This window comes from Pseudomonas sp. NPDC096950 (assembly GCF_044762525.1).
Taxonomy (GTDB): Bacteria; Pseudomonadota; Gammaproteobacteria; order Pseudomonadales; family Pseudomonadaceae; genus Aquipseudomonas.
Map to the genome: position 1 here is coordinate 56,980 of NZ_JBIWEL010000013.1, position 56,928 is coordinate 113,907.

Consider the following 56,928-nt stretch of genomic DNA (forward strand, 5'->3'; position numbering starts at 1 on the left):
AGCACCACGATGCGATGGCCCGGCGAGGCAAAACCGGCGGTGCCCATGTGGATCGGATGCTCCAGGCCATGGTGGTTGCACAGCACCATGCCGAGTTCGGTCTGGCCGTAATGGTCGTGGATCACCACGCCAAGGTTGTCGGCGAACCAGCGAATCACTTCCGGGTTCAGCGGCTCACCGGCGCTGCTGACGATGCGCAGTTTGCCCTTGATCGACTTGGCGAATTCGTCGCCCCCGGCAATCAACAGACGGTAAGCCGTCGGCGAGCCGGTCAGGTTGGTGATGTTGTATTTGTTGATCACCCGGCACGTGCTTTCGAGGGTGAACGGGCCATCGTAGAACGTGATCGGATGCCCCATCGACATCGGCCCGGTGACGCCGAAATAGATGCCGTAGGCCCAACCCGGATCGGCGACGTTCCAGAACGCATCTTCCGGGCGCAAATCCACGGCGTCGCGGGTGTAGCTCTGGAAGGCGACAATGGCCTTGAGCGGCACCGACAGCGCTTTCGACGGGCCGGTGGTGCCCGAGGTGAACATCAACAGGAACGGGTCTTCACCGGTCAGCAACACCGGTTCGCACTCAGGGGAATAATTGGGCAGTTCGGCCCAGAAACTGTAGTCGCCCCGGACGATGCCCTGCCCTTTGGCGCCGCCGACGGTGACGATGGTCGGGCAATCGGCGACTTCCGCGAGTTTCGAGCGATTGACGGCATCGGTCACGACGACTTTGGCGCCGGAGCTGCTCAAGCGGTGTTCGATGGCTTTCGGGCCGAACGCGGTGAACAGCGGCTGATAGACCGCGCCGATGCGCCAAGTGGCGAACACGGTGATCAGCAATTCGATGTTACGCGGCAGCAGGCCGGCGACTTTGTCGCCCTTTTGCACGCCCTGGGCGAGGAGGAAATTGGCCAGACGCGCGGCTTTGTCCTGCAAATCCGTGAAGGTGTACGCCGCACTGGCGCCATCGCGCCCTTCCCAGAACAGCGCAATGCGACCCGGCAATGCATGACGGTCGCAACATTCGACGCAGGCGTTAAGCGCCGTCAAATCGCCGGCGAGCGCGGCATCCACGGTGTGCTGGTAATCGAACTGTGAAGTGGCAGACAAGTAATCGCGCATTGCCAGAATCCCTCTGTATTTTTATTAGGTTGGGGGAACCGTAATCAACACAGGAATACTCGCGCTGCGCGGGGTGTGGGGCAATGGTCAAAGCTATCAAGTTGTTTGACTGGTTTGGCCAAGATCCAGGAGATGTGTTGTTTGGCCTGGCCTCTTCGCGAGCAAGCCCGCTCCCACAGGGGATATTGGTGTGAGATAGATAGTGTTCACACTACAGAACCAATGTGGGAGCGGGCTTGCTCGCGAAGGCGTCAGGCGAATCAACGCAAAGTCCGGATTAACTCGCCTCGTTAAGAATCAAACTCCGATAATGCCCCGGATTCGTCCCCGACCACTTGCGAAACGCCTTATAGAACGAACTCGCATCGGCAAACCCCAACCGCGCCGCAATCTCGGCAAAGCTGATCGCCGGTTCTGCCAGCCAGACAATCGCCAGTTCCTTGCGCACGCTGTCTTTCAAACCCTGCCAGGTCTGCCCTTCTTCCGCCAAGCGTCGGCGCAGGGTCGAGGCGGACATGCACAGTTGCTGCGCCAGGGCCTCGGTTTCCGGCCATTGTTCGGCGGGCAGTTGCCGCAGATCGTGTTTGATCCGACTCGCAAGGCTTTCCGGGTCGCGGTATTTGACCAGGATGTTGGCCGGCGCATGGGCCAGGAAGCGCTTGAGTTCTTCCGGGCTGCGCTTGATCGGCAAGTCCAGGCAATCGGCAGCGAAAATCATCCGCGTGCGCGGTCGGTCGAAGCGCAGGTTCTCGGAAAACATCACCTGATAGTCATCGCAAAAGTCCGGCGCCGGACAGCGCAGTTCGATGGCCAGGATCGGAATCCGCCGCCCCGCCAGCCAGCAGGCGACACCGTGAACAATCATCCAGTAAGTGAAATAGGTGAAGGCCCGACGCGGTTCCTGATCGTCTTCGAGCAAAACGATTTCCGCCAGGCTTTGCTGGCGCACCAGTTGCGCGGGCAGGTGTTCGAGCATCAGCGACAGAAAGGCCAGGCCCGAGGTGAGACCCGCGGCGAGATTCGGCTGGACAATGGCGCAACGGCACAGAAACTCAAGGCTGCCGGACTTGAGCTGGCGCGGGTCCATGCCGAAAAACTCATCGTCTCCGCGCCGGGCCAGCAGACGCCACAACCGTGCGTAGGCGGTGGCCGGGACCCGGGCGTCGGCCGCGTTCAGCAACGCCGGATCGATACCGACCTTGTGCAACACCTCTTCGGTGGCCGCGCCAGGCGCACAGCTTTGCAACAGCGCTTCACGCACCAGTTGGATGGCGATGGTGTCTTTTTCCGACATTGCGCGGGGTGAGCCCTGTTCTTGTGCAAGTGGCGGGCATATTAGCCCAGCGCAGAGCCCCTGTGGGAGCGAGCCTGCTCGCGAAAGCGGTGGATCAGTCAGCGATGATGTTGAATGTTAAGACGCCTTCGCGAGCAGGCTCGCTCCCACAAGGGATTGGGGTGATCTTTTGGGTCGTTCAGCTCAAGTTCAGCTAAAGTCAACCGATGGCATGTGAGAATGAGTGTCATTATGTTACATATTAGCAACCTAACTAACTCGACACGGTGCTGAATGCTTGTTCCTTTTTTGATCATGCTGCGCGAAGGCATTGAAGCGGCGTTGATCGTCGGCATTATCGCCAGCTACCTCAAGCAAACCGGTCGCGGCCAGTGGATGCCCGCCGTGTGGATTGGCGTGTTTCTCGCCGCAGCGCTGGCCCTGTTGGTCGGCGGTGGCCTGGAGTTGATGAGCGCCGAGTTCCCGCAAAAGCAACAGGAACTGTTCGAAGGCATCGTCGGTCTGGTCGCCGTCGGTATCCTCAGTTCGATGGTGTTCTGGATGCGCAAAGTGGCGCGTTCGATCAAGCATTCCCTGCACGTTTCCCTCGATCACGCACTGGCCGGCTCCAAGCATCAGGTCACTGCGCTGATCGCCATGGTGTTTTTTGCCGTGGCCCGGGAAGGTCTGGAAACCGTGTTTTTCCTGCTGGCGGTGTTCCAGCAAAGCGAAGGCCCGGCGGCACCGATTGGCGCCCTGCTCGGCCTGATCCTGGCGATCATCGTCGGCTTCCTGATCTACACCGGCAGCATGCGCCTGAACCTCGGCGCGTTCTTCCGCTGGACCGGCCTGTTCATCCTCGTCGTCGCCGCCGGCATCCTCTCCAACTCGGTGCAGGCGCTGCATGAAGCGGGCGTCTGGAATCACCTGCAAACCGTGCTCTTCGACTTCAGCGCCACGCTACCGATGGATGGCCCATTGGGCTCGGTGCTGGCCGGCATGTTTGGTTACCAGGACGCACCGACCGTCAGCACCCTCGGCGCGTATCTGATTTATCTGGTGGTGGCGCTGGTGATGTTCTTCCTCCCGGCCGCCGCGCCCGTCAAGCAATCTTCTTCCGTTTCCAGCCAGTAAGGGCTTTCATGTCAACGCCTAATCCTCCCGTGGCTTCCCCTCCCCGCGCGTTGCGCTGGGCGGTGGCCGGTTCGGTGATCGTGATGATCGCGGCCGGTGGCCTGTTCTACTACGCGTCGAAAATGGCCGCCGAAAAGCGCCAGACCAACCATGACGAAGTGGTGGTGAACATCCACCCTAAAAGTTGCGAACCGAATGCGCTTACCGTCCCGGCCGGCCACGCGAGTTTTCGCATCGTCAACCGCTCCGACCGGGCGGTTGAATGGGAAATCCTCGACGGTGTGCTGGTGGTCGAAGAACGGGAAAATATCGCCCCAGGACTGAGCCAGGTGATCAACGCCAACCTCGCGCCCGGCGACTACGCGATCACTTGCGGCTTGCTGAGCAACCCGCGTGGCACCTTGCACGTGACCCCGACGGCTGCGTCTGACGCAGCAGCGAAGGCCCGGCCATCGATGGTGGCGTTCATTGGTCCGCTGTCGGAATTCCGCGTGTACCTGAGCAGCCAAAGCAGCGCGCTGATCAAAGCCGTGACGGCCCTGAAGCAGGCGATTGAAGCCGGCGACCTGGCCCAGGCCCAAGCGCTTTATGTGCCAGCCCGTGCGGCCTATCAACGGATCGCCCCGGCCGCGCAACGCCTGGCCGAGCTGGACAACGCCGTCAACGCCCGCGCCGATTACTTTGAAAAACGCGAACAGGATTCGGCCTTCAGCGGCTTCCATCGCCTCGAATATGCGCTGTTCCAGCAACGCAAACTCGACGCCCTGACGCCGGTGGCCATGCAGTTGATCATCGACATCACCACGCTCAAACAGCAATTGCTCGCTCAGTCCCTGCCGCCGGAGCAACTGGTGAGCATTGTGGTGCGCAACCTCAACAGCATCGCCGACGTGCGCGCCAGCAGCGGTGAAGAAGAACGCTACAGCCACACCGACCTGAATGGTTTTGCCTCCAACCTCGACGCGGCGCGCAAGGTTGTCGACCTGTTGCGGCCATTGCTGAGCAAGTCCGCCGTCGAGTTGCTGCCGAAAATCGACAGCGCCATCGCTGCTTTCGACGCTGAACTCAACGGCTTCAAGGTCAAGGACGGCTACGCCAGCTACGACACGGTCAGTGCCGAGCAACGCAAACAGATCGCCGACAAGGCCAAGGCCCTGGCCGCCGTACTCGACGAAATCGATCCAACCCTTGGCCTTTCCGGCCTGTAAGCAGAAGACGACATTTAGATGAAAGACTTAGAACAGTTTTCCGCCCAGCGTCGCCGTGTCTTGATGGGCATGGGCGCCGCCGGTGTCGCGTTGGCCGGCAGCGCTCTGAGCTGCCCGGCGATGGCCGCTTCCAGCCAGGTGACCGAAGCGCCGAGCAGCGAAAAAACCGAAGACCGCCACACCTTTTACGGCAAGCACCAGACCGGCATCGTCACCCCGCGCCCGGCGTCGGGGATGTTGGTGTCCTTTGATGTGCTGGCCAGCGACCGTGATGACTTGGAGCGCTTGTTCCGCACCCTCAACGAGCGCATTTCGTTCCTGATGAAGGGCGGCGCGGTGGCCCAGGTCGATCCGAAATTGCCGCCCGTGGATTCGGGGATTCTCGGCCCGGTGGTCACGCCGGATAACCTGACGATTACCGTGTCGGTGGGCGAGTCGCTGTTCGACGAACGCTTCGGACTGGCCAACGCCAAACCCAAGCGGCTGATCCGCATGGTCGGTTTCCCCAACGATGCCCTGGAAGCGGATTGCTGCCACGGCGACTTGAGCTTGCAGTTCTGTTCCAACACCACCGACACCAACATCCACGCCTTGCGCGACATCGTGAAAAACCTGCCGGACCTGCTGCTGGTGCGCTGGAAACAGGAAGGCAGCGTGCCGCCGCAAGCCCCGGCGAAACCGGGTGTGCCGGCGCAAAGTGCGCGCAACTTCCTGGGTTTTCGCGATGGCTCGGCCAACCCCGATTCCAACGACGCCAAGTCCATGGACAGCATTGTCTGGGTACAACCGGGCAGCGATGAGCCGGCGTGGGCGGCGAATGGCAGCTATCAAGCGGTGCGGATCATCCGCAATTTTGTTGAGCGCTGGGACCGCACGCCATTGCAGGAACAGGAAAGCATCCTCGGCCGGGTCAAGAGCACCGGCGCGCCGATGGGCGGCGAGCATGAATCCCAGGTCCCGGACTACGCCAAAGACCCGGAAGGCAAGCTGACCAAGCTCGACGCGCACATTCGCCTGGCCAACCCGCGCACCGCGCAAACCCAGGCCAACCTGATCCTGCGCCGTCCGTTCAACTATTCCAACGGCGTGAACAAGAACGGCCAGCTGGAAATGGGCCTGCTGTTCATCTGCTACCAAGCCGACCTGGAAAAAGGCTTCATCACCGTCCAGACCCGCCTCAACGGCGAGCCGCTGGAGGAATACCTCAAGCCGGTGGGCGGCGGTTACTTCTTCACCTTGCCGGGTGTGACGGGCGACAAGGATTTCATCGGTCGCTCGCTGCTCAACGCTACACAACCCACGACAAACACATAACAACCCCCAACACGGAACCGTCCCATGAAAAAGTCGCCACTCGCATTAATGCTGACCCTTGGCTTGCTCAATACCCCGTTTTCAGCTTTCGCGGCGACGGCGCCGCTGGATCTGGTGGGCCCGGTTTCGGACTACAAGATCTACGTCACCGAACAACTGGACCAACTGGGCGAGCACACCCAACAGTTCACCGACGCCGTGAAAAAAGGCGACCTGGCCACCGCGCAAAAACTCTACGCACCGACCCGCGTGTTCTATGAGTCGATCGAGCCGATTGCCGAGCTGTTCAGTGACCTGGACGCGTCCATCGACTCCCGTGTCGACGACCACGAAAAAGGCGTGAAAGCCGACGACTTCACCGGTTTCCACCGCATCGAGTACACGTTGTTCTCGGAAAAGAGCACCCAGGGCCTGGGCGAACTGGCGGACAAACTGAATGGCGACGTGAAGGACCTGCAAACCCGCGTGGCCGGCCTGACCTTCCCACCTGAAAAAGTGGTTGGCGGCGCCGCTGCCCTGCTCGAAGAAGTCGCGGCCACCAAGATCTCCGGTGAAGAAGACCGTTACAGCCACACCGACCTTTATGACTTCCAGGGCAACATCGACGGCGCGAAGAAAATCGTCGACCTGTTCCACCCGCAGATCGAGAAGCAGGACAAAGCCTTTATCGCCAAGGTCGACAAGAACTTTGCGACCGTGGACAAGATCCTGGCCAAGTACAAAACCAAGGATGGCGGTTTCGAAACTTACGACAAAGTGAAAGAAGCTGACCGTAAGGCGCTGGTTGGCCCGGTGAATACCTTGGCGGAAGATTTGTCGACGTTGCGTGGGAAGCTCGGTTTGAACTGAGCTTTGTAGCGTTTGGGCTGTCCCCTTCGCGAGCAAGCCCGCTCCCACACTGGATTTGTGATCTACACAAAACCTATGTGGGAGCGGGCTTGCTCGCGAAGGCATTCTTACAATCACCACAGCATCAAGGCTGTGTGTTAACCCTCACAACATCCGATAGAGCAACCGCTCAATCCGCACCCGACTCACCCGCTTGAGAAACTTGGCCACCGCCCCCGGGTATTCCGGCAGGGTTTCCAGGTCCAGGTAACGCGCGACGCGCTGGGTGTTCTCAAAAATCTCCGCCAGTTCCTTGCGCCGCGGCGCCTGCAACTCGTTTTTCGGGTCATCGATCAACAACGCGTTTTCCAGGTCGAGACGGAACGCCCGCGGGTTGAGGTTGTTGCCGGTCAGCAAGGTGTAGCGCTCGTCGACCCACATGCCCTTGAGGTGATAGGTGTTGTCACCGTCACGCCACAAGTGCAGGTTCAACTGGCCGCTGTCGATGTTCTGCTGATGACGCTTGGCGAAGCGGCGCAGGCTGATCTCGTAGAGATACGGCAGCGCGGCGATCACCTTGAACGGCTCGCTCGGCGGGATGTAGAAGTCGTTGGCGGTCTTGTCGCCAACGATGATGTCGATCTTCACCCCACGGGCCAGGGCCCGGTTGATTTCCCGGGTCACTTGCAGCGGCAGGTTGAAATACGGCGTGCAGATGGTCAACTGATGCTGGGCGCTGGCGATGAGTTCGCAGATCACCCGGCTCAGCGGGTTGTTCTTGCCCACACCGAGCAACGGACTGACCGACAGGCCACCCTTGGCGGCGGTGCCGGCCGTGGTGTCGTAGGTCGCGTGCTTGAGGCGGCTGCGCAGGTCGCCGATGTCGTTGCGCAGGCTGCGGGTGGTCGGCAGGTTCGGCAAGTCGAGGCGATGCACCGCTTTGGAGGCGATCAAGCCATGCTGGACCAGGTGCTGCATGGAATCGGCCAGCGCGCTGTTCTGCAGCAGGTGATAACGGTCGTAGCGGTACTTGTCGAATTTGTGCAGATAGACGTTGTTCAGGCTCGCGCCGCTGTAGATCACACAATCGTCGATCACAAAACCTTTCAGGTGCAGCACGCCGAACAACTCGCGGGTCTGCACCGGCACGCCGTACACCGGCACTTCGCTGGCATGGGTGCGGGTCATTTCCTGATACCAGGCCGAGTTGCCCGGCTGCTTGCCGGCACCGATCAAGCCGCGCTGTGCGCGCAACCAGTCGACGACCACCACCACGTCCAGTTCCGGACGCGCCAGTTTGGCGGCGTGCAAGGCATCGAGGATTTCCTGGCCGGCTTCGTCCTGTTGCAGGTACAGCGCGACGATATAAATGCGCTGGGTGGCCTGGGCGATTTTTTCCAGCAGGCAACGACGGTATTCGGCGGCGCCGGACAGAATGGTGACGGCATCGGCGGTCAGCGGAAAACTGCGCAGTTTGGGCAGCAGAGAGCGTTTGAAAAGCGACGGCATAAGGCTCGCAAAAAGGTCGAATCCGAAGAACCCGAGAGCTTACACCATGGATTGCCTTGGGTCTTGCTGGCGTCTTTGATGGCCCCTTCGCGAGCAAGCCCGCTCCCACATTTGAAATGCATTCCCCTGTGGGAGCGGGCTTGCTCGCGAAGACAATTTAACAGGCGCTACAAAAATCCTGTTGACCAAGGAGAACGATCGTTCTACTGTTTGCCACATGAACGAAATCACTAGCAACGACACACGCGACATCATTCTGGATGTCACCGAAAAGTTGATCTACAAAAGTGGCATCGCCGCCACGGGCATGGATCTTCTGGTGAAAACCGCCGGCGTCTCCAGAAAAAGTATCTACCGCTACTTCGCCAACAAGGAGGAGCTCGTCGTCGCGGCCCTGCAACGCCGGGACGTGCGCTGGATGAACTGGTACAGGACCGAAGTCGACAAGGCCGCGACCCCGGCCGACCGCTTGCTCAGCCTGTTTACCGTGCTCACGACCTGGTTCGGCTCCGAAGGCTTCCGCGGCTGCGCCTTCATTAACACCAGCGGCGAAACCGGCGACCCGCAAGACCCGGTTCGCCTGGTCGCCAAGGACCACAAACAGAAACTGCTCGACTACGTGTGCGAGCTTTGCACCGAACATGGCGCCACCGACCCGCAGGCACTGGCCAAACAGCTGCTGATCCTGATCGAGGGTGCCATTACCGTAGCGCTTGTGATGGGTGATCACAGTGCCGCCGATAATGCGCAATGCATGGCGCGAAAGTTATTGGACCTGTAACTGCTTAATCAAGCTCGACACTGTGTTTTAACTTTACTTTGATAAGGAGACATTCAAATGTCATCTAATGCCGAAGTTCGTCCGCCGTTGCCGCCGTTCACCCGTGAATCGGCGATTGAAAAAGTTCGCCTGGCCGAAGACGGCTGGAACTCCCGCGACCCGGAGCGCGTGTCGCTGGCTTATACCCTGGACACCAAGTGGCGTAACCGCGCCGAATTCGCCTACAACCGCGAAGAAGCCAAGGGTTTCCTGACCCGCAAATGGGCCAAGGAACTGGATTACCGGCTGATCAAGGAACTCTGGGCCTTCACCGGCAACCGCATCGCCGTGCGCTACGCCTATGAATGGCACGACGACTCGGGCAACTGGTTCCGCTCCTACGGCAATGAAAACTGGGAGTTTGACGAGAACGGCTTGATGGCCAATCGTTTTGCCTGCATCAACGATATGCCGATCAAGGAAAGCGAGCGCAAATTCCATTGGCCGCTGGGGCGTCGTCCGGATGATCATCCGGGGTTGTCGGACCTCGGCCTGTAAGTTCGCACAAACCTGATGTGGGAGCGGGCTTGCTCGCGAAGAGGCCGTGTCAGTCGACATCATCGTTGACTGACACACTGCTTTCGCGAGCAAGCCCGCTCCCACAAGGGTTTTGTGGTGACAAGGGGATTTGTGGTGTCTAGGCGACTGCGGCGGTCTGTTTGTTGAGCGCTTTCGCCTCCAGCTCCCGCACCAACGGCAACACGCGCTTGCCGAAATACTCCACCTCTTCCTGGAAGTGCAGGAACCCCGCCAGCACCAGATCCACCCCCACTGCTTTCAACGCCACAATCCGCTCGGCAATCTGCTGCGGCGTGCCGATCAGGTTGGTCTTGAAGCCGTCGTTGTACTGCACCAGATCCTCAAACGTCGACTTGGCCCAGTTGCCTTCCCCTTCTGGCGACGCCCTGCCCGCCTGCTTCGCCGCATCACCGAACGCATTCACCGCTTCCGGGTCGGCCTGGTCGATGATTTGCGCCAGGACCGCGCGGGCTTCTTCTTCGGTGTCGCGGGCAATGACGAACGCGTTCACCCCAACCTTCACTGAATGATTGTTCGCCGCAGCTTTGGTCCGAATGTCATCGACCTGGGCCTTGATGCCTTCCGGGGTGTTGCCGTTGGTGAAGTACCAATCCGAGACTCGCGCCGCCATGTCCCGGGCTGCACGGGAGCTGCCGCCCTGGAAGATTTCCGGCTGGCCCAGTGGCTTGGGCTTGAGGCTGTAATTGTCGAAGCGGTAGAAATCGCCCCGGAAAGTGAAATTGTCCTGGCTCCAGATGCCCTTGAGCGAACGAATGAATTCTTCGGAACGGCGATAGCGTTCGTCGTGCTCCAGCCAGTGTTCGCCAATGGCCTGGAATTCGCCTTTGAACCAGCCGCTGACGATGTTCACTGCTACCCGGCCATTGGTGAGTTGATCGATGGTCGCCAGTTGTTTGGCCGCCAGCGCCGGTTGCCACGGGCCGGGCAAAATCGCGGCGATGACTTTGAGTGTGGTGGTGGCCGCCAGCAGCGCGTGGCTGAAGGCCACGGATTCATGCTGGAACTCGGCACCGTAACCAGCGGTGAAACGAATCTGGGTCAGGGCGTATTCGAACCCTGCCTCTTCGGCCAGTTGCGCCAGTTTGCGGTTGTAATCGATGCCCCAGTGGGTGCGCTGCTCGATCTTGCTGACCACCAGCCCGCCGCTGACGTTCGGTACCCAGTAGGCAAATTTGACGGCTTGCTGACTCATTGGCTTGTCCTCAGGACTGTTGGGAAGTCTTTGGACAAGAGCAGCAACCGTGCCAGCGCCGAATTGCGCGGGTGATACGGCAGTCTCAAGCCTGGCGAGATCCTTGTGGGAGCGGGCTTGCTCGCGAATGCGGAGTGTCAGCCAGCGAAGATGTTGAATGTCATGCCGCCTTCGCGAGCAAGCCCACTCCCACAGGGATTTGGCGGTGTCAGGGGCAATTTGCTGCTGCGCTGTTGGTGCAGCAACAGTTCAAACCACACCTGAATCCACAAACCTCCCGTAAACCATGGCCCGCAAGCTTCGGCATGGACCGTGCAATCGCCCCAGTCTCTACTGCCGATCCCAGGAACTGTGCCATGACCGAACACCAGGTAATCAATCCTCTCTCCACCGGTACTGACTATGAAGCGTTGGCGGCGCGATTCCGGCCGATCTTCCAGCGCATCGCCGCCGGTGCCGTTGAACGCGAACAGTCCCGCAACCTGCCCTACGAACCGATCCAGTGGCTCAAGGAAGCGGGTTTCGGCGCCGTACGCGTGCCCGTGGAATATGGCGGAGGCGGCGCATCGGTGCCGCAGTTGTTCGAACTGCTGATCGAACTGGCCGAAGCCGATTCCAACGTGCCCCAGGCCTTGCGCGGGCATTTCGCTTTCGCTGAAGACCGCCTCAACGCCGCACCCGGTCCGGCGCGGGACGTCTGGTTCAAACGCTTTGTCGCCGGTGACATCGTCGGTTGCGCCTGGACTGAAATCGGCAGCGTCACCATTGGTGATGTGGTCACCAAAGTTTCGCCCCACGGCGATCAATGGCGGCTCAATGGAGAGAAGTTCTACAGCACCGGCAGCATTTTTTCCGACTGGATCGACGTCTACGCCCAGCGCAGTGACACCGGTGGCGACGTGATTGCCGCCGTGCGCACCCGCCAGCCCGGCATTGTGCAGAGCGATGACTGGGACGGGTTCGGCCAGCGCACTACTGGCAGCGGGACTTCGCGGTTTGTCGATGCCGAAGTGGACGCTGAAAACATCATCGACTTCGCCACCCGCTTCAAATACCAGACTGCGTTCTATCAACTGGTGCTGCTGGCGACCCTGGCCGGTATCGGCCGCGCGGCGTTGCGCGATGTGGCGCAGCAGGTGCGCGAACGCAAACGCATCTACAGCCATGGCAATGCGCCGCATGTGAGTCAGGATGCGCAGGTGCAGCAAGTGGTCGGTGAGATTGCGGCGTTGGTGTATGCGGCCGAGGCCAGCGCTTTGAAGGCGGCGCAACCGGCGCAACGGGCTTATGAAGCGCGGTTTTCGGGCGATGACGCTTTAGAACAAGCGGCCAATGTCGCGGCGGAAATCGAATCGGCCACGGCTCAGGTGGTGGTGACCGAGCTGATTCAGCGCGCCACCAGTGAATTGTTCAATGCGTTGGGGGCTTCGGATATTCGCCAGGGGAAATCCCTTGATCGGCATTGGCGTAACGCGCGGACGGTGTCGTCGCACAATCCGGTGATCTACAAATCGCGGATTATTGGGGATTGGGTGGTTAACGGGACAGAGCCACCGTTTGTTTGGCAGATCGGGAATGGACCTGAGCGTAAGTGATGTGTCGTCAGGGATGACGCCTTCGCGAGCAAGCCCGCTCCCACATTTTGAAATGCGTTCCCCTGTGGGAGCGGGCTTGCTCGCGAAAGCGCCAGACGGGTCGCCGCAGAAGTTGGATGTGGGTAAGATGTGAGCCCTTCCCGCAGCCCACCTTCGGCGCCCCGCCGAATAAGCCGATTCCATGCCTTTCGAACTCAGCGTTGACCTCACCACCCTGGCCATTCTGGCCGTTGTCGCTTTCATTGCCGGTTTCATCGACGCCATCGCCGGCGGTGGTGGCTTGCTCACCACCCCGGCGCTGCTGACCGCCGGCTTGCCGCCGCACCTGGTGCTCGGCACTAACAAGTTGAGTTCGACCTTCGGCTCGGCCACCGCCAGTTTCACGTTCTACCGCCGCAAGCTGTTCCATCCCAAGCAGTGGGTCCACGCCATCATCGGCACGTTGGTTGGCGCGCTGACCGGTGCGGTAGTCGCCCACTACCTGCCCGCCGAATGGCTGAACAAGATGCTGCCGGTGATCGTCTTCGCCTGCGGCGTGTACCTGTTGTTCGGTGGCACGCCGAAAGCGCCGCTGGACAGCAACGCACCGATCAAGAAAAAGTGGCAATCGACCCAAGGCTTCAGCCTCGGCTTCTACGACGGCGTGGCCGGTCCCGGCACGGGTGCGTTCTGGACCGTCAGCAGCATGCTCATGTACCCCATCGACCTGGTGAAGGCCAGCGGCGTGGCCCGCAGCATGAACTTCGTCAGCAACATTGCGGCGCTGTCGGTGTTCGTGTTTTCCGGGCAGGTGGACTGGATCATCGGCCTGAGCATGGGCCTGTCGGTGATGGTTGGCGCGTTCTTCGGCGCTCGCTCCGCCATCAGCGGCGGAGCGAAGTTCATTCGCCCGGTGTTCATCACCGTGGTGCTGGGTTTGACCGTTCGCCTAGCCTGGCAGCACTGGTTCAGCGTGGCCTAAGCGCCGCGCCAGGTAGACATCGATCAGGTAACGGGCAATCGAGCGCGATGCCGGCAACGGCGGCATCGCGTGGATGTTGAACCACTGGGCGTCTTCGATCTCGTCTTCCTGACAGACGATCTCGCCACCCGCATATTCCGCGTGGAAACCCAGCATCATCGAATGCGGGAACGGCCAGCACTGGCTGCCCATGTACTGGATGTTCTTGACCTCGATCTGCACCTCTTCGCGGACCTCGCGAATCAGGCAATCCTCGGCCGACTCGCCCGGCTCGGCAAACCCCGCCAAGGTGCTGTAGACACCGGTGACGAAACGCGGTGAACGCGCCAGCAGCACTTCATCGCCACGGGTCACCAGCACGATCATGCTCGGCGAAATCCGCGGGTAATAACGGATATCGCACGGCTCGCAGTACATCGCCCGCTCACGGGGAACCTGATGCGTCGCTTGCCCGCAGTTACCGCAAAAACGGTGCTCGCGGTACCAGGTGCCGATCTGCGCGGCGTAACCGAGCACCTTGTAGACGGTGTGATCGCCTTCCAGCATGAACGCTCGCAGGCCCTTCCAGTTGCAGCCCGGTACTTCGCCGGGGCTGCGCAATTCCAGCAGGTAGACCGGCTCGCCATCGAGGTGGCCGATGCCGTGTTCGGCAAGGATCGACAGGTCCTGGCGCTTGAGCCATTCCCGGGGGAACAGCGCGCCGTTGTCATCGAACAGAAAGCCTTCAGGGCTGCGTGCCACGGCCCAGCCGCCGGGTTGATCGGTGTCCAGTACTGCGGTGGTCCAGCGTGAAATCATGGTTAATCAGTCCAGAAATTCGGGTTTCTGTTTGCTCATATGGGCGGCCATGGCCACGCGCAAATCGGTGGATTGCAGCATGGCGGCGTTCCAGGTGGCGACGTATTCGAGGCCGTCGTCGATGCGATGGTCGCGCATGTAGCTGATCATCTCTTTGGTGCCGGTGATAGCGATCGGCGACTTGCCGGCGATCTCGCGGGCAATGCCCATCACGCCGTCGAGCAGGCTGTCACGGTCGCTGTAGACCCGATTGACCAGGCCCATGCCGCGCGCTTCCTCGGCCCCAAAGTTGCGACCAGTGTAAGCCAGTTCACGCAGCATGCCGTCACCGATGATCCGCGGCAAGCGTTGCAGTGTGCCGACGTCGGCCGCCATGCCGATGTCGATTTCCTTGATCGAGAATTGCGCGTCTTCAGCGGCGTAGCGCATGTCGCACGCGGCGATCAGGTCGATAGCGCCGCCCAGGCAGTAACCCTGGATCGCTGCAAGCACCGGTTTGCGGCAGTTGTCGACGGCATTGAACGAGGCTTGCAGGGCGAGGATCTTGCGCCGCAGCAGGCGCGCATTGCGCCCGACGTCCTTGCCCAGTTCATTGGCCACACCGGCGAGCATCATCAGGTCGATACCCGAGGAAAAGTGCTTGCCGGCACCGCTCAGGACCACCACCCGCACTTCGTCGGTGTCGTCGATCCATTGGAAAATCTCGATGATCTCGCTCCAGAACGCGGCGTTCATCGAGTTGATCTTTTCCGGGCGGTTGATCTGCACATGGGCGATTTTGTCGGCGAGTTCGACGGTGAACGCGGTGTACTGAGACATGGCAGTGATCCTTTACCGGGCAGAAAATGAGGCCCGAACTATAACAAGGCATCGCTGTGGGGAGTAAGGCAGTGGTTCGGCCAAATGCGGGACTCGCTTATGGTTTTGTGTTGTCTGGCCTGGCCCCTTCGCGAGCAGGCTCGCTCCCACATTTGGAATGCATTCCCCTGTGGGAGCGAGCCTGCTCGCGAATATCCGCAACACCGCACATCTAACCGCCCTTCACCGCCACAAACGCCGCCGTCACATAAGGCACAGTAATCACATCCTTACCCCGCAACTCCGGCTCACTTTCAATCAACGCTTTCATCTGCGCATCCACCGCATCCCGCTGCGCCTGGGGCAACGCCGCGATAAAACTGGTGGACCTCACCCGATTGAAAATCACATCCTCCGGCGACCCTGTATGCCCATGGCCGAAATGCTGAGCCTGCAACGGCCCGAATGCCTTGTGCGGAAACGCCAGGCGCCAGGCTCCGGTGTAGTAGCGCGGGGTATCGCCTTCCAGGGCGTTGACGATCGCGTCCAGCTTCGGTACCCAACTCACTCGGGTATCGCGCAGGTTCCACACCAGGCCCAACTTGCCGCCCGGTTTGAGCACCCGGGCGATTTCGCTGAGGGCTTCGGGGCTGGCGAACCAGTGAAAGGCCTGGGCGCAGATCACCACGTCCACCGAGGCATTCGGCAGCGGCAAATCGGTGGCGGTGCCGCCGACCGCCAAGACGTCGGGATAAGCGGCGGACAACTTGTCGAGCATCTCTGGCACCGGCTCGACGGCAATCACCTGCGCCCCGGTAGCCACCAGGCGTCCAGTGAACTTGCCGGTGCCGGCACCGAGGTCGATCACGGTTTTGTCGTCATTGAGCCCCAACGTGCCAGTCAGCCACTCGGCGACTTGCGGCGGATAATCCGGGCGGCCGCGCACGTAGGTGTCGGCCCCGGTTTTGTAGCCATCGGCGGCAGCATGGTGAATGTGTTCTCTCATGGCAGTTCTCCCGATCCACAGCGATGATTGCGAGCATAGCGTCTGGACCTGAACGGCCCCTGCAAAGATCTCAAGAAAGAAATGAATAATTGTTCACACAGCGGTGTTCACTTGCCACCGCCCATGAGGATTACCCATGAACCGCCTGAACGCCGATTCGCCGACCCGTTACGACCGCCTTACTATGAGCCTGCATTGGCTGACCGCCGCGCTGGTCATTTTCATGTTCGCCAGCGCGCAAATCTGGGAACAACTGGCCAAAGGCACGCCGCTGCGCAAGGGTTTGCAGTCGGTGCACATTTCCTGCGGGATTTTGCTGGCGGTGATTGTCATCGGTCGGCTGCTCTGGCGCCTGTCCAGCGGTCGTCGTTTGCCGCCGGCCAATCGAGGTGTGATGAACATTGCGGCGAAAACCGCGCATCTGGCGCTGTATCTGCTGCTGTTGAGCCAGATTGTGCTGGGTTTTCTGTTTCGCTGGGCCCAGGCCGAACCGTTCAACTTCTTCGGCCTGTTTGATGTCCCAACCTTGATGACCTTTGATAAAAGCATGAGGTCGGTATTCGGCGGCCTGCATGAAAACGTGGCTTGGGCCATTGTGATTCTGGCGGGGCTGCACGCGGTGATGGCACTGGTTCATCATTACGGCCTGCGGGACGGTACATTGCGCCGGATGCTGCCGGGGCGCGATACAAACTGAAGCGAATAAAACACCGGGGCCGGGTGTTCTATGGATATCTGCCCCCGAATGCTGTTTTCCCTGTAAATGGAGTTTCGCAAATGCAAATCCGTTTCGCGGTGTTCACCGCCCCGCTGCTGCTGGTCGCGGCGTTATCGAGTTCGATGGCGTTTGCCAATGGTGACGACGACGCGCCGGCCAAACCCAATTGCCCCAAAGGCCAGGTGTTCGACAGCAAGTCGAACAAGTGCGTGCTGCAAACCAGCAGCCTGGTGCCGGACGCCGATCGCACCGACTACGCCTATCGCCTGGCCAAGGACGGGCGTTACGAAGAAGCCCTCGCCCTGCTCGATACGCTGAAAAATCCAAACACCGCCAAAGCGCTCAACTATCGCGGCTACGCCACGCGTAAACTAGGCCGCACCGACGAAGGCATCGGCTATTACCTGCAATCGGTCAAACTCGACCCGCAGTATGCGCAAGTGCGCGAATACCTCGGCGAGGCGTATGTGATCAAAGGTCGGCTGGACCTGGCCCAGGAACAGTTGCAGCACATCAAATCGATCTGCGGCAGCACCTGCGAGGAATACCAGGACCTGGCCGAAGCCATCAACGACTCATCGAAAACCTGACACACCGAATGGATGGAGGTCGCTATCGCCAGCGATCAGGCAATACGAGCAGAGTTGGGCCAGCATCTGGCGCGGTTATGGCGCTACGGCTTGCTGCTGTCCCGACAACGGCATGTGGCTGAAGACTTGGTCCAGGCCACCTGCGTGCGTGCGTTGGAGCGGGCCGGGCAATACGAGCCCGGCACCCGCATGGACCGCTGGCTGCTGAGCATCTTGCACTCGATCTGGCTCAACGAAGTGCGGGCCCGGCGCGTGCGTCTGGGCCAGGGCCTGGTGAATGCCGACGAGGCGCTGTCGTTCGACGGCGAGCACGCGGCACAAACCCATGTGCTGGCCGCGCAGGTGATCCGGCGGGTCGATGCGCTGCCCGAAACCCAGCGTGAAACGGTGTACCTGGCCTATGTCGAAGGCTTGTCCTACCGCGAAGTGGCCGATGTGCTGCAGGTGCCCATCGGCACGGTCATGAGCCGACTGGCCACCGCGCGCCTGAAACTCGCGGAGTACCCGCCCCTGCATGCCGTACCGAACCCAACCACGGGAGAACGTCGATGAACGACCACTCACGACCGACAATACCGTCGGATGAACAGTTGGTGGCCTACCTCGACGACCAGCTCGACACCGAGCAGCGCACTGAAATCGACGCCGCCATCAACGAAGACCCGACACTCAGCCTGCGCCTGCAATGGCTGGCCCGCAGCAACCTGCCGTTCAAGGCCGCCTACGACGAACTGGGTCAGCAAGCGCCGCTGGATCGCCTGCAAGCGATGCTCGACACCTTGCCCAGCCCTGCCCGTCCGGCCCTGAACCGGCGCTGGTTCCTCGCGGCGGCTGCCGGTCTGGTGCTGAGCAGTGTGGTGGCGGACCGGTTGTTCCTCGGCTGGCAGTCGAGCCAGCAGAAAAGCAACTGGCGTGGGCTGGTGGCCGACTATATGTCGCTCTACGTGCCGCAAACCCTGGAGCATTTACCCAGCGACGAGTCGACCCAGCGCGCGCAATTGCGCACCATCGACAGCCGTTTGGGCCTGAACCTCGCGCCGGCAAAACTGGCCTTGCCGCGCCTGGAGCTAAAGCGTGCGCAAATCCTCGAATACGACGGCGTGCCCATCGCCCAGATTACCTACCTCGACCCGACCCACGGCCCGATGGCGCTGTGTGTCACCCGCTCCAACAAGGGCAGCCGGCCGTTTGCCCAGGAACGCCGACACAACATGAACGTCGTGTACTGGGCGGACATGGAGCACGCCTGGATGCTGATCGGGCACAGCTCCATGGCGGATCTTGAGGACATGGCCAAGGTTTTAAGAGGTCGGCTGAGCGCATAACCGGAATCCTCACTATGCTTGGCACCTGACTTCCAAGGAGGAACCCACCCATGCCACATCCCTCGCTCCACCCTTCCCGCACGGCCCTGCTGGTGATCGACGTGCAGAACGACTTCATCCCCGGCGGCCAACTGGCGGTGCCCGAAGGCGACGTGATCGTGCCCTTGATCAATCGCCTCGGCGGCCAGTTCAAACAGGTGGTCATTGCCCAGGACTGGCATCCGGCCGAGCATGCCTCGTTTGCCTCTAGCCACCCGCATCGCAAACCCTACGATGTGATTCAACTGCCCTACGGCAAGCAGACGCTGTGGCCAGAGCATTGCGTGCGCGGCACTCACGGCGCCGAGTTGCATGCGGAGCTGGATTTGCCCCATGCGCAACTGATCATCCGCAAGGGCTGCAATCCGGATATCGACAGTTATTCGGCGTTTCTGGAGGCCGATCGCACGACCACCACCGGATTGGCCGGGTACTTGAAGGAACGGGGAATCGACACGGTTTACCTGGTCGGACTGGCGCTGGATTTTTGCGTGATGTTTTCGGCGCTGGATGCGCGGGCGGCGGGGTTCAATGCGTTTGTGGTGCTGGATGCGTGCCGGGCGATTGATCTGGATGGCTCGCTGACGGCGGCGATTGAGCGGATGCAGGTGGCTGGTGTTGGATTGATTCAATCCCCGGCGATACTCGCCTGACACTGCACGATCTGTAGCAGCTGGCGGAGCCTGCGTTCGGCTGCGAAGCAGTCGTAAAATCATGCGGCGCGGTGCTTCAGGAAGACCGTATGCTCAGGTTTGGCGACTGCTGCGCAGCCGAACGCAGGCTTCGCCAGCTGCTACAGAAGCGATGAGCGCCCTGTGTCAGGCGGGTGTCGGCAACCACAACCTGAAACGCGCCCCACCCAACGGCGAAGCCTCAACCGTCAGCGTCCCGCCCTGGGCTTCGAGGGCGCGGCGGCTGATTGCCAATCCGAGGCCGAAACCACCCGTAGCCCGATCCCGACTCCGATCCAACCGATAAAACGGCTCAAATATCCGCTCCCGCTCGTCCTCCGGAATACCGATCCCGTCGTCATCCACCCAGATCTCGCAGCCCTTCGGGCACACCTGCACGCCAATCTGAATGCGTTTCTCGCAGTAGCGCATCGCATTGCGCAGCAGGTTTTGCAGGGCACGCGCGGTCAGGCGTGGATCAAGGGTGAAGCGCTCAAGCTGACCATGCAGCAGCACATCGATGACGATTTCCGGCGATTCCAGTTCTTCATCAACACTGCCGAGAATGCTGTCGATGAATTCATCCAGCGACACTTCAACCCGCTCCGGCAACCGTGCCGGGTTTTGCAGGCGGCTGTAGGACAGCAATTCCAGCACCAACTCATCCAGCTCACGAATGTGCGCAACCAGGCCTTGCAGGCGTTCGCGGCTCGGCGCCGGCATGTCGTCGGAGAGCGCCAGGGCCAGGCCGAAATCCAGGCGGGTCAGCGGCGTACGCAGTTCGTGGGACACCGCGTTGAGCAAGTCCCGTTGCTGGTTGAGGAGGTTTTCGATGTCACCGGCCATGGTGTCGAACACATTGGCCAAGCTGCCAATGTTTGAGCTTTGGGAGATCTGCGTGCGTTCACTCAAGTGACCTTTGCCGAAGCGTTCGGCGGTACCCTTGAGCCGTTCGAGGTCGCGCCAGTGCGGTCGCAACCACAGCAAGAGGCACGCGAGCATGGTCGCGCCGATCAGCACGTTGATGCTCCAGTACAACAGATTGACGTCCAGCGGGTCCGGCGGCACCACCATTTGCACCACCGTCCGCTCGTTCAACGGTGCCACCGCCAGGGTGCGCCAGCCCCAGTCGCCGATGCGCACGACGTTCTCGCCGCGCTGCAAGCGTTCACGCTCATCGAGGGTGAAATCGGCGTCATTGTTGCCGCTCAGCACGATGTGCAGCGGCTGGAATTCCTTGTCCATTTCCGCCGCCAGCGCCGGCCACTGCGCCTCTGGGATCCCGTGAAACTGTTTGACGATCAAGGTCTGCAAGCCACGGGAGTAATCGAGGTTGTAGGTGACAAAGCGTTCATGGAACAGCTTGATCACCACATCCGGCACCAGGTAGATCGCCGCGCTATAGGAAACGATCGTCACCAGGTACAGGCGAAAGAGGATTCTGAACATCGACTCAGCATTCCCACTCGGAGCGGCTGAACAAGTAGCCCTTGCCCCACACGGTCTTGATCTTGCGCGCCTCACCGGCGTGGTCGTCGAACTTACGGCGCAGCTTGGAAATCGCCACGTCCACCGAGCGATCGGTGCCGTTGAATTCGATGCCGCGCAGGCGTTGCAGGATCTGGTCGCGGCTCAGCACTTCGCCGGCATGTCGGGCCAGCACCACCAGCAGGTTGTATTCGCCGCTGGACAGTTCCACCAATTGCTCGCGCCAGGTCACGGTGCGCTCGGACAGGTCGATGCACAGGTTGCCCATCAGGATGCGGTCGTTGGCGGTCTGCGGTTCGCCGAGGCTGCTGCGGCGCAACAAGGTGCGGACCCGGGCCAGCAGGACGCGCGGCTCGCAGGGCTTGGTGACATAGTCGTCGGCGCCCATTTCCAGGCCCAGAACCTGGTCGTGGCTGTCGTCACGGGCGGTGAGCATCAGGATCGGCAGCGTGGCCGAGTCGGTCCTGAGCAAGCGGCAGACTTGCAGGCCGTCGAGCCCCGGCAGCATCAGGTCGAGGATCACCAGGTCCGGCGGATTGACCCGCGCGCGTTCGCGCACATGATCGCCGCGGCTGATCACGCTGACGGAATAGCCGTTGCGTTCCAGGTAGCTGGAAATCAGTTCGGAGAGCGCGGTGTCGTCTTCGACCAGGAGGATGTTGGGCATGGGGTGTTTCCAAAAAGTGCGGTGGCGTTTGGTAGACCGCTTTCGCGAGCATGCCCGCTCCCACAATGGATTGGCTGTGAACACAGGTTTTGTGAACAGCGCCGATCAACTGTGGGAGCGGGCTTGCTCGCGAAAGCGGCATAACAGTCGCAAAAGTAATCAAGCGCCAAAGGATATACGCCCTCGCTCGTCTAAGAGTAAAACCCTTACACAATTTCACACAGCGCCTACAAAGCTTCACCGCTACCCTCGTCGCCTCCCCGTAGGATGCTGGGGGTCATTATTGGGGTAACTACATGTCAAAGAATCTGCTTGCCACGCTCAGCCTGCTTGCACTGGCGTTGACACTGAGCGCTTGTGACAAGTCCTCGACCGCCGAAGAAGCGGCGCCGCTGGCCACCGTGCGGGTCGAAACCATCGAAGCGCGGCCTCTGTCGATCAGCAGCGAACTCAGCGGGCGCATCGCCGCGCCACGGATTGCCGAAGTCCGCGCCCGGGTGGCCGGTGTCGTGCTGCAGCGTACTTTCCGCGAAGGCAGCGACGTGAAACAGGGCGACGTACTGTTTCGCATCGACCCGGCGCCATTCAAGGCCGACCTGGACAGCGCCGAAGCGGCGTTGCGCAAGGCCGAAGCCAACGCGTTCCAGGCCAAGCTGCAAGAGCAGCGCTATTCGCAGTTGATCGAAGGCAATGCCATCAGCGGCCAGGACTACGACAACGCCCGGGCCAATGCCCGGCAAACCGCCGCTGAAGTGTCCGCCAACAAGGCCGCCGTGGCGCGGGCGAAGCTGAACCTGGGTTACGCCACCGTCACCGCGCCGATTTCCGGACGCGTCGGCCGTGCCCTGGTCACCGAAGGCGCGCTGGTCGGACAGAACGAAACCACGCCGCTGGCGTTGATCCAGCAACTGAACCCGATCCACGCTGACCTGACCCAGTCGACCCGTGAACTCAACGACCTGCGCCGGGCCTTCCGCTCCGGACAATTGCAGCAGGTAGGCCAGGATCAGGCCAAGGCCACGTTGATCCAGGATGACGGCAGCCTTTACCCGCTGCCGGGCAAGCTGCTGTTCGCAGAGATTTCCGTAGATCCCGGCACCGGGCAGATCATCCTGCGCAGCGAATTCCCCAACCCGGACCTCGACTTGTTGCCCGGCAGCTTCGTGCGGGTGCGCATCGAGCAAGCGGTCAACCAGCAAGGCATCAGCGTGCCGCAACGGGCGATCCAGCGTGACAGCGCCGGCGTTGCCCAAGTGCTGCTGCTCGACGCCGATCAGCGTGTAGGCCTGCAACCGGTGCAATTGGGCGCGGTGCAGAACGATCGCTGGATCGTCAGCGGCGGCCTCAAGCCCGGCGACCGTATCGTCACCGAAGGCCTGCAACACGCCAAGCCCGGCGAGAAAGTCCAGATCGACGACACCCCTCTTCCACTTGCCCAGGTTTCTGGTCAGTAAGCAGGACGCTTTTTTATGCCGCAGTTCTTTATCGACCGCCCGGTGTTTGCCTGGGTGGTCGCGTTGTTCATCCTGCTGGCCGGTGCCCTGGCCATTCCGCAGTTGCCGGTGGCGCAGTACCCCGATGTCGCGCCGCCGCAGATCGAAATCAACGCCACGTACCCTGGTGCCTCGGCGCAAACCATCGACGAAAGCGTGGTCAGCCTGATCGAGGAAGAGCTCAACGGCGCCGATCACCTGCTGTATTTCGAATCCCAAAGCAGCCTCGGTAGCGCCACCATCAAGGCCACGTTCCAACCGGGCACCAACCCGGAAATGGCCCAGGTGGACGTGCAAAACCGTCTTAAAGTTATCGAGTCGCGCCTGCCCCAATCTGTGAACCAACAGGGGTTGTCGGTGGAGAAAGTCTCCTCGGGTTTCCTGTTGCTGATCACCCTGACCTCCAACGACGGCAAGCTCGACGACGTGGCGCTCAGCGATTACCTGGCGCGCAACGTGATGAACGAGATCAAGCGCTTGGACGGCGTCGGCAAAGCGCAACTGTATGGCGCCGAACGGGCCATGCGGATCTGGATCGACCCGCGCAAGCTGATTGGCTTCAACCTCACACCTGCCGATGTGAACGCCGCCATCGTCGCGCAGAACGCCCAGGTGTCCGCCGGCAGCATCGGCGACTTGCCAACCCGCAGCACCCAGGAAATCACTGCGACCATCGTGGTGAAGGGCCAGTTGTCGACGCCGGAAGAATTCGCCGACATCGTGCTCAAGGCCAATGCCGACGGTTCCACGGTGCGCATCAAGGATGTGGCGCGGGTCGAGATCGGCAGCCAGGAATACCAGTTCGGCACCCGCCTGAACGGCAAGCCGTCCACCGCCGTCGGCGTGCAGTTGTCGCCGGGGGCCAATGCCCTGAGCACCGCCACCGCCGTGCGGGCGAAGATGGATGAACTGTCGCGCTACTTCCCGGCCAACGTCGAATACAAGATCCCGTACGACACGTCGCCGTTCGTGAAGGTTTCGATCACCAAAGTGGTCTACACCCTCGGCGAGGCGATGTTGCTGGTGTTTGCGGTGATGTTCCTGTTCCTGCAAAACATCCGCTATACGCTGATCCCGACCCTGGTGGTTCCGGTAGCGTTGATGGGCACCTTTGCGACCATGCTCGCGCTGGGTTTCTCGATCAACGTGCTGACCATGTTCGGCATGGTGCTGGCCATCGGCATTCTGGTGGACGACGCGATTGTGGTGGTGGAGAACGTCGAGCGGATCATGGTTTCCGAGGGGCTGTCGCCCAAGGAAGCCACGCGCAAGGCGATGAAACAGATCACCGGCGCGATCATCGGCATCACCCTGGTGCTGGTGGCGGTGTTTATTCCGATGGCGTTCATGCAGGGTTCGGTCGGGGTCATTTACCAGCAGTTCTCGCTGTCCATGGCCACCTCCATCCTGTTCTCGGCGTTCCTCGCCCTGACCTTGACGCCCGCGCTGTGCGCCACGCTGCTCAAGCCGATCGCCAAGGGCGAGCACCACGAAAAGGGTGGTTTCTTCGGCTGGTTCAACCGCCGCTTCGAACAACTGACCGTGCGTTATCAGGGCTGGGTCGCCTATGCGCTGAAACGCACCGGGCGTTACCTGTTGATCTACGGCGTGCTGCTGATCGGGCTGGGCCTGTGTTTCAGTCGCCTGCCCTCCTCGTTCCTGCCGGTGGAAGACCAGGGTTACACCATCACCGACATTCAACTGCCGCCGGGCGCGAGCAAGAACCGCACGGTGCAAGTGGTCGAGCAGATCGAAAAGCACAACGCCAAGGAGCCCGGCGTCGGTGACAGCACGGTGATTCTCGGTTTCAGCTTCTCCGGCAGCGGGCAGAACGCGGCACTGGCGTTTACCACGTTGAAGGATTGGTCCGAGCGCAGCAGCGATGACTCGGCCAGCTCGATCGCCGACCGCGCCAACATCGCCCTGAGCCAGATCAAGGACGCCATGGTGTTCGCCGTGTTGCCGCCTCCGGTGGATGGCCTCGGCACCTCCAGTGGTTTCGAGTTCCGTTTGCAGGATCGCGGCGGCCTCGGCCATGCCACACTGATGCAGGCGCGCACGCAGTTGCTGGCGGCGGCGGAGAAAAGTCCGATCCTGATGAACGTGCGCGAAAGCGCCCTGGCCGAAGCGCCGCAAGTGCAACTGGAAGTCGACCGTAAACAGGCCAACGCGCTGGGGGTTTCGTTTGCCGATGTTGGTAGCGTGTTGTCCACGGCGGTCGGCTCGGCCTACATCAATGACTTCCCCAATCAGGGGCGGATGCAACGCGTGGTGGTTCAGGCCGAAGGCGACCAGCGCAGTCAGGTCGAGGATCTGCTGAAGATCAACGTACGCAACAGCGCAGGGAAAATGGTGCCACTGTCGGCCTTCGTTCAGGCCAAGTGGACCCAGGGCCCGGCGCAGTTGACCCGCTACAACGGCTACCCGGCCATCAGCATTTCCGGCGAACCCAAACCGGGCCACAGCACCGGCGAAGCCATGGCGGAGATCGAGCGGCTGGTAGCGCAAGGCCCGGCGGGATTGGGTCAGGAATGGACGGGGTTGTCGCTGCAGGAGCGTTTGTCCGGCAGTCAGGCGCCGATTCTGCTCGGGTTGTCGCTGCTGATCGTGTTCCTGTGCCTGGCGGCGTTGTATGAGAGCTGGTCGATTCCGACTTCGGTGTTGCTGGTGGTGCCGCTCGGCGTGCTCGGCGCGGTGCTGGCGGTGACCTTGCGCGGGATGCCTAACGACGTGTTCTTCAAGGTCGGGCTGATCACCATCATCGGTCTGTCGGCGAAGAATGCGATCCTGATCATCGAATTCGCCAAGAGCCTGTACGACGAAGGCCACGACCTGATCGACGCCACGCTGCAAGCTGCGCGCCTGCGGTTGCGGCCGATTGTCATGACGTCGCTGGCGTTCATCCTCGGCGTGGTGCCCCTGGCGATTGCCACCGGGGCCAGCTCGGCGAGCCAGCAAGCCATTGGCACCGGGGTGATCGGCGGGATGATCACCGCGACATTGGCGGTGCTGTTTGTGCCGGTGTTTTTTGTGGTGGTGATGAAACTGGTGGGCAAGCGCCACAAAGACATCTAAGCCACACCACGGAACCCTGTGGGAGCGGACTTGCTCGCGAATGCGGTGTGTCAGGCAAATAAGTGCTGACTGACACGACCCCTTCGCGAGCAAGCCCGCTCCCACATTGGATCGCGTCGTTATCTCGTCTGTGGTCATAACCCGCCCCGCTGGGCTAAGGTGTTGCAAAGCCCTGACCCATCGAGCCTCCATGCCCCTCCTCGCCCGCACCCACCCTCGCCTGTCCGCCGCTGCCACGCTCGGCATCGCAGTGGGCATTCTGGCTCCGGCCGATTCGATCATCAGCAAAATCCTCATCGGCTGGAACGCCGGGGTCTGGACTTACCTGATCCTGATGTTCTGGCTCGCCGCCCGCGCCAAGGCCCCGGACGTCAAGCGTATCGCCGAGGTCGAAGACGAAAACGCCGGGCTGGTGTTGTTCGTGGTGTGCATCGCGGCGATTGCCAGTCTCGCGACCATCACCTTCGAACTGGCCGGCAGCAAAGACCTGGAAACCTCGCGCAAGCTGCTGCATTACGCCTTCACCGCCGCCACCGTGATTGGCTCATGGCTGCTGATCGGGGTGATTTTCTGCGTGCACTACGCCCGCCTGTTCTACACCTGGGACGGCAAGGAACCGGCATTGCGTTTCGCCGAAGGCCTGACCACCCCCAATTACTGGGACTTCCTGTACTTCTCGTTCACCATCGGCGTGGCCGTGCAGACGGCGGATGTCGGCGTGGCTACCCGGGGTATTCGCAAGATTGTGCTGGCGCAATCGTTGATCGGTTTTCTGTTCAACACGGCGATTCTCGGGTTTTCGATCAACATCGCCGCCGGACTTTTCAGCTGAACGCTGCACAAACGTTCTAGGCAACCATCGTAGAGCGGGCGTTAAATAAGTCGGCAATCCGTCTCACAGGTGCAGCATGAGCCCGCATAACTGGATCGACCTGGCCCAGGACGCCGACACCGGCATCGAGACCCTGCGCGCGCATTTCGAGGGCCACGCCTACGACCCGCATTGGCACGACAGTTACCTGGTGGGCGTCACCGAGCAAGGCGTGCAGCAATTCAACTGCCGCCGGGCCCGACACCAAAGCACGCCGGGCAAGGTGTTCCTGCTGGAACCCGGCGACATCCATGACGGCGAAGCGCCCAACGCGGACGGCTTCACCTACCGCATGCTCTACCTCGATCCGCATTGGCTGGAGCGGGAATTGGTCGAGTTGTTCGAAGACGCCCCACTCAACAGCCAATTGAGCTTCGCCAACACCCTGACCAGCGACCCGCAACTGGCCCAGGCCACCAGCCTGGCGTTCCAGACCTTGCACGGTGGCGAACTGAAGATCGTCCGTCAGACCGCCCTCGACGGCTTGCTTGAACACCTGACCCGCCATCTGCACTGGCGCACCCGCTACGGCGAAGACCCGCGCCTGCCACTGGTGGCGCAAAAGGCCCGGGAATACCTGCACGCCAACGCGCATCTCGACATTGGCCTCGATCAGCTGGCCGCCGCTACCGGCGTGGATCGCTTCCGCCTGACCCGTGCATTCAAGGCTGCCTACGGTCTGGCGCCCCACGCCTATCTGGTGCAACTGCGCCTCTCCAAGGCCCGGCGCATGCTCGCCAGCGGCTTTCAGCCGGCGGCGGTGGCGATGGAGTTGGGGTTTGCCGATCAGAGTCACTTGGGGCGCTGGTTTGTCCGGGCTTATGGGCTGACGCCAGCGATGTACCGCAAGCGCTGCTCAAATCTTCCAGACGCGTGACCCTCGGCTTGTGAAGATCGAAGCCATCGATCATTCAATGGAGCTCAAGGTCATGTTGTCCACCTTCCCCACCCTGTTACCGTTTTTGTTGTTTGCGTTTGTCGCGTCCATTACCCCGGGGCCGACCAATATTCTGGTGCTCAGCAATAGCGCTCGTTATGGATTCAGGGCTGCGTTGCCGATTGTTTTTGGTGCGTGCGCCGGTGCGGCGACCCTCGTTTTGCTGGTGGGATGTGGACTCGGAGAGACGTTCAATCGATTTCCCTTGCTGCGTAGTTTCCTGCAATGGGGAGGCGTGGTTTGGTTGAGCTACCTGGCTTGGCAAATCTATCAGGCACCTGCCAAGGCTTTTGAGCTCGACACCCAAGCCAGCAATGATCCGCGCTTGGGTTTATGGGGCGCGGCCTGCCTGCAATTGATCAATCCCAAAACATGGACGATGGCACTGGCGGTGGTGAGTGTGTTTGCCGTGAGAGGGGATCAACAGATGATTCATACGCTGTTCTTATCGATATTGTTTTTCTTGGTGTCCATTCCTTGCCTCGGACTATGGGCAGCGTTGGGCAGTGGTTCAGTTCGGCTTCTTGAGTCACCCAAAGCCGTTCGTCGCTTCAATCGCTGTCTAGCTTTACTGCTGCTGGGATCTGCCTGGCTCAGCGTGATCGTAGGATCTCGATAAAACGCTTATTTCATATAAATTATTGCTATTAAACAACGCTCTGAACACAAAGCAAGTTTCACAAATACGTAGGCCTGTAAACTGTAAACTATGACAGTTTACAGCCTCCTTGAATCGCGATTTGATGGCACTACCCATAGCTCGGAGAGAACTCTGGGGCCACCGTTCCTCTTGCGATATTAATTGTGGAGACTCTATTCATGAGCGCAGCACAGAAACTAGACTTTTCTCAAGCACGGAAATCCGTGCTCAATAACTCTTTCAGCGCATCGATCGACAGAAACATACCGATCCATTTTAATGCGACTTTCTCCCGGATCGATTACCCCCAGGAAGGTGAACCTCCGCGCTGGACCATTGAGGCGCGTTACCGAGACAGTCAGAGCAATCATATCAAGTCGATTCGAATCATCTTCTTCAAAGACCCTGTTGATGATGCGCCTCACAAAGTGACGGATGACTTCAAGATCATTTACGCCAACACGGAAGAAGACCCGCCATCAGAGTACTCGGCAACATTAGCGATGATTTCCATTTCATTCAACTCCGCCAACCAGACCATCAAAGGCGAAATCAGTGCAACGGTCACGGACGGACTGGTCGATCCGAGGTTTCATGACGTTAATGCTGAATTCGATCTTGTAGCGCAGTAGCAAACCAACCTTGATCAAGCTTCCATGGAGTAACGGCCCATAAAAAAGGAAGCGTAAGCTTCCTTTTTTATATTGCGGCGCGAGTCAATCAACTAGAAGTTAACACTGAAGCCAGCACTGACATTGTAGTCTTGATTAACTGTTTTACTTCGGCTCGACCCACCCTCAACGAACAGTTGAACTCCTCGCGGCAACGCCCAATTGACGCCTCCCGCCCATTCCACACTGGTCGTCGAGCTGTCGTTATTAAAATTGCTATCGTTGACGCTAACTTCGTTGTTTTTTATGAACTCATGGCCAACAGCGACGCGCAGGCGAGGTTGTAATTTCTGACCGTTACCCAGGTCGATCTCTCTGCCCGCATACAACCCACCCTTCGCTACCAGTGAACGAGTCAACTCACTGTCTACATCAAGACCATTGTCCAGCGTGTAGTGATCGCCCGACACAACGGCGGCGCTCACTTGGGCAAAAGGAGCCCAAAAGAATCCATTGCCAAACTCGCTTTGCTTACCGATTTCGAGTGACCCGCTCAGGCCATAGTTATCGTAGCCGCCTCGAGTACGAACGCCATCACTCATGCTGACTTTGAGATCATTGTCGAAGCGATTGATTTTGGTAACGGCATCCACGTAAAAACCGCTTTGAGCGTCAAATTTTGTAGCGTATGCGCCTACAGAATAACTATCGACCGTACCTGAACTGCCACGCTTCAAGTCCAGGCTGGTTTTGCTGTAGCCGACCATCCCGCCGACCAACCAGTCACTGTCTCCCAACGCTGTATCGGCCCCGATGACCAGCCCCTGCTGGGTCTGACTGTAACCATCGCCATATGCATTCTCGACGCTATATCGATTGCCGTAAGTTCGAGTCCACAACCCTGGTTTTGCGCCGGTCAGGCGACGGTCCCCCATACGTGTGTTGAGCAAGGTGTTTTCGGCGTAAATGATGGTTGGCGCGGTATTGGCGATGGCCAGAACCGATTGAGTACTGGTGCTGACCTGAGCATCTGGTCGCAGAAACCAACCATTATCGTCTTCGAACAGCTTGTAGGTGAATGCACCCGCATCAACGGCATTGCGTAACGAAAATCGAGCATCGCCGCTGGCAACTTTTACCACCTGGATCGGTTGATCGTCAGCCGGCTTGCTCCCGGTAGCGCTGACCAACAATTCATGGGTGCCGGTCGCTGTTCCCGTGACATTCAAGAAGTCGGTCTGACGGCTGCCAAAATCGGTAGCCATGGAAAAGGTACCATTGCCCGACAAGTTGACGACGTCAAGTTTGTAGAAAGTGGGACCAGGCGCAAGGTCTACCGTGCCTCCCGCCAGGGTAAGGTTGTTCACTGTGTTACTGCCAGTCATCACCCACGTCGAATGATTGATAGCAAAGTCAGTGACGTTTTCCACGCCTCCGGTGAACACCGATCCGTTGTCGAGTACCACGCGCGCGCTCCCTGCGGGGTCACCATTGAAGTTCCCGTTGAATGCACTTTGATTGTCGAGCCTCAGATCGGCGACGTTGAGCAAGTCACCTGTCAGGGATGCGTTATTGCGCAATAACACGTTTGTAGGACTGCCGGACTCGACATCCACGTTGCCCTGCAGCGAGCTGTTATCCACGGTGAAGTTCACCGCAGCCCCCCCGGCCACCTCCAGAATCGTACCGTTGCCGCCTTTGAGGGTCGAGCCGTTGCGCGCCTCGATAATCAGCGAGCCCAATGGATTGTTTTCCAGGTCGGCAATGATTGCCGATCCGGTTTTTCCTTCAACGCTTGAGTTGTCCAGAACCAGTTTGCTGACCTGTTCGTTGTCGCCATCGGGCTGGAACGTCACGCCGTTAAGGCCGCCGATGATTTTTGACCCTGCACTTGCATTCGCCTGGCCGCCCAACAAACCAAGTCCAAAACTTGAAGCACCTGTGCCTTCGATCGTCGTATTGCTTAAGTTCAGCGTGCTAAAGGCAGTCACCACAGCCCCCCCGGAGGTCCCTTGGACGGTACTGTCCAAGAGCGTTACCTGTGAGCCTGTTTCGGTCGAGGTGAAACGCACTGCCTGCAAGCCAAACTGGAGTCCTGAAACGGTGCTATTTGAAATATTCGCGTTGCTATTAGCCAGCGTCAACGTCGTGAACCCGTCCGTGCCGGTGACTGTCGCACCGTCAAGGTTAACTGTGCCACCGTTGGCCGCCTCAATTTGCCGGGTTTGGCCACCATTTACATTCAGCGTGCCACCCTCGATTGTGATGTCCAGGGTCTGCGCCCCATTGACCGTTAGCGTTGCGTCGGGAGAAATCTGCCAGCTTTCTACAGCCGGCGAAGGTGAAATGCTTTCAGTTTCACCTGGATTTAGAAATCGGGCTTGTGCTTGGGGCAACACCAAAAAAAGGACGGCAAATGACGGATACCGCCACTTGGTGTCCTTCGTTAATTGCAATAAGGGGAGCCTGTTTGTCCACATGTTAAATCACCGCAACTGTCTATTTTGAAATGGGCCGGCTTGACGAACTCCCTCGGAAAGGTCTCATCAGAGGGCGGCTAGCCTATCGATTGCAATGAGGACCGAATGTAGGAAAAATCTGCCACTTCGGTGGAATTTGGTGTTTTGATTAGTAGGAAAAATCGCCCGACACGTGCGTGAGTACGCCACGACAACGTCGTCAACTCGTTGCCGTGGCAAACACATCCCAATTAAACTATGCCTCTTCGCAATACTCACCGCGTGCATTGACTAGGTAGATGGAGCTGGTGAACTCCTCAGACGGATAAAGCGTGCCATTGATATTGACCTCATACCAAACCTTCCAGTACCCCAGGTATGTACCCGGAGGATCAGGAATTACAGCTGGAGGCGGCTCGGGAATATTCCTGATAAACGGATTATAAGGTTGAAGCACCATTTCAAAACCATCGGCAGGTTCAGTTCCGACAATGACATGCGGTGCCGATGACGTATATGCCGTACCGGGTGAAGGAACACTCATAGCCGCATCTCTATACCCTTGGGCGCGGAGTGTAACTTCGCGCCCCAGTAACAGGTGCGTGGTGTCACCTGGGATTGTGACTACTGCTCCAAAGTTTGGCGCTGTTAGATCACTGCACAGTATTACGTTATCGCCTGGGAATTCCCGCTCGATCGATGGCGGCTCGAGCTCAATGACTATTGCATTGTTTGTTACCGGTTGAATCGGTGAAGGGTTTTCGTTAACACCTCCAATGTCGGAAACAAAATACTGAAGTGCTATACCCGGTCCAAATCCACCATTATTAATCAACACCCAAGGCAGTGGGATATCTACCGTCGTTTGGCCATCAGTTAAAAATACAGGGCCGAATCGTTGACCTGCATACTCGGCAAATATCTGTTGCCCTGCTTTAACAGGCTTATCAACATCCGTCCAGAGAGCAATGGTTACCGTTGCGTCCTTGTTATAGTCTGCCGGTTCCAAGATGTCATCCACTGCGGTGCTGGTGATGTGCGGTGCATTCAGTTCGTTGTTGACGGGCGCCGGGTCTACCGGGTTCACCGGTCCTGGATAGTAAATATTTGAAAAAATATCTCTGCTTGAACGGCTAATTTCATCACTACCACGAAATAAAATGCATTCCACCTTCACAGGGACATCAGTTTCCGTATCGGAACCATCTTTATAGTAATCTGCAAAAATTTTATCAAAGGGCACCGGCGTGATCAGCGGGTCATGAGTAAGGAATGGAAATTCACCCAAATTTTCAGCATTCCACATAAATCTGACTTCATCGGTAGACAGAATTTCATCTACCCTTTTCAGTTCAATCGTAACGCCACCCGGTTCGCGGCAATCTTTGATATCGATTAATTGATCAGTCGCATCTCGTGCCAAAGGGATAATGGGAGGCTCGAGTACGGGAAGCGGCGCAAACCTGATGCCCAACCCCTGTGCGGCTGAGAGTGCGCTTACGTTACCGGGCTCATCATTAATTATGTAATAGGCATATACAGCATCCGGACTGATAGCTCTTACGTCTACAACTGGAACCGTAAAGGTCCCGGTACCAATAGGCCCTTCCCAAAGCGGACGCTCAGGGTTGGTGAGCGAGTAAGTCCTGCTGATATAGAACCTGAGATGATCGGCAGGTAACGGATTCTGGTAGGTCATTGGAACAGTCACCACCATGCCACCCGGGTTGCGGCCAATGAAAGCATCGTCAATAAGATTGCCAGCCGATAAGGTAGGCAACGTTGCCTGTGGCGGCCGTGCTTTTGGCCCTCCCGGAGCAGCCTGATACGGAGCTCTACGGTCGATAATGACGGTCGTTGTATCTGATCTCCAGAAGTTACCAACGGCCGGTCTAGCCCGATATTCAACATCCCAACTGGTTGGGGTCGCCGGCGGATTGTCTTCGACCAGTTCGTCGGCCGGGATATAGGAAGATGTATATTCGGGAGGCCGCGCGGCTATTGGACCGGCAAAGAAAAAGAAAACTTCCTTCCAGTTTGAAGCCGCGGTGCCAGTCCTTTTGATATGGATAGAGACCCGATCATTCTCGTCCTGGATTGGCCAGATAGGAAGAATAGCTTGTAAGCGAGCACCGGCCCCGAGTTTGCTGACATACACTCGTCTGTCGGTAGCGCTAATTATATCGGGGATTCGCGGCGGGGGACCGGCCGTAACGCCACTGGACTGACTCCGATGTAACTCTCTATCAATTTCTGCCACTTCTTGCTTTGCGTTCATTACAATTCTCCATCACCATTACATTAATAGAGTTTTAACATTGTTTACCTTGCAAACAAATACCATGCCGATAACTACGGCACATTTTCAGCTACAGCAGTTGCCAATATCAACTATCAGGAAGGTCCGCACGGCACTCCTGACTGCATACGATCAATCTTTACAATTTTTTGCGGGGCTTCACCAATAAATACTCCTCTTCTCCGGATTTTATAGGACACCCCCATGGAATCGTTATCGATCATTGGCCGTACATACGGAATGAAGGGGATAGGCGTTGGTTCGAATCCGTCCGCATTTCTTGCATCCGCATCAGTCAATGTATAGGTGAACTCGCCTTGAGTTCCTTCAATGAAATATTCTTCACCACCATTCAATGAGGTGTAGCCTCGGCTGAAGTAAACACACTCATCGCCAGCCTGCAAACTTTGAAAAGGGATATTTAGATAAACACCGAACCAGATTGGCCGCTTAGTTTCACAGTTCAAATACCCCCAAACTGTTGCATCGGGGAAACGCGCCTGTAATAGTCTGGGCAATGGAATAACACTGTGATCAATAGTCAGCTTTTTTTCTACCGATAAAAGCGGGTTTCCCGGTATAGCACGCACTCTATACCAAAGATATGCAACACCATCGTCCTGGAGCAAACTGACATCGATTGGAATCAGAAATTCAGTATCGGTAATCGGCCCACTTTTCCGCTCTTGGAAGATCGTGGTTGTTATGCCATTCCGCCGCCAGTAGACGGTTAACTCATCTGTTTCGCCAGGTTCATCGGCATATATAGGCCACCTTTTGATTCTTGCCTGCCCGCCATTCAAAAGCACTTCCGCTGGAAGTTTTCCGTCGGGATCGCTCTCAGGCACACCATCTACTGTAGGGGGGTCGGCAAGCAAAATACCTTCAGAGTCTTCGTTACTGCCCGATAACGACATATCTGCCTCCCCTTGAATATATTGAGTACAGTTTTAGGTTTCTGTTGAAGTAAATTAAAAGCCGAAAAAACGGCCTTTTCTACTGTCATATCTGACAGGTTTATGGACCGTTTGTCGGTTTGATCGCAGTTTTGTATAAACGACTGATGTGCCAGGGCTTGACGAACAAGTAACTTTTGGCGCTCACTGAAACCGGTTTCATAAGCTTGTTTCGAAGGTATAGAAAAATAAGGTCCACCACCGTGAACGATTTCTCCGCCGCCCAGCGCAGCCGCGTCACCATGCTCGATGTTGCCAAACACGCCGGCGTGTCCAAGGCCAGCGTGTCGCGCTTTATCGGTGACGACCGCACCCTGCTCTCCGATGCCATCGCCCAGCGCATAGAGCAGGCCATCAGCGAGTTGGGCTACCGCCCCAACCAGATGGCCCGTGGCCTCAAACGCGGGCGAACCCGCCTGATCGGCATGCTGGTGGCTGATATCCGTAACCCTTATTCGATTGCCGTGATGCATGGCGTGGAAACCGCGTGCCGGCGCCACGGCTACAGCCTGGTGGTGTGCAACACTGATCGCGACGACGAGCAGGAACGCCAGCACCTGGCGCTGTTGCGCTCGTACAACATCGAAGGCTTGATCGTGAATACCTTGGGCCATCACCGCGATGAACTGCGCGAACTGCATCGGGAAATGCCGCTGGTGTTGGTGGACCGTAAGGTCGAGCAGCTCGAGAGTGATCTGGTGGGCCTGGATAATCCGGCCGCCGTTGAAATGGCCCTCGCCCATCTGGAAGAACGCGGTTACCGCGATGTGTTGCTGGTGACTGAACCGTTTGACGGCACCAGTTCGCGGATTGAGCGGGTAAGCAGTTTCAACGCGCAGATCTCGCAGCGTTCGGCGCTAAAAGGGGCCGTGATCGAAACTGGCAGCGACCTGACTGCACATTTGAAAACCTTCCTCGACGCCCCCGGCCCGGGGCCAAAAGCGTTGTTCTGTGCCAACGGTATTGCTGCGCTGGCCAGCACCCATGCGTTGCGCGAGCTGGGCTGCAAGCTGTTCGAGGATATCGGGCTGATTGCCCTGGATGATCTGGATTGGTATCCGTTGGTGGGCAGCGGGATCACCGCCCTCGCCCAGCCGACGGCGGAGATTGGCGCGAGTGCGTTTGAGTGTTTGCTCAAGCGTTTGCGTGGGGATGTCGGGGCAGTGCGGACGGTGGATTTTGCGGCACGGTTGGTGGTGCGTGGGTCTACCGTTGGGAATTTGCGGTGATTGTGCGGGCCTCTTCGCGAGCAGGCTCGCTCCCACATTTGGAATGCGTTCACCTGTGGGAGCGAGCCTGCTCGCGAAGAGGCCCTAAAGAACACCGCAACAGTCGATCCTTTTTTTTGAACAAAAATGAAACCGGTTTCAGAGGTAGATAACAATGAATAAACCACCCGTTTCCATCAGCCTGTCGAGCTACGGCGCCGATCTGGTCCGTCAGCGCGGCCAAGGCAGTTTCGTCGATCTGTTGGCCGCCGCCGGCGCCACGCGCATTGAATGGCGCGAAGAGCTACTGACTCATGAAGAACCGACGCAACTGGCCGACGCCACTCAAGCCCGAGGCCTGGAAAGTGTGTATTCCTCGCCCATGGAACTGTGGCGGGCCGGTCAATCGAGACCCAATCCCGAACTGCTCCCGACCTTGCAACGGGCCCAGGCCTTCGGCGCCAAGTGGCTGAAAGTCTCCCTCGGTTATTTCACCGACAATAACGATCTTCAAGCGTTGGCCCGGTTGCTGACCCAGAGCCCCGTGCATCTGCTGGTGGAAAACGACCAGACCTTGCACGGCGGGCGCATCGAGCCGTTCCAGCGTTTCTTCGCCGACGTCGAGCAGCACAACCTGCCGATCAAGATGACTTTCGACATCGGCAACTGGCAATGGCAGGACCAGTCCGCCGCCACCGCCGCACGTGCGCTTGGCCGGCATGTCGGTTATGTGCATTGCAAAGCGGTGGCGCGCCGGGCCGACGGCAAACTGGTGGCGATGCCGCCGAGCGCCGCCGACCTGCATCTGTGGGAACAACTGCTGCGGCACATGGCCCAAGGCGTAATGCGGGCGGCGGAATATCCGCTGCAAGGCAACGACCTGGTGCAACTGACCACCGAACACGTCGCCGCCCTCGCCCGCCTCGGTCAATCACGGTTGGAGAACGCGCATGTCTGAGATCGATATCCTGTCGTTCGGCGAAACCATGGCGATGTTCGTGGCCGAGCAGAGCGGTGATCTGGCGGCGGTCGGGCAGTTTCACAAACGCATTGCCGGCGCCGACAGCAACGTGGCGATCGGACTGTCGCGGTTGGGCTTCAACGTTGCCTGGTTGAGCCGGGTCGGGGCTGATTCCCTGGGGCGTTTCGTGATCGATACGCTGGAGAAAGAAGGCCTCGACTGCCGCAATGTCGCTATCGATTCGGCGCATCCAACCGGTTTTCAGCTCAAGTCCCGCACCGACGATGGCAGCGATCCGGTGGTCGAGTATTTCCGTCGTGGTTCGGCGGCCAGTCACTTGTCGGTGCAATCAATCACTGCCGAACTGTTGAACGCCCGGCATTTGCACGCCACCGGCATTCCACCGGCGCTCTCCGCCAGCGCCCGGGAAATGTCCGTTGAATTGATGACCCGCATGCGCGAGGCCGGACGCAGTGTGTCCTTCGACCCGAACCTGCGCCCGAGCCTATGGGCCAGCGAGCAGCAGATGATCACCGAGATCAACCGCCTCGCCGCCCTCGCCCACTGGGTGCTGCCGGGGTTGAGCGAAGGTCGCTTGCTCACCGGTTTTGAAGACCCGGCGGACATCGCGGCGTTTTACCTCGATCAAGGGGCGGAAGCGGTGGCGATCAAGCTCGGGCCCCACGGGGCTTATTACCGCACGCATCTGGATCAGGGGTTTGTGGCTGGCGTGCCGGTGCAAACCGTCGTGGATACAGTGGGCGCTGGCGATGGCTTTGCCGTCGGCATGATCAGCGCTTTGCTGGAAAACCTCAGTTTTGCCGAAGCCGTGCAGCGCGCCAACTGGATTGGCAGCCGTGCGGTGCAGAGTCGGGGGGATATGGAGGGGTTGCCCACTCGACCTGAATTATCGGCTGAATTTGAAACCGCCATTCGCGAGCAAGCCCGCTCCCACATTGGAATGCGTTCACCAGTGGGAGCGGGCTTGCCCGCGAAGAGGCCCGCCCAGTCAGTGAAGATTTAGACCGTTACCTGCTGCGACAAAAACAACAAGCTCAGGAGCACCATCATGAAAACCGCAACACTCGCCGCCCGCCGCTGGTGGTACATCATGCCCATCGTGTTTATCACCTACAGCCTGGCGTACCTGGACCGCGCCAACTACGGGTTCGCCGCCGCCTCCGGGATGGCCGAAGACCTGATGATCACCCCAGGCCTGTCGTCGATGCTCGGTGCGCTGTTCTTCCTCGGCTACTTTTTCTTCCAGGTGCCGGGGGCGATCTATGCCCAGAAGCACAGCGTGAAGAAACTGATTTTCGTCAGCCTGATCCTCTGGGGCGGCCTCGCCACCCTGACCGGGATCGTCTCCAACGCCTATTGGCTGATCGTCATCCGCTTCATGCTCGGCGTGGTCGAAGCCGCGGTGATGCCGGCGATGCTGGTCTATCTGTGCCACTGGTTCACCCGTGCCGAACGCTCCCGGGCCAATACGTTCCTGATCCTCGGCAACCCGGTGACCATGCTCTGGATGTCGGTGGTGTCCGGGTATCTGGTGCAGCATTTCAGCTGGCGCTGGATGTTTATCGTCGAAGGGTTGCCGGCGGTGCTCTGGGCGTTTATCTGGTGGCGTCTGGCTGATGAGCGGCCGGCGCAAGCCAAGTGGCTCAGCGACCAGGAGAAACAGGATCTGGAAAGCGCCCTGGCCGCCGAACAGGTTGGCATCAAAGCGGTGAAGAACTACGCCGAAGCTTTCCGCTCGCCGAAAGTCATCGTGCTGGCCTTGCAGTTTTTCTGCTGGAGCATTGGCGTCTACGGTTTCGTGCTGTGGCTGCCGTCGATCCTCAAGGCCGGTTTGCAGATGGACATGGTCGAAGCCGGCTGGCTGTCGGCGTTGCCTTATCTGGCGGCGGTGATCGGCATGCTCGCGGTGTCCTGGGGCTCGGACAAATTGCAGAAGCGCAAACGCTTCGTCTGGCCACCGCTGTTGATCGCTTCGATTGCGTTCTATGGTTCCTACGCCTTGGGGGCGGAGCATTTCTGGTGGTCCTACACCTTGCTGGTGATCGCCGGGGCCTGCATGTATGCGCCTTACGGGCCGTTCTTTGCGATCGTCCCGGAAATCCTCCCCGCCAATGTTGCCGGTGGCGCCATGGCGCTGATCAACAGCATGGGCGCCCTCGGCTCGTTTGGCGGTTCCTATCTGGTCGGTTACCTGAACAGCACCACCGGTTCGCCCGGCGCTTCGTATCTGTTGATGAGCGGCGCGCTGATGCTTTCGGTGGTGCTGACGATTTTCCTCAAGCCCGGCGCCAGTGACCGGGTCGTGGCCAACGCCGCTGTAAAACGGCCGGTGCCCGCTCACCCATGAATTGAAGTTGAGACGATGACGATGAAGAAGCAGGTTGTGCTGTACAAGAAACTCTCGCCGTTGCTGATGGCCCGTTTGCATGAACAGGTTGAAGTGACCCTGATCGACAGCCTCGATGCCGAAGGACTCGCCAAGTTGCGTGCTGCCCTGCCCCGGGCCCACGGCTTGCTCGGTGCCAGCCTGAAACTCGACGCGGCATTACTCGATCTGGCGCCAAATCTGGAAGCGATTGCCAGCGTCTCGGTGGGCGTCGATAACTACGACATCGATTACCTGACCGAACGACGGATCCTGCTCAGCAACACCCCGGACGTACTCACCGAAACCACCGCCGACACCGGTTTCGCGTTGATCCTCGCCACCGCGCGGCGCGTGGTGGAACTGGCGAACATGGTTCGCGCCGGTCATTGGCATCGCAACATCGGCCCAGCGCAGTTCGGCACTGATGTGCACGGTAAAACCCTGGGCATCATCGGCATGGGCCGCATCGGCGAAGCGCTGGCCCAGCGCGGGCATTTCGGTTTTGGCATGCCGGTGATCTATCACAGCCATTCGCCGAAACCGGCGGTGGAGCAGCGTTTCGATGCGCAATACCGCAGCTTGTCGACGCTGTTGCAGGAGGCGGATTTCGTCTGCCTTACCTTGCCGTTGACTGCGGAAACCGAAGGCTTGATCGGCGCCGAACAGTTTGCCTTGATGCGCCCGGAAACGATCTTCATCAATATTTCCCGGGGCAAGGTAGTGGACGAAGCGGCGTTGATCCGGGCCCTGCGTGAAGGACAGATTCGCGCCGCCGGGCTGGATGTGTTCGAGCGTGAACCGCTGAACCATGATTCGCCGTTGATGCAGTTGAACAATGTGGTGGCAACGCCGCACATTGGCTCGGCGACGAATGAAACGCGGGAAGCGATGGCCCGTTGTGCGGTGGACAACCTGCTGATGGCGTTGGCGGGTGAGCGGCCGGTGAATCTGGTGAATGTTGGGGCGTGGAAGGCCTGAGCCATTTGCCGCCTGTGAGGGCGTCTTCGCGAGCAAGCCCGCTCCCACAGTGGATCTCGGTCATACACAAAATTTGTGTCCACTGAAGATCCCTTGTGGGAGCGGGCTTGCTTGCGAAGAGGCCGGCCCAAACACTGCAAATCTTTCAGGCCCGCCGCGCTTCCAGAAGATCCGCCGCACACAGCGCAATCCGTCGACACGCATCCGCCAGTTTTACCTGATCCACCACCAGGCCAATCCGGATATGCCCCGCCACGCTCGGCCCAAAGGCTTCACCCGCCAGCACCGATACGCCATAGCCTTCCAGCAACCGCTCGGCAAACCGTTGGGCGCAGAGCCCGGTCTGGCGCACATCGACCATCACAAACATCCCGCCATCGGGTTTGATCGGGCGGACGCCCAGGCAATTGCTCAACCGCGCACACACCAGATCCCGGCGCTGGCGGTACTCCTCGCGCATTTGCGCCACTTCCGGCAGATCCCGGTCCAGCGCGACTTGCGCGGCTTTCTGCACGAAATCCGGAATACCAAACAACATGCACAGCGACAGGTGCACCAGGTGTTCGGTCAGGGGCTTGGGACCGATCACCCACCCGATCCGCCAGCCGCTCATGGCGTGGGATTTGGACAAACTGTTGAGGGTCGCGGTGCGCTCGGCCATACCCGGCAAACTCGCCGGGCTGATGTGTTCGCCTTCGTACAGCAAGTCGCTGTAAACCTCGTCGCTGATCAGCCATAAATCGTGACGAACGCACAGCGCCGCCAGTTCCTGCCAGATCTTCAAGGACAGGCTGGCGCCGGAAGGATTGTTCGGGCTATTGAGCAGGATCACGCGAGTCCTGGGTGTGATCAGTGCCGCGACATCCACCGGATCCACCCGAAAACCATTCTCCGGACGTACCGCCACCGGCATCACTTTGGCGCCGCAGGCACCCAACACGCCTTCATACGTGACATACATCGGTTCGGCGACGATCACCTCATCGCCCGGATCGAGCAGGCACTGCGCCACCGAGTACACCGCACATTGCGCCCCCGGCAACACGATCACATGCTCGGCATCCACCGCTTGACCACTGCGTCGCCGATGACGGCTGGCAATGCTGGTGCGCAGCGCCCGGGTGCCGCGCACGTCCGAATAATGAGTGTCGCCGGCCAACAAACTGTCGATGGCCGCCTGGACGATAGGCTTGGGTGTGTCGAAGTCCGGATCGCCCACCGACAGGAGCAGCACATCAACCCCCTGCTCGCGCATCTCCAGCGCTCGATCATGAATCTGCCAGGCTGCCGCTCCGTCACCGGCAATGCGTTGGGTCAAGGCTGAATAGCGCATGTACTTCTCCTGTCGCGCGTGCTCCAGTCTCAACCCTATCTCAAATTACAAAACGCGCCACCATCGCATTCAAATCCACCGCCAATCGCGACAGTTCGTGGGTGGCGGCGCTGGTCTGGTTGGCGCCGGCCGCAGACTGGGTGGCGAGGTCGCGAATGTTGACCAGGTTGCGGTCCACTTCGCGAGACACCTGGGCCTGTTCTTCGGAGGCGCTGGCGATCACCAGGTTGCGCTCGTTGATCAGGTGGATCGACTGGGTGATCTGCTCCAGAGCGACACCGGCGGCGCGGGCCATTTCCAGGGTGCTTTGGGTGCGCTGGTTGCTTTGTTGCATCGAGGACACCGCTTCGCCGGTGCCGTTTTGAATCCCGGCGACCATTTTTTCGATTTCCTGGGTCGATTGCGCGGTGCGATGGGCCAATGCCCGAACCTCGTCCGCCACCACCGCAAAACCACGCCCGGCTTCACCGGCACGGGCAGCTTCGATCGCGGCGTTGAGGGCCAGCAGGTTGGTTTGTTCGGCGATGGCGCGGATCACGTCCAATACCTTGCCGATGTCACGTCCCTGGGCCGCCAGGCCTTCGATCATCACCGAGGTGTTTTGCACGTCGTGGGTCATGGTCTGGATCGCGTCAACGGTTTCCACCACACGGTTGCGACCTTCGCGCGCCGCTTGGGTCGACTGGTTCGAGGCTTCGGACGTCGACACCGCGTTGCGCGCCACTTCTTCCACGGCGGCGGTCATTTCATTCACCGCCGTGGCGGCCTGTTCGATTTCGTTATTCTGTTTTTGCAGGCCACGGGAGGCTTCTTCGGTGACCGTGCTGAGCTCTTCGGCGGCAGCCCCCAGCTGGGTGGCGGAGCCGGCGATTTGCTCGATGGTTTTGCGCAGGTTGTCCTGCATGGCGGACAAGGCGCCCAGCAAACGGGACGCTTCGTCCTTGCCGTCGACTTCGATGGTTTTGGTCAGGTTGCCACCGGCAATGGTTTCGGCCGCCTGCACAGCGCGGTTCAACGGCGTGACGATGCTGCGGGTCAGCAGCCAGGCCAGCAGTACGGTCATCAGCGCAGCCACCACCGACACCGCGATGATGCCGTTCACCGCTGTCTGGTAATTGTCTTCAGCAACAAGCCCGGCCGCTTTGGCGCCGTCAGTGTTGAACGCCACCAGTTTGTTGAGCTGTTCGCCCATCAGGTCGGTGCCTTCCTTGATCCGGGTGTTGATCAAGGCACGCATCTCATCGACTTTGTTCTGGCGCGACAGGTCCATCATCTCGCGCTGGGCTTGCATGTAATTGTCGAGGGTGGTGCTGAACACCTTGTACAGCGCCTTTTCATCCGGACCGGCCGGCAACTCGGCATAGGCGGCCTGGGCCTTGCGGGCCTTGTCGGTGAGCACGCCAATGCGGGTTTCGGCTTCCTGCAGGCTGGCCGGCTCGCGGTTGACCAGAATGCGGAACGAGAGAATGCGCATACGCAGGATATTTTCGGTGACATTGCCCAGGAAACTCACGCTGGGCAGTTGGGTGCTGCCCATGTCGACCGAGGACTGGCGGATGATCGACATGCGGTTGACCGCAAACACACCCAGCACAATCACCAGCAAGGCGATGAAAGCAAAACCCAGGAACGCTCGAGGCGCGATATTCAGATTACGCAGGGACATAGGATGATTCTCGGGTGGGTGAGCGTCGAAGCATCCGTGCCGTAATCGCTGTCGGGCAGGCGCACAGGCCGGCCGGATCAGCTTGGCGCCACTGTTGTAATTGGTTTGTGCGCGCCTATTGGGGTTATCGGCTGGACTTGAGGTTTTTTGCAGGGGAAGTGGAAATATATTTCAAGGGGTTAGGGGTGTTGTAGCAGCTGTCGAGCGCTGCTCGACAGCGGCTACGCAGATCAGGCGTTACGGGCGGCCATCCGCCAAACCCGCGCAATATCACTCGCCCGCTCCCGCAACAACCGCGGCGCCTCGGCACATGCCTGCTCCAGCGTCATCGGCCCGCTCGCCAGGGCAAACGCCGCATCAATCCCGTGCCCGTACAATTCCTGATAGCCCTCACCCAAGGTCCCGGCGATAACAATCACCGGCACACCCTGCTGACGAGCAATCCGTGCTACACCAAACGGCGTCTTGCCGCGCAAGGTCTGGGCATCGAAACGGCCTTCACCGGTAATCACCAGATCCGCGCCTTTGACCGCTTCAGCCAGGCCCACAAGCTCCGCGACCACTTCGACGCCGGCCTGGAATCGGGCGCCGAGAAACGCCTTGGCCGCAAAACCCAGGCCACCCGCCGCACCGCAGCCGGGTTCGTCGCGCACGTCTTTATTCAACGCCTGCGCGCAAAGATCGGCGAAGTGCCCAAGCGCTTCATCCAATTGCTGGACTTGCTGCGGTGACGCACCTTTCTGCGGACCAAAAATCGCCGACGCGCCGTGGGGGCCACACAGTGGATTGTTGACGTCGGCGGCGATGTCGAAGCGCACCGCGTTCAGACGCGGATCGACTTCGCTCAGGTCGATGTTGACCAGTTGTGCCAACGCCAATCCGCCCGGTGCGAGAACCTGCCCCTGCGCGTCGAACAGTTTCACGCCCAAGGCCTGCATCGCTCCGGCCCCCGCGTCATTGGTGGCGCTGCCGCCAATCGCCAGGATCACCCGTTGCGCGCCGGCATCAAGTGCGGCGCGGATCAGCTCGCCAGTGCCATAGGTGCTGCTGATGCAGGCATCGCGTTGCCCCGGCGGGACCAATTGCAAGCCGCTGGCCTCGGCCATTTCGATGATTGCCGTGTGATTGTGCGGCAACCAACCCCACGCGGCGTCGACGGTGACGCCCAACGGACCGCGCACCTGCGTGCGGCGCAGTTCGCCTTCGCACGCCGCCAGAATCGACTCGACCGTCCCTTCCCCACCATCAGCCATCGGGCATTTGACCAATTGCGCGTTCGGCCAGACTTCAGCCAACCCCAGCGCAACGGCATCGGCTACGCCCTGGGCACTCAGGCTGTCCTTGAACGAATCGGGGGCGATGACGACTTTCATGTGAATTCTCCAGTTCCAATGCCTCCATGCTGCCAGTTGCCCGGAGCGCTGACGCCGGTCCGCTGCACAAGCGGGGGTGGTGTTTGTTGTTCATTTATACAAAGGCAGTATGGAGGGTGTCAGGGATGGCCCCTTCGCGAGCAAGCCCGCTCCCACATTTGGAATGCCTTCCCCTGTGGGAGCGGGCTTGCTCGCGAAGGCGTCAGTGAATCACCACCACTCTCTAGTCGGTTTGCGGCAGCAACTGCACCCCCAGATAAAGCGCCAACATCCCATCCAGCCGCAACGGGTCAACCCCACTCAACTCGGCAATCCGCTCCATGCGATAACGCAGACTGTTGCGATGAATCCCCAGCGCATCCGCACAGGCCTGGCTCTGCCCATCGTGATCGCACCAACTGCGCAGGGTCGCCAGCAGCTGACCGTTGCTATCCTTGGCGATGACTTTGCGCAACGGCTTGAGCAGTTCATCCAATGCATCATCGTTGCGATGCCGCCAAAGCATCACCGGCAGCCGATAACGGTTCAGCGTCAGCAACCGCGAGCGCGGCAGCACATCGCGCCCATAGGCCAGCAAATCCCCGACCCGACGATAGCAGCGGCGCAAACCCGGCAATCCATCGGCTTGCCCACCGACGGCGATGCGCAGAATGTTCCAGCCCAGGCCATCGAGTTTTTCAAGCAGTCGTTCATGCTCAATCGCCTGGCTCGCCGGGCGACACCACAGCAGCGACGACTTGGCGGAACTGACGCACCAACTGTCGGGGTAACGACTGATCAACCAGGCACTCAGTGCTTCGACGGTCTGCCCCGGCCCGTGCTCCAGGCCCAGTTCGAACAGATACGGCACCCGTGTCAGTTGCGGCTTGAGCCCCAGTTGTTGCGCTTCGTCCACCAGACGCGGCGAATCCCCGGCGTCGGTCAGCAGCAGCGCGAGCAAATCATCGCAACGCTGGCGCCGCCATTGTTGTTCGGCTTGCTGATTGCGCTGGCCCACCAGCATTTCGGCGGTCATGCGCACCAGTTCGGCGTAGGTGCGCAGCTGTTCCGGTTCGCCGGTGATGCCGAGCACGCCGATCAGCCGCTGATCGAGCAACAACGGCAGGTTGATCCCCGGTTGCACGCCTTTGAGGTGAATCGCGGTTTGTGCGTCGATTTCCACCACCCGACCGTTGGCCAGCACCAGTTGCGCGCCTTCGTGGCGGGTGTTGATCCGCTCGGGCTCGCCGCTGCCCAGGATCAATCCCTGGCTGTCCATGACGTTGACGTTGTACGGCAGGATGGCCATGGCCCGGTCGACGATGTCCTGGGCCAGGTCGTGATCGAGTTCAAACATGGGACAGATCCTTGAAAACGAGGTGGGACGGGTTGTTCACCCGCACAGGCCTTGGTGACAAACCCTGTGCTCAGGCACAAAGACAATCACCCAAGGGGTGGCCGAGACTCACAGGGCGATCAACGTTACCCTTTGCATCGCAAAAAATCATAATAAAGAGAGAGCCCGCCATGTCACAGAGCGCCGCCGCTACCCAGGCCATCGTTGACGAGAAAAACGCCGTCTACAAACGCATTACCCTGCGTTTGATCCCCTTCATCTTCATCTGCTATCTGTTCAACTACCTCGACCGGGTGAACGTTGGATTCGCCAAGTTGCAGATGCTCGACGCGCTGAAATTCAGTGAAACCGTGTACGGCCTCGGGGCCGGGATCTTCTTTATCGGCTACGTGCTGTGCGGCGTACCAAGCAACCTGGCGTTGACCAGGTTCGGGCCACGGCGCTGGATCGCATTGATGATGATCGTCTGGGGTTCGCTCTCGACGTGCCTGCTGTTCGTCACCACCCCGACTGAGTTCTATACCTTGCGCCTGTTCACCGGCGCGGCCGAAGCCGGGTTCTTCCCGGGCGTGGTGCTCTATCTTTCGCAGTGGTTCCCGACGTTCCGCCGTGGTCGCATCATGGCGCTGTTCATGTCGGCGATCCCGGTGTCCGGTCTGCTCGGCAGCCCGTTCTCTGGCTGGATTCTCAACCACTTCGGCGCAGGCCAGGCGAGTCTGGCAGGCTGGCAGTGGATGTTTTTGCTGCAAGGGATTCCGACGGTGATCCTCGGTGCCCTCGCCTACTTCCTGCTCAGCGACAGCTACGCCAATGCCAAGTGGCTGACGCCGTTCGAGCGTGAAGTACTGGAAGCGGACCACGCTGAAGACCTGGCCAACAAGCCGAAAACCACTACCGATTCGCTGGCGGCGGTGTTCAAAAACCCGGCGATCTGGGCGTTTGGCCTGATCTATTTCTGCATCCAGAGCGGCGTTTACGCGATCAACTTCTGGCTGCCGTCGATCATCAAGAACCTGGGCTTCAGCGATAACCTGGTGATTGGCTGGTTGAGCGCGATTCCATACCTGCTGGCGGCGGTGTTCATGTTGCTGGTCGGTCGTTCGGCGGATCTGCGCAAAGAGCGGCGCTGGCACTTGGTGGTGCCGATGCTGATGGGCGCGGCGGGGCTGTTGATCGCAGTGAACTTCGCTACCACGCCGGCCATTGCGATTCTCGGCCTGACCATCGCCACCATGGGCGCCCTCACTGGCCTGCCGATGTTCTGGCCGGTGCCGACCGCCCTGCTCAGCGCGGGTGCGGCGGCGGGTGGTCTGGCGTTGATCAACTCCATGGGGCAAATGGCCGGTTTCCTAAGCCCGTACCTGGTCGGTTGGGTCAAGGACAGCACCGGCTCGACCGATGCGGCGTTGTATCTGCTGGCGGGTGTGATTGTGTGCGGGAGCGTGCTGGCACTGCGCATGACCCGCACCCTGCGCGCCTGAGTCCACCGCTGTTCCCCTTGTGGGAGCGGGCTTGCTCGCGAAGGCGTCGTGTCAGTCGACATTTATATTGACTGACTCACCGCTTTCGCGAGCAAGCCCGCTCCCACATTGGATCGAGTCGATAATTGCGGTTGCTCCCGGCTGTCCTTTTGGTATTTGATTGACGCCTTTCCCATCGGCAAAAGGATTTCGTCATGAGCTACCGCACATTGGGTCATTCGGGTCTGCAGGTGTCCACCTTGACCCTGGGCACCATGATGTTCGGCGAACAGACCAGCACCGAAGATTCCCTGCGGATCATCGACAAGGCCTGGGACCAGGGCATCAATTTCATCGACACCGCTGACGTCTACACCGGTGGTCGTTCCGAAGAAATCGTCGGTGAAGCCGTCGCTGGCAATCGCCACGAATGGGTACTCGCCACCAAAGTCGGCTTCGGCCCGGCGGACGGCGTTCCGAACCGCAGCGGCTTGAGCCGCAAGCACCTCTTCAACGGCATCGATGCCAGCCTGACGCGGTTGGGTACCGATTATGTCGACATCTATTACCTGCACCGCGAGGACCACAACACGCCGTTGGAGGTCACCATTTCGGCCATTGGCGATCTGATTCGCCAGGGCAAGATCCGTTACTGGGGCCTGTCCAACTACCGTGGCTGGCGCATTGCCGAAGTCATTCGCGTGGCCGACAAGCTGGGCGTTGATCGACCGGTGATCAGCCAGCCGTTGTACAACATCGTCAACCGCCAGGCTGAAACCGAGCAAATCACTGCAGCCCATGCTTATGGCCTGGGCGTTGTCCCGTACAGCCCGTTGGCCCGTGGTGTGCTCAGCGGCAAGTACGCGCCGGATGTGAAGCCTGACGCCAACAGCCGCGCTGGGCGCCAGGACAAACGCATCCTCGAAACCGAATGGCGCGTGGAGTCGTTGCGCATTGCCCAGCAGATCCAGGAATACACCCAGGGTCGCGGCGTCGGCATCGTTGAATTCGCGATTGCCTGGGTGATCAACAACAGCGCCGTCACCTCCGCCATCGTCGGCCCCCGCACCGAAGAACAGTGGGATGCCTACACCAAGGCGCAAGCGGTGAAAATCACGGCGGAAGACGAGGCGTTCATCGATTCGCTGGTGAAGCCGGGGCATTCCTCGACACCGGGGTTCAATGACGTGAGCCACTTCGTGTCCGGACGTAAACCCCGCACTACCTGAAGAAATCCTACCCAATGTGGGAGCGGGCTTGCTCGCGAAAGCGGTGTGTCAGGCAATTCAGATGTCGACTGACAGGGCCTCTTCGCGAGCAAGCCCGCTCCCACAGGGGTTTTGTGTTGATTGCAAATCTTGTAGGTGACAAGGATCAAATGTGGGAGCGAGCCTGCTCGCGAAAGCGGTCTAACATTCAACATCAATGTTGGCTGAAAGCCCGTCTTCGCGAGCAGGCTCGCTCCCACATTCGGTCGGTGTTGATTGAACGGTCAATATTCATCTGGAAAACCACGTATCCTCCGCCCCCCGTTTCACCTTCAACCTCGCGAGGACAGTTTGTCTAAAGGTATCGCTCTATCGGTCACAGCCTCGGTGCTGTTTGCCGTCATGTATTACTACACCTCGCTGCTCACTCCCTTGAGCGGCGTAGAAATCTTCGGCTGGCGGATGCTGCTGACCGTGCCCTGCATGACCGTGTTCATGCTGGTGTCCGGCGAATGGCGGCGCGCGGTGGAGATCCTCAAGCGCCTGAGCGGCAAGCCGAAGTTGTTGGCGGCCCTGATCGTGTCGGCGACGCTGCTGGGACTGCAACTCTGGCTGTTCATGTGGGCACCGCTCAACGGCTACAGCCTCGATGTGTCGCTGGGCTATTTCCTGTTGCCGCTGTCGATGGTGCTGACCGGGCGAATCGCTTACGGCGAGCGTTTGTCCTATTTGCAAAAAGTAGCGGTGTTTTTCGCCACCCTGGGTGTGCTGAACGAGCTGTATCAGGTCGGCGGTTTTTCCTGGGCGACCTTGCTGGTGGTGGTCGGTTACCCCATGTACTTCGTGTTGCGCAAATGGCTGAAGACCGACAACCTCGGCGGCTTGTGGCTGGACATGACGCTGATGCTGCCCGTGGCGTTCTGGTTTGTCTGGGGTGGCGCCCAAGGCTTCGGCGTGTTCGACCAATACCCGTGGCTGTCGCTGCTGATCCCTGTACTCGGGTTGATCAGCGCTTCGGCACTGGTGGTCTACATCATCGCCAGCCGCTTGTTGCCGTTCAGCCTGTTCGGGCTGTTGAGTTATGTCGAACCGGTGCTGTTGCTGGGCGTGGCGTTGTTGCTGGGGGAAAGCATCAAGCCCGGGGAATGGCTGACTTATATTCCGATCTGGTTGGCGGTGGTGGTGCTGGTGTTTGAAGGGTTCAAACACATGATGCGCAGTCGCCGACCTTAAAGTCTGCGCAAAAAACCTGTGGGAGCGGGCTTGCTCGCGAAGGCGGCGTATCAGTCAACATTGATGGCGACTGACACGGCCTCTTCGCGAGCAAGCCCGCTCCCACATTGGTTTTGTATACACCCATAAAAAGCCCGGTCAGCATTGCTGCTGACCGGGCTTTTTTACAGCTGAAACGGCTTACTCTGTCGCGAGCACACCACGACGCACCTGATCCCGCTCAATCGATTCGAACAACGCCTTGAAGTTGCCTTCGCCGAAACCATCATCGCCTTTACGCTGGATGAATTCGAAGAACACCGGCCCCATCAGGGTTTCCGAGAAGATCTGCAGCAGCAGACGCTTGTCGCCCGAATCTGAAGAACCGTCCAGCAGAATCCCGCGCATTTGCAGTTGATCCACCGGCTCGCCGTGGTTCGGCAAACGGCCTTCGAGCATTTCGTAATAGGTTTCCGGTGGCGCGGTCATGAAGCGCATGCCAATTTTCTTCAGGCGATCCCAGGTATCGATCAGGTTGTCGCTGAGGAACGCAACGTGCTGGATGCCTTCGCCGTTGAACTGCATCAGGAACTCTTCGATCTGCCCGGCGCCCTTGGACGATTCTTCGTTCAACGGAATGCGGATCATGCCATCCGGCGCGGTCATCGCCTTGGAGGTCAGGCCGGTGTATTCGCCCTTGATGTCGAAGTAGCGGATCTCGCGGAAGTTGAACAGCTTCTCGTAGAAGTTGGCCCAGTAGGCCATGCGCCCGCGATACACGTTGTGGGTCAGGTGATCGATGATCTTCAGGCCCGCCCCTTCCGGATTGCGGTCCACGCCTTCGATGAACACGAAGTCGATGTCGTAGATCGAACTGCCTTCGCCGAAACGGTCGATCAGGTACAGCGGCGCGCCGCCGATGCCTTTGATCGCCGGCAGGTGCAGCTCCATCGGACCGGTTTCGATGTGGATCGGCTGGGCGCCGAGTTCGAGGGCGCGCTTGTAGGCTTTTTGCGAATCCTTGACCCGGAACGCCATGCCGCACACCGACGGGCCGTGTTCGGCCGCGAAGTAGGAAGCGACGCTGTGGGGTTCGTTGTTGAGGATCAGGTTGATCTGGCCCTGGCGATACAGGTGCACGTCTTTGGAACGGTGGGTCGCGACCTTGGTGAAGCCCATGATCTCGAAGATCGGCTCCAGGGTGTTCGGGGTCGGCGATGCGAACTCAATGAATTCAAAGCCCATCAGGCCCATTGGGTTTTCGTATAAATCTGCCATGGTTGGCGCCTCATCATCTGCATTTGAAATTAACGGCTGAATTAACGGATCGTTAGTTGCTAGCAATGCTGAGACTGGCGGGTGGCGCACAGGAGATGCCCCGAACGCTGCGGGCGAGGAAGTCACCGTAGATCAATTGAAACCCAAAACTCTTCATTGTCGACCCAAGGCTCTTGCGGGCGAGGCTTCTGCTGCCAGAAGACGTTTATTATTGTATGCGTAAACCGATTCTACACAGCGTAAAACGGTTTGTCCGCCTTCTGTATCAAATCCCCTTTTTCGTGGCCGGCGCAAGCGGTTTGTTGCACAGGTAAATCCCCGCCAGAATCAGCCCGCCCCCCAGGCACATGGCCATCGTCAGTTGCTCGCCCAGCAGCAACGCGCCGAGGATCACGGCAGTCAGCGGATTCAAGGCAATGAACACGCCGGAACGGGTCGCACCGATTTTGCGGATGCCTTCGTAATAGCCGATGTAGGCCAGTGCCGAGCCGAGTACACCGAGGTACATCAGGCTCAGCCACTGCTGCGGACCCAGGCTGACGAGCGCATCGACGCTCAACTCGCCACGCAACGCGCTGGTCGTCCAGAGCATCACCGTGCCCAGTAGAATCGAATAGGTCACCGTTTGTACGGGCCCCAGCGTCTGATTCAGCCCTTTGGAACATAGCGAGTAAACGCCCCAACTCAACACGCAGCCGAAGATCAGCAGATCGCCGATCCACGCGTCGGCATTGGCCGCCAGTAATTGCGGGTTACGACTGACGATCACCAGCCCCGCCCCGACGATGCATATCGCAATCCCCGCCACTTTCCCCCGGCTCAAGCGTTCCTTGAACAGCAGCCACGAGGCCAGGCCGATCACCGCCGGGTTCAGCGCCACGATCAATGACGCCCGGGACGCATTGATGAAATGCAACCCATAAAAGAAGCACAGGTTGTAGAAGAAAATCCCGAAGAACCCCAGCAGCGTTAATTGCAGCCATTGCCGCAGGCTCGGTCGCACCAGCGGCACGCGGGCCAGCAGTACAAACATCAGCAACGCCAGGCTGGCGAGCAAGAAACGCAGGCTCGCGGCAAACAATGGGCTCAGACTGTCGGCCAAAAATCGCCCGGCCACGAAGGTCCCGCCCCATATCATCGTCACCGCTGCCAATTTCAAATAAACCGGGACATCCGACGGTTTTGCCAGACTGTGTTCATAGCTATTCATAAGTCACCAGAAGAACGGATGACGTATCATTGAGCTAATGCCTGATCATCGTAAAATGAGTAAATGCTCATGACCCTGACCCAACTGGAAATTTTCTCCCTGGTGGCCGAGCTTCATGGCTTCACGGCGGCGGCAAATCGCCTGGGGATTTCGCAATCGGCGGTTTCCCATGCGCTCAAGTCGCTGGAACAGGAACTGGGCGTCGAGTTATTGCGCCGGCATCAGTCCCAGGTCGAACTCAGCGATATTGGTCAGCAACTATTGCTGCGCGCCCGGGCGATGCTCGGGTTGGCCAATACGTTGCGCCAGGAAGCCGCCGATGCCCGTGGGATGAAACGCGGGACGCTGCGCATTGGCTCGTTCGGCCCGACCTCCTCGATCAAGTTGCTGCCGATGATCCTGGAGCCATTTCGCGCGGCTCATCCCGGCATCGAAGTGCATATCGACGAAGGCCCGGATCGCCAGGTGATTCAATGGCTGGAAGAGCGGCGTATCGATGTGGGTTTTGTGGTGCTGCCCGAGGAACGTTTCGACACGTTTGAGCTGATCGAGGACCAGATGGTGGCGCTGCTACCCGCCGATCATCCGCTGACGGTGAACGAAAGTTTGAGTTTGCAGGACCTTTGTCATGACCCTTTCGTGCTGACCGAGGCCGGTTCTTCGGAGCTGGTTTCCCGGCTGTTCAACGCCGCCAGGCTGACGCCGAATATTCGTTTTCGCTGTTCGCAATTGCTCAGCACCCTGAACACCGTAGGGCGTGGCGCAGCCCTCACCGTCGTCGCTGAAGGCTCGTTACCGAGTGACAACGATCGCCGCTATGTGAAAAGACCGCTGTCGCCACCGGTCAAACGCCAGGTCGGGTTGGCCGTGCTGGATCGGCGCCAGTCATCCCCGGCGACGCTGGCCTTTATCGAACTGGCCTCAAAACTAAGTTTTCGCTGAGCAGCACAAGCACAAACGGCCATCTATCATGGCCACTGACTCAACTCTTTTTGGTTTCGCACATGCCACTGACCGTTAAATCCCGCCGCAAGCGCAGCACCCGGATTGCTGTGACCGTATTAAGCGGGGTGCTCCCGGTCCTGTTGGGCTTCGTCATCCTTTATATGCAAGCCGGGCGCGTACTGAAACAAAGCACCGAGCAAACCGCCGAGGAAGCCTTGCGTCAATTCAACCTGATGCTCGACAACACCGCCGAAGCCGCGCGGGTGTTGCTGCCTCTGGCCGGCGACCGTTGCGAGGATGCCAAACTGGCGCTGCGCGAACAGGTCACCCGCCGCCCCTTTGTGCGCTCGACCAATCTGGTGTGGGACAACAACCTCTATTGCAGTTCGTTGTTCGGTGACTATCAGGAGAAAGTAAACGCTGGTGACTACACTCGAGGTCAGTTGTGGTTGATGAACGGCAACCCCGTCACACCCAACACGGCGCTGTTGGTTTATCGACTCAGCGATGACAAAAAGGGGGCGCTGACGACCCTCGACGGTTATCACTTGAGCAACGTGCTACGGCTGATCGGCCGTCAGACTTCACTGTTGCTGCAAGTCGGCAATAACTGGCTGTCCGCCGACGGCAAGGTGCATGACGGTGCCCTGCCCGTCTTGCCGGAGGCGCAAAGCACGCGGGTTTCCGAGCAATACGCATTTACTGTGGCCGCCGGTTTTCCCGAGGGCGAAACCTGGCGCTACATGAGCCGCGAGTACCCGCCGCTGTTCAGCCTGCTGATCTTTTTTGGCGTGGTGTCGGGCACAATCGGCCACATTCTGCAAAAACGTGCTTCATCGCCCAGTGTTGAACTGCAACGGGCGCTGGAGGCTGGCGAGTTCATTCCGTATTTCCAACCCGTGGTGCATGGCGACACGAAAAAGTGGAGCGGCGCCGAGGTGTTGATGCGCTGGAATCATCCCAAGGAAGGCCTGGTGCGCCCGGACCTGTTTATTCCGTTTGCCGAGCACTCGGGGTTGATCGTGCCGATGACCCGTTCATTGATGCGGCAGACGGCCGCGTTGCTGGCGCCGGTATCGGCCTCATTTGACGGACTCTTTCATATCGGCGTGAACATCACCGCCAGCCACTGCCAGGATCTGGAAATGGTGGAGGATTGCCGCGAATTTCTAAGCGCCTTCGCGCCCGGCAGCGTCAGCCTGGTACTGGAGCTGACCGAACGCGAATTGATCGAGCCCACGGCCATCACTCACCAATTGTTCGAGCAACTCCACGGGTTGGGCGTGATGATTGCCATCGATGACTTTGGCACCGGCCACTCAAGCCTGGGATACCTGCGCCAATTCAACGTGGACTTCCTGAAAATCGATCAGAGTTTTGTTGCCATGATCGGTGCCGACGCTCTCTCCCGGCACATTCTGGACAGCATCATCGAACTCTCGGCCAAGCTGGACTTGGGAATTGTTGCCGAAGGTGTAGAAACCGAGGCGCAAAGCGATTACCTGACTGCCCACAACGTGAACTTCCTGCAAGGCTACCTGTTCGGCCGGCCGATGCCCGGCGCGGACTTCGTTAATGCATTAAGTCACCATTAACAGGTGCTACAGATAACGAAAACCCGCACCAAATTGAATCAAAAGACTGCTGTTGTTACATGAAGAAAAAGACATGATTTACTCTTGAGCAATTAACTACTACAATTTTTCTTACCCTGTGCAAGATTGGCAGGTGAGCCATTATCACCGAGTCGCTTCAAGGCTCTTGGCTTATAGCTTTGTTTGCGGTTGGTATCAGCCAAACACACTATTGGAGTAAAGATATTGTCCAGACTCGCTGAATTTCGTGCAGCTGAAAAGGCCCTTCAAGAACAGCTCAAGCAGCTGGAATCCTTGAAGAACGATGCCGGGCTCAAGAAAGAAATCGAATTCGAAGAAAAGCTCCAGGGGCTGATGAAAACCTACGGCAAAAGCCTGCGCGACATCATCGCCATTCTCGATCCGAACCCGGCAAAATCGGGCCTGCAACAAGCCGCAGCGCCTAAAACCCGCCGTGCCCGCGTGGTCAAGGTCTATCACAACCCGCACACCGGTGAACTGATTGAAACCAAGGGTGGCAACCACCGCGGCCTGAAAGCCTGGAAGGAACAGTACGGTGCAGCCACCGTCGATTCCTGGCTGCGCGGCTAACCCTTCGCGGCAACAAAAAAAAGCCCTGCTAATGCAGGGCTTTTTCATGGCAGTTATCTAACAAATGCAACGATAGTCGCCGATCAAGTTGGAAATGCCTTGTACGAAGGTACCGATCTCCGCGCCCACTCAATACTTTGCGTCTTACTTTGTGCTTAATCCCTTTGGACATCTAAAAACCGCGCTTTGCGAAAATCCGCAGTCTTCAACTCTTCATCTAAAGTTTCAAGCTGTTACGCGCTGCCGCTATTTCGTCCTGACTTGCCTTATAAACCTCGGCCTGCCCGGCGTAGGAAAGAACATAGGCCTTGTCCGCCTGAACGGCAGCGACCAATGTTTGAGAGAGCACGTGTCGGCCGTTCTGGGTAACCGTGCACGTAGTTTCAAGCGCCGACAGTTGGCTCAAGGTGGCCGGGTGAATCTTGTTGCAGACACTTTGATAGCCACCCTGGAAGAAGTCTTTCTGCACCGACTTGCGCATCTCCAGCAACACGCCCTCCAGATTCACCTGATGGCCGCTTTCCACCGGAGTCATGGTCAATTCCATCACCAATACCTGATTGCCATCGGCGTCATTTTTAACCGCCCGCTGCCGTGACACTTGCGGCGCGGCGTCATTTGGCGCGACGACTTCCACCTCCCAGCCAGTTGGCCAGGTAATGCTCGGGGTATCTGCCCGCACCGCCGAGGCCAGCGCAACCAAACCCATGAAAACGAATAGCGATGCAAACGGTCGGATCATTACGAGAGGCACTCACAGATTGAGCCATAAAGTCTGAGCCTCACCCGGCCGACAGGCAATAGCCGGGCGTTTTGGTTTGGCGATGTCGGGACGCTTGCGTATCATTGCGACCATTCGCCAGCCCCACTTATTTTCCGGAGGGCCCATGAGCCTGCACGAATTGAACACCTTCCCCGGCGTCACCGCCGCACCTGACACCGCAACCCAGAAGTTCGTCTTCAACCACACCATGCTGCGGGTCAAGGACATCACCAAGTCCCTGGATTTCTACACGCGCATCCTCGGTTTCTCGCTGGTTGAAAAGCGCGACTTCCCGGAAGCCGAGTTCAGCCTGTACTTCCTGGCGCTGGTCGATAAAAACCAGATCCCGGCCGACGCCGCCGCGCGTACCGAGTGGATGAAGTCGATCCCCGGCATCCTGGAACTGACCCACAACCACGGCACCGAAAACGATCCGGAGTTCGCCTACCACAACGGCAACACCGACCCGCGTGGCTTCGGACATAT

General features: G+C 59.3%; 50 protein-coding genes (2 of these 50 cut by a window edge). 31 read left to right on the plus strand and 19 right to left on the minus strand.

All coding sequences use genetic code 11. From position 1 onward, the window contains the following. Both ACIQY3_RS19950 and ACIQY3_RS19955 read right to left on the minus strand, forming a co-directional pair. Positions 1-1,121, minus strand: partial view of an AMP-binding protein gene (locus tag ACIQY3_RS19950; RefSeq protein WP_403022453.1) — the 5' portion only. It extends 544 nt beyond the left edge of the window; only the first 1,121 of its 1,665 coding nucleotides appear in the window; the start codon lies at positions 1,119-1,121; its stop codon lies beyond the left edge, outside the window. Between the two features lie 277 nt (positions 1,122-1,398). Continuing rightward, entirely contained in the window at positions 1,399-2,415 is a 1,017-nt protein-coding gene (locus ACIQY3_RS19955) for an AraC family transcriptional regulator (protein ID WP_403022455.1), read from the minus strand. A gap of 273 nt (positions 2,416-2,688) precedes the next feature. Between ACIQY3_RS19955 and efeU the strand changes: the two genes are divergently transcribed. The 4 genes from efeU to efeO (ACIQY3_RS19975) are packed head-to-tail and all read left to right on the plus strand — an operon-like array spanning position 2,689 to position 6,899. Further along, on the plus strand, positions 2,689-3,528 hold the full coding sequence (efeU, locus tag ACIQY3_RS19960; RefSeq protein ID WP_403022457.1) for an iron uptake transporter permease EfeU: 840 nt from the start codon (positions 2,689-2,691) through the stop codon (positions 3,526-3,528). 8 nt (positions 3,529-3,536) lie between these two features. Then, entirely contained in the window at positions 3,537-4,736 is a 1,200-nt protein-coding gene (gene efeO, locus ACIQY3_RS19965; protein ID WP_403022459.1) for an iron uptake system protein EfeO, read from the plus strand. Positions 4,737-4,754: 18 nt separating this feature from the next. Next, positions 4,755-6,050, plus strand: coding sequence for an iron uptake transporter deferrochelatase/peroxidase subunit (efeB, locus tag ACIQY3_RS19970; RefSeq protein ID WP_403022461.1), 1,296 nt, complete (start codon positions 4,755-4,757; stop codon positions 6,048-6,050). Between the two features lie 24 nt (positions 6,051-6,074). Further along, positions 6,075-6,899, plus strand: a complete 825-nt coding sequence (gene efeO, locus ACIQY3_RS19975) for an iron uptake system protein EfeO (RefSeq protein ID WP_403022463.1) — start codon at positions 6,075-6,077, stop codon at positions 6,897-6,899. Between the two features lie 144 nt (positions 6,900-7,043). Here efeO (ACIQY3_RS19975) and pssA read toward each other — a convergent pair whose 3' ends face one another. Beyond that, positions 7,044-8,387 carry a CDP-diacylglycerol--serine O-phosphatidyltransferase gene (gene pssA, locus ACIQY3_RS19980; protein ID WP_403022465.1) on the minus strand — a complete coding sequence of 448 codons (1,344 nt, stop codon included), beginning with the start codon at positions 8,385-8,387 and terminating at the stop codon, positions 7,044-7,046. A gap of 217 nt (positions 8,388-8,604) precedes the next feature. Here pssA and ACIQY3_RS19985 point away from each other — a divergent pair, with 217 nt between their 5' ends. Together ACIQY3_RS19985 and ACIQY3_RS19990 are read left to right on the plus strand one after the other, a co-directional pair. Beyond that, positions 8,605-9,168, plus strand: a complete 564-nt coding sequence (locus ACIQY3_RS19985) for a TetR/AcrR family transcriptional regulator (protein ID WP_403022467.1) — start codon at positions 8,605-8,607, stop codon at positions 9,166-9,168. Positions 9,169-9,225: 57 nt separating this feature from the next. Then, complete coding sequence (locus ACIQY3_RS19990; RefSeq protein ID WP_054045802.1) at positions 9,226-9,705, plus strand: nuclear transport factor 2 family protein; 480 nt, start codon at positions 9,226-9,228, stop codon at positions 9,703-9,705. A 139-nt stretch (positions 9,706-9,844) separates the two neighbouring features. On the opposite strand, the gene sfnG is transcribed toward ACIQY3_RS19990, so the two are convergent. After that, complete coding sequence (sfnG, locus tag ACIQY3_RS19995; protein WP_403022469.1) at positions 9,845-10,939, minus strand: dimethylsulfone monooxygenase SfnG; 1,095 nt, start codon at positions 10,937-10,939, stop codon at positions 9,845-9,847. Between the two features lie 356 nt (positions 10,940-11,295). Between sfnG and ACIQY3_RS20000 the strand changes: the two genes are divergently transcribed. Together ACIQY3_RS20000 and ACIQY3_RS20005 are read left to right on the plus strand one after the other, a co-directional pair. Then, positions 11,296-12,534: an acyl-CoA dehydrogenase family protein gene (locus ACIQY3_RS20000; protein ID WP_403022471.1), complete on the plus strand. Its 1,239-nt coding sequence runs from the start codon at positions 11,296-11,298 to the stop codon at positions 12,532-12,534. Positions 12,535-12,715: 181 nt separating this feature from the next. After that, positions 12,716-13,495: a TSUP family transporter gene (locus ACIQY3_RS20005; RefSeq protein WP_403022473.1), complete on the plus strand. Its 780-nt coding sequence runs from the start codon at positions 12,716-12,718 to the stop codon at positions 13,493-13,495. Here ACIQY3_RS20005 and nudC read toward each other — a convergent pair. From nudC to ACIQY3_RS20020, 3 genes are all read right to left on the minus strand, one after another. Then, a complete protein-coding gene (gene nudC / locus ACIQY3_RS20010; protein WP_403022475.1) occupies positions 13,463-14,293 on the minus strand; it encodes an NAD(+) diphosphatase in 831 nt (276 codons plus the stop codon). The two genes, ACIQY3_RS20005 and nudC, sit on opposite strands and share 33 nt — an antisense overlap. 6 nt (positions 14,294-14,299) lie before the next feature. Then, positions 14,300-15,112 (minus strand): crotonase/enoyl-CoA hydratase family protein, encoded by an 813-nt coding sequence (locus tag ACIQY3_RS20015; RefSeq protein ID WP_123508252.1) that lies wholly within the window; start codon positions 15,110-15,112, stop codon positions 14,300-14,302. 211 nt (positions 15,113-15,323) lie between these two features. Beyond that, positions 15,324-16,097 carry a class I SAM-dependent methyltransferase gene (locus ACIQY3_RS20020; RefSeq protein WP_403022478.1) on the minus strand — a complete coding sequence of 258 codons (774 nt, stop codon included), beginning with the start codon at positions 16,095-16,097 and terminating at the stop codon, positions 15,324-15,326. A 136-nt stretch (positions 16,098-16,233) separates the two neighbouring features. Between ACIQY3_RS20020 and ACIQY3_RS20025 the strand changes: the two genes are divergently transcribed. The 5 genes from ACIQY3_RS20025 to pncA all read left to right on the plus strand — a co-directional run bounded on the left by ACIQY3_RS20025 (position 16,234) and on the right by pncA (position 19,422). Beyond that, positions 16,234-16,794 (plus strand): cytochrome b, encoded by a 561-nt coding sequence (locus ACIQY3_RS20025; RefSeq protein WP_403022480.1) that lies wholly within the window; start codon positions 16,234-16,236, stop codon positions 16,792-16,794. A gap of 80 nt (positions 16,795-16,874) precedes the next feature. Beyond that, positions 16,875-17,405, plus strand: coding sequence for a tetratricopeptide repeat protein (locus ACIQY3_RS20030; RefSeq protein WP_403022482.1), 531 nt, complete (start codon positions 16,875-16,877; stop codon positions 17,403-17,405). A gap of 12 nt (positions 17,406-17,417) precedes the next feature. Further along, on the plus strand, positions 17,418-17,957 hold the full coding sequence (locus tag ACIQY3_RS20035; RefSeq protein WP_082356791.1) for an RNA polymerase sigma factor: 540 nt from the start codon (positions 17,418-17,420) through the stop codon (positions 17,955-17,957). Beyond that, positions 17,954-18,730 carry an anti-sigma factor family protein gene (locus tag ACIQY3_RS20040; protein WP_403022484.1) on the plus strand — a complete coding sequence of 259 codons (777 nt, stop codon included), beginning with the start codon at positions 17,954-17,956 and terminating at the stop codon, positions 18,728-18,730. The genes ACIQY3_RS20035 and ACIQY3_RS20040 overlap by 4 nt, the downstream gene beginning before the upstream one ends. 50 nt (positions 18,731-18,780) lie before the next feature. Then, positions 18,781-19,422: a bifunctional nicotinamidase/pyrazinamidase gene (gene pncA / locus ACIQY3_RS20045; RefSeq protein WP_403022486.1), complete on the plus strand. Its 642-nt coding sequence runs from the start codon at positions 18,781-18,783 to the stop codon at positions 19,420-19,422. 165 nt (positions 19,423-19,587) lie between these two features. On the opposite strand, the gene ACIQY3_RS20050 is transcribed toward pncA, so the two are convergent. Both ACIQY3_RS20050 and ACIQY3_RS20055 read right to left on the minus strand, forming a co-directional pair. Then, positions 19,588-20,889, minus strand: a complete 1,302-nt coding sequence (locus ACIQY3_RS20050; RefSeq protein ID WP_403022489.1) for an ATP-binding protein — start codon at positions 20,887-20,889, stop codon at positions 19,588-19,590. Between the two features lie 4 nt (positions 20,890-20,893). Then, complete coding sequence (locus tag ACIQY3_RS20055) at positions 20,894-21,595, minus strand: response regulator (protein WP_403022492.1); 702 nt, start codon at positions 21,593-21,595, stop codon at positions 20,894-20,896. 296 nt (positions 21,596-21,891) lie between these two features. Here ACIQY3_RS20055 and ACIQY3_RS20060 point away from each other — a divergent pair, with 296 nt between their 5' ends. The 6 genes from ACIQY3_RS20060 (at position 21,892) to ACIQY3_RS20085 (ending at position 29,243) form a co-directional block, all read left to right on the plus strand. Then, positions 21,892-23,049: an efflux RND transporter periplasmic adaptor subunit gene (locus ACIQY3_RS20060; RefSeq protein WP_403022495.1), complete on the plus strand. Its 1,158-nt coding sequence runs from the start codon at positions 21,892-21,894 to the stop codon at positions 23,047-23,049. A gap of 15 nt (positions 23,050-23,064) precedes the next feature. Next, the gene (locus ACIQY3_RS20065) at positions 23,065-26,163 is read left to right on the plus strand and encodes a multidrug efflux RND transporter permease subunit (protein ID WP_403022498.1); all 3,099 of its coding nucleotides are present in this window, start codon (positions 23,065-23,067) and stop codon (positions 26,161-26,163) included. A gap of 190 nt (positions 26,164-26,353) precedes the next feature. Further along, complete coding sequence (locus ACIQY3_RS20070) at positions 26,354-26,995, plus strand: DUF1345 domain-containing protein (protein ID WP_054050623.1); 642 nt, start codon at positions 26,354-26,356, stop codon at positions 26,993-26,995. A gap of 76 nt (positions 26,996-27,071) precedes the next feature. Beyond that, the gene (locus ACIQY3_RS20075; protein WP_403022502.1) at positions 27,072-27,911 is read left to right on the plus strand and encodes an AraC family transcriptional regulator; all 840 of its coding nucleotides are present in this window, start codon (positions 27,072-27,074) and stop codon (positions 27,909-27,911) included. 52 nt (positions 27,912-27,963) lie between these two features. After that, complete coding sequence (locus ACIQY3_RS20080; RefSeq protein ID WP_403022760.1) at positions 27,964-28,590, plus strand: LysE family translocator; 627 nt, start codon at positions 27,964-27,966, stop codon at positions 28,588-28,590. 200 nt (positions 28,591-28,790) lie between these two features. Next, positions 28,791-29,243, plus strand: coding sequence for a hypothetical protein (locus tag ACIQY3_RS20085; protein ID WP_403022505.1), 453 nt, complete (start codon positions 28,791-28,793; stop codon positions 29,241-29,243). A 92-nt stretch (positions 29,244-29,335) separates the two neighbouring features. On the opposite strand, the gene ACIQY3_RS20090 is transcribed toward ACIQY3_RS20085, so the two are convergent. The 3 genes from ACIQY3_RS20090 to ACIQY3_RS20100 form a co-directional block, all read right to left on the minus strand. Beyond that, the gene (locus ACIQY3_RS20090; RefSeq protein ID WP_403022508.1) at positions 29,336-31,678 is read right to left on the minus strand and encodes an autotransporter outer membrane beta-barrel domain-containing protein; all 2,343 of its coding nucleotides are present in this window, start codon (positions 31,676-31,678) and stop codon (positions 29,336-29,338) included. A 259-nt stretch (positions 31,679-31,937) separates the two neighbouring features. Further along, the gene (locus ACIQY3_RS20095; RefSeq protein WP_403022511.1) at positions 31,938-33,959 is read right to left on the minus strand and encodes a hypothetical protein; all 2,022 of its coding nucleotides are present in this window, start codon (positions 33,957-33,959) and stop codon (positions 31,938-31,940) included. A 116-nt stretch (positions 33,960-34,075) separates the two neighbouring features. Then, complete coding sequence (locus tag ACIQY3_RS20100; protein ID WP_403022514.1) at positions 34,076-34,897, minus strand: hypothetical protein; 822 nt, start codon at positions 34,895-34,897, stop codon at positions 34,076-34,078. 242 nt (positions 34,898-35,139) lie between these two features. Here ACIQY3_RS20100 and ACIQY3_RS20105 point away from each other — a divergent pair, with 242 nt between their 5' ends. The 5 genes from ACIQY3_RS20105 (at position 35,140) to ACIQY3_RS20125 (ending at position 40,472) form a co-directional block, all read left to right on the plus strand. After that, the gene (locus ACIQY3_RS20105) at positions 35,140-36,165 is read left to right on the plus strand and encodes a LacI family DNA-binding transcriptional regulator (RefSeq protein WP_403022517.1); all 1,026 of its coding nucleotides are present in this window, start codon (positions 35,140-35,142) and stop codon (positions 36,163-36,165) included. Between the two features lie 154 nt (positions 36,166-36,319). Next, a complete protein-coding gene (locus tag ACIQY3_RS20110; RefSeq protein WP_403022520.1) occupies positions 36,320-37,102 on the plus strand; it encodes a sugar phosphate isomerase/epimerase family protein in 783 nt (260 codons plus the stop codon). Beyond that, a complete protein-coding gene (locus tag ACIQY3_RS20115; RefSeq protein WP_403022522.1) occupies positions 37,095-38,129 on the plus strand; it encodes a sugar kinase in 1,035 nt (344 codons plus the stop codon). The genes ACIQY3_RS20110 and ACIQY3_RS20115 overlap by 8 nt, the downstream gene beginning before the upstream one ends. A 45-nt stretch (positions 38,130-38,174) precedes the next feature. Beyond that, entirely contained in the window at positions 38,175-39,473 is a 1,299-nt protein-coding gene (locus tag ACIQY3_RS20120; RefSeq protein WP_403022526.1) for an MFS transporter, read from the plus strand. 21 nt (positions 39,474-39,494) lie between these two features. Continuing rightward, the gene (locus ACIQY3_RS20125) at positions 39,495-40,472 is read left to right on the plus strand and encodes an NAD(P)-dependent oxidoreductase (RefSeq protein ID WP_403022531.1); all 978 of its coding nucleotides are present in this window, start codon (positions 39,495-39,497) and stop codon (positions 40,470-40,472) included. Positions 40,473-40,617: 145 nt separating this feature from the next. Here the strand turns inward: ACIQY3_RS20125 and ACIQY3_RS20130 are convergent, their stop codons facing one another. The 4 genes from ACIQY3_RS20130 to ACIQY3_RS20145 all read right to left on the minus strand — a co-directional run bounded on the left by ACIQY3_RS20130 (position 40,618) and on the right by ACIQY3_RS20145 (position 46,180). Further along, positions 40,618-41,805: a pyridoxal phosphate-dependent aminotransferase gene (locus ACIQY3_RS20130; RefSeq protein WP_403022534.1), complete on the minus strand. Its 1,188-nt coding sequence runs from the start codon at positions 41,803-41,805 to the stop codon at positions 40,618-40,620. 40 nt (positions 41,806-41,845) lie between these two features. After that, a complete protein-coding gene (locus tag ACIQY3_RS20135; protein WP_403022537.1) occupies positions 41,846-43,471 on the minus strand; it encodes a methyl-accepting chemotaxis protein in 1,626 nt (541 codons plus the stop codon). 230 nt (positions 43,472-43,701) lie between these two features. After that, positions 43,702-44,844 (minus strand): glycerate kinase, encoded by a 1,143-nt coding sequence (locus ACIQY3_RS20140; RefSeq protein WP_403022540.1) that lies wholly within the window; start codon positions 44,842-44,844, stop codon positions 43,702-43,704. Between the two features lie 223 nt (positions 44,845-45,067). After that, on the minus strand, positions 45,068-46,180 hold the full coding sequence (locus tag ACIQY3_RS20145) for a sugar diacid recognition domain-containing protein (protein WP_123508231.1): 1,113 nt from the start codon (positions 46,178-46,180) through the stop codon (positions 45,068-45,070). Between the two features lie 170 nt (positions 46,181-46,350). Between ACIQY3_RS20145 and ACIQY3_RS20150 the strand changes: the two genes are divergently transcribed. The 3 genes from ACIQY3_RS20150 (at position 46,351) to rarD (ending at position 50,081) form a co-directional block, all read left to right on the plus strand. Further along, positions 46,351-47,661, plus strand: a complete 1,311-nt coding sequence (locus ACIQY3_RS20150; protein WP_403022547.1) for an MFS transporter — start codon at positions 46,351-46,353, stop codon at positions 47,659-47,661. A 194-nt stretch (positions 47,662-47,855) separates the two neighbouring features. Next, a complete protein-coding gene (locus tag ACIQY3_RS20155) occupies positions 47,856-48,869 on the plus strand; it encodes an aldo/keto reductase (protein WP_403022551.1) in 1,014 nt (337 codons plus the stop codon). A gap of 330 nt (positions 48,870-49,199) precedes the next feature. Next, entirely contained in the window at positions 49,200-50,081 is an 882-nt protein-coding gene (gene rarD, locus ACIQY3_RS20160; protein WP_403022554.1) for an EamA family transporter RarD, read from the plus strand. A gap of 180 nt (positions 50,082-50,261) precedes the next feature. Here rarD and hppD read toward each other — a convergent pair whose 3' ends face one another. Together hppD and ACIQY3_RS20170 are read right to left on the minus strand one after the other, a co-directional pair. Next, a complete protein-coding gene (gene hppD, locus ACIQY3_RS20165; RefSeq protein ID WP_403022557.1) occupies positions 50,262-51,338 on the minus strand; it encodes a 4-hydroxyphenylpyruvate dioxygenase in 1,077 nt (358 codons plus the stop codon). A 265-nt stretch (positions 51,339-51,603) separates the two neighbouring features. Further along, positions 51,604-52,548 carry a DMT family transporter gene (locus ACIQY3_RS20170; RefSeq protein ID WP_403022560.1) on the minus strand — a complete coding sequence of 315 codons (945 nt, stop codon included), beginning with the start codon at positions 52,546-52,548 and terminating at the stop codon, positions 51,604-51,606. Between the two features lie 69 nt (positions 52,549-52,617). Here ACIQY3_RS20170 and ACIQY3_RS20175 point away from each other — a divergent pair, with 69 nt between their 5' ends. The 3 genes from ACIQY3_RS20175 (at position 52,618) to ACIQY3_RS20185 (ending at position 55,679) form a co-directional block, all read left to right on the plus strand. After that, positions 52,618-53,490 carry a LysR family transcriptional regulator gene (locus ACIQY3_RS20175; RefSeq protein ID WP_403022563.1) on the plus strand — a complete coding sequence of 291 codons (873 nt, stop codon included), beginning with the start codon at positions 52,618-52,620 and terminating at the stop codon, positions 53,488-53,490. 62 nt (positions 53,491-53,552) lie between these two features. Then, positions 53,553-55,088 (plus strand): EAL domain-containing protein, encoded by a 1,536-nt coding sequence (locus ACIQY3_RS20180; protein ID WP_403022566.1) that lies wholly within the window; start codon positions 53,553-53,555, stop codon positions 55,086-55,088. 225 nt (positions 55,089-55,313) lie between these two features. Further along, positions 55,314-55,679, plus strand: a complete 366-nt coding sequence (locus tag ACIQY3_RS20185) for a histone-like nucleoid-structuring protein, MvaT/MvaU family (RefSeq protein ID WP_123408041.1) — start codon at positions 55,314-55,316, stop codon at positions 55,677-55,679. Between the two features lie 217 nt (positions 55,680-55,896). Here ACIQY3_RS20185 and ACIQY3_RS20190 read toward each other — a convergent pair whose 3' ends face one another. Then, positions 55,897-56,421, minus strand: a complete 525-nt coding sequence (locus ACIQY3_RS20190) for a DUF4946 domain-containing protein (protein ID WP_403022570.1) — start codon at positions 56,419-56,421, stop codon at positions 55,897-55,899. A gap of 145 nt (positions 56,422-56,566) precedes the next feature. On the opposite strand from ACIQY3_RS20190, the gene gloA reads away from it, so the two are divergent. Then, positions 56,567-56,928 carry the 5' portion of a lactoylglutathione lyase gene (gloA, locus tag ACIQY3_RS20195; protein WP_054050577.1) on the plus strand. It continues 160 nt past the right edge of the window, so only the first 362 of its 522 coding nucleotides appear in the window; its start codon is at positions 56,567-56,569; its stop codon lies beyond the right edge, outside the window.

Bases quoted from the DNA above. Each gene is read 5' to 3' on its own strand.
- pssA (WP_403022465.1), bottom strand. From the start codon at position 8,387: ATGCCGTCGCTTTTCAAACGCTCTCTGCTGCCCAAACTGCGCAGTTTT.
- ACIQY3_RS20130 (WP_403022534.1), bottom strand. From the start codon at position 41,805: ATGCGCTATTCAGCCTTGACCCAACGCATTGCCGGTGACGGAGCGGCA.
- ACIQY3_RS20170 (WP_403022560.1), bottom strand. From the start codon at position 52,548: ATGAATAGCTATGAACACAGTCTGGCAAAACCGTCGGATGTCCCGGTT.
- ACIQY3_RS20140 (WP_403022540.1), bottom strand. From the start codon at position 44,844: ATGAAAGTCGTCATCGCCCCCGATTCGTTCAAGGACAGCCTGAGTGCC.
- ACIQY3_RS20000 (WP_403022471.1), top strand. From the start codon at position 11,296: ATGACCGAACACCAGGTAATCAATCCTCTCTCCACCGGTACTGACTAT.
- ACIQY3_RS20020 (WP_403022478.1), bottom strand. From the start codon at position 16,097: ATGAGAGAACACATTCACCATGCTGCCGCCGATGGCTACAAAACCGGG.
- nudC (WP_403022475.1), bottom strand. From the start codon at position 14,293: ATGATTTCACGCTGGACCACCGCAGTACTGGACACCGATCAACCCGGC.
- ACIQY3_RS19990 (WP_054045802.1), top strand. From the start codon at position 9,226: ATGTCATCTAATGCCGAAGTTCGTCCGCCGTTGCCGCCGTTCACCCGT.
- ACIQY3_RS20040 (WP_403022484.1), top strand. From the start codon at position 17,954: ATGAACGACCACTCACGACCGACAATACCGTCGGATGAACAGTTGGTG.
- efeO (WP_403022459.1), top strand. From the start codon at position 3,537: ATGTCAACGCCTAATCCTCCCGTGGCTTCCCCTCCCCGCGCGTTGCGC.
- sfnG (WP_403022469.1), bottom strand. From the start codon at position 10,939: ATGAGTCAGCAAGCCGTCAAATTTGCCTACTGGGTACCGAACGTCAGC.
- ACIQY3_RS20115 (WP_403022522.1), top strand. From the start codon at position 37,095: ATGTCTGAGATCGATATCCTGTCGTTCGGCGAAACCATGGCGATGTTC.
- ACIQY3_RS20150 (WP_403022547.1), top strand. From the start codon at position 46,351: ATGTCACAGAGCGCCGCCGCTACCCAGGCCATCGTTGACGAGAAAAAC.
- ACIQY3_RS20190 (WP_403022570.1), bottom strand. From the start codon at position 56,421: ATGATCCGACCGTTTGCATCGCTATTCGTTTTCATGGGTTTGGTTGCG.
- ACIQY3_RS20145 (WP_123508231.1), bottom strand. From the start codon at position 46,180: ATGTTTGAACTCGATCACGACCTGGCCCAGGACATCGTCGACCGGGCC.
- ACIQY3_RS20120 (WP_403022526.1), top strand. From the start codon at position 38,175: ATGAAAACCGCAACACTCGCCGCCCGCCGCTGGTGGTACATCATGCCC.
- ACIQY3_RS20180 (WP_403022566.1), top strand. From the start codon at position 53,553: ATGCCACTGACCGTTAAATCCCGCCGCAAGCGCAGCACCCGGATTGCT.
- hppD (WP_403022557.1), bottom strand. From the start codon at position 51,338: ATGGCAGATTTATACGAAAACCCAATGGGCCTGATGGGCTTTGAATTC.
- ACIQY3_RS20025 (WP_403022480.1), top strand. From the start codon at position 16,234: ATGAACCGCCTGAACGCCGATTCGCCGACCCGTTACGACCGCCTTACT.
- ACIQY3_RS20015 (WP_123508252.1), bottom strand. From the start codon at position 15,112: ATGTCTCAGTACACCGCGTTCACCGTCGAACTCGCCGACAAAATCGCC.
- ACIQY3_RS20030 (WP_403022482.1), top strand. From the start codon at position 16,875: ATGCAAATCCGTTTCGCGGTGTTCACCGCCCCGCTGCTGCTGGTCGCG.
- ACIQY3_RS20065 (WP_403022498.1), top strand. From the start codon at position 23,065: ATGCCGCAGTTCTTTATCGACCGCCCGGTGTTTGCCTGGGTGGTCGCG.
- ACIQY3_RS20070 (WP_054050623.1), top strand. From the start codon at position 26,354: ATGCCCCTCCTCGCCCGCACCCACCCTCGCCTGTCCGCCGCTGCCACG.
- efeO (WP_403022463.1), top strand. From the start codon at position 6,075: ATGAAAAAGTCGCCACTCGCATTAATGCTGACCCTTGGCTTGCTCAAT.
- ACIQY3_RS20080 (WP_403022760.1), top strand. From the start codon at position 27,964: ATGTTGTCCACCTTCCCCACCCTGTTACCGTTTTTGTTGTTTGCGTTT.
- ACIQY3_RS20050 (WP_403022489.1), bottom strand. From the start codon at position 20,889: ATGTTCAGAATCCTCTTTCGCCTGTACCTGGTGACGATCGTTTCCTAT.
- ACIQY3_RS20085 (WP_403022505.1), top strand. From the start codon at position 28,791: ATGAGCGCAGCACAGAAACTAGACTTTTCTCAAGCACGGAAATCCGTG.
- ACIQY3_RS19955 (WP_403022455.1), bottom strand. From the start codon at position 2,415: ATGTCGGAAAAAGACACCATCGCCATCCAACTGGTGCGTGAAGCGCTG.
- ACIQY3_RS20155 (WP_403022551.1), top strand. From the start codon at position 47,856: ATGAGCTACCGCACATTGGGTCATTCGGGTCTGCAGGTGTCCACCTTG.
- ACIQY3_RS20175 (WP_403022563.1), top strand. From the start codon at position 52,618: ATGACCCTGACCCAACTGGAAATTTTCTCCCTGGTGGCCGAGCTTCAT.
- ACIQY3_RS19985 (WP_403022467.1), top strand. From the start codon at position 8,605: ATGAACGAAATCACTAGCAACGACACACGCGACATCATTCTGGATGTC.
- ACIQY3_RS20035 (WP_082356791.1), top strand. From the start codon at position 17,418: ATGGAGGTCGCTATCGCCAGCGATCAGGCAATACGAGCAGAGTTGGGC.
- ACIQY3_RS20125 (WP_403022531.1), top strand. From the start codon at position 39,495: ATGAAGAAGCAGGTTGTGCTGTACAAGAAACTCTCGCCGTTGCTGATG.
- ACIQY3_RS20075 (WP_403022502.1), top strand. From the start codon at position 27,072: ATGAGCCCGCATAACTGGATCGACCTGGCCCAGGACGCCGACACCGGC.
- ACIQY3_RS20110 (WP_403022520.1), top strand. From the start codon at position 36,320: ATGAATAAACCACCCGTTTCCATCAGCCTGTCGAGCTACGGCGCCGAT.
- ACIQY3_RS20095 (WP_403022511.1), bottom strand. From the start codon at position 33,959: ATGAACGCAAAGCAAGAAGTGGCAGAAATTGATAGAGAGTTACATCGG.
- pncA (WP_403022486.1), top strand. From the start codon at position 18,781: ATGCCACATCCCTCGCTCCACCCTTCCCGCACGGCCCTGCTGGTGATC.
- efeU (WP_403022457.1), top strand. From the start codon at position 2,689: ATGCTTGTTCCTTTTTTGATCATGCTGCGCGAAGGCATTGAAGCGGCG.
- ACIQY3_RS20060 (WP_403022495.1), top strand. From the start codon at position 21,892: ATGTCAAAGAATCTGCTTGCCACGCTCAGCCTGCTTGCACTGGCGTTG.
- ACIQY3_RS20005 (WP_403022473.1), top strand. From the start codon at position 12,716: ATGCCTTTCGAACTCAGCGTTGACCTCACCACCCTGGCCATTCTGGCC.
- ACIQY3_RS20100 (WP_403022514.1), bottom strand. From the start codon at position 34,897: ATGTCGTTATCGGGCAGTAACGAAGACTCTGAAGGTATTTTGCTTGCC.
- efeB (WP_403022461.1), top strand. From the start codon at position 4,755: ATGAAAGACTTAGAACAGTTTTCCGCCCAGCGTCGCCGTGTCTTGATG.
- ACIQY3_RS20055 (WP_403022492.1), bottom strand. From the start codon at position 21,595: ATGCCCAACATCCTCCTGGTCGAAGACGACACCGCGCTCTCCGAACTG.
- ACIQY3_RS20135 (WP_403022537.1), bottom strand. From the start codon at position 43,471: ATGTCCCTGCGTAATCTGAATATCGCGCCTCGAGCGTTCCTGGGTTTT.